The organism is Streptomyces sp. NPDC044064, from assembly GCF_056434245.1.
In genome coordinates this window covers 1-54,799 of record NZ_JBWKFN010000008.1, presented here as the reverse complement: position 1 = coordinate 54,799, position 54,799 = coordinate 1, and the positions used below count along the sequence as shown (strand labels likewise).

The following is a 54,799-nucleotide window of genomic DNA, read 5'->3' as shown; positions in this document are numbered from 1 at the left end:
CGACGATCGCCTGGGCCAGGACGTGGGGCGAGTACTGGTCCAGCGACGCGGCCAGCCTCAGCACGTCCGCGGGTTGCCACCCCGGTGCTGCAACCACGTCCAGGACGTGGGGGCGACCGCGGGTGAGCGTGCCGGTCTTGTCGAGCAGCAGGGTGCGGGCCCGGCCCAGATTCTCCAGGGCTCCACCGTCACGCATGACGACTCCCAGGCGTGAGGCGCGGGAGATCCCGGAGACGATGGCCACCGGTGCGGCCAGCAGCAGCGGACAGGGGGTGGCGACCACCAGCACCGCGACCGCCCGTACCGCCGAACCACTGAGCAGCCAGGCCAGCCCCGCCACCGCCAGGGCGAGCGGAAGGAACCAGGCCGCGTAGCGGTCGGCCAGGCGCACCACGGGTGCGGACTCGGCCCCGGCCTGTCTGGCCAGTCGCACGATTCCTGCGTACGTACTGTCCTGCTCGGTCGCCGTGGCCCGCAGCTCGAAGGCGCCGCCGGCGTTGACCACCCCGCTGCGGACGGTGTCGCCCGCCGCCCGTTCGACGGTCAGGGCCTCGCCGGTGAGTACGGACTCGTCGAGGTTGGCCGGGGCGCCCTCCACCCGCCCGTCCACCGGGACGACCTCGCCCGGACCCACGACGAGCAGGTCACCTGCGGCGACTGCGGCCGGCGCAACGGTGGCGACTCCGTCGGCGGTCCGGCGACGCGCTGAGCGGGGCGCACGCTCCAGCAACGCCCGCAGATCGTGCGAAGCCCGCCGCTGGGCTGCCGCCTCCAGCGTGCGGCCGGTCGCGAGCATCAGTGCGATCAGCGCACCGGCCAGGTACTCGTGGACGGCAAGCGTGCCACCGAGAGCGAGAACCGCGATCAGGTCGACGCCCGTACGGCCGTGGCGGAGAGCGGCTACTACCCAGCCCACCGCCGGTGGCACCGCGGACAGGATGCCCAGGGCCCACAGAAGGTCGGCGAGACCCTTGTCACCGGCGAGCCAGGCGGCACCCCCTGCGGTCAGGGCCACCACCGTGATGACGAGGAGGGCCGGCTCCAGTCGTGGCGAGGGGACCACCCCGATCAGAGAGCGCAGCCGTATGGCGAAGGCGGAGCGGTTCATGGCCACCTCTGTCCCTTCGGCGTCGTCGCCCGCGGTCCGGTCCCCGTCCATGAGACCTCGGCGGCCCGGGCCCATGGCAGGGGACGAACGGCTCTCCCTCCTAGGGCCGTATGGACGCTGTTCGCGCCCGTGCGCGTCTGCCGTCGCCCCGAGGCGGATGGGGGCTCAACGGCCCCTCGCGTTGGCCTCACCGGCCCATGACGTGGTGCGCGGCCCGGGCGAGCGTGTGGAACAGAGGCTTCGAGAGCCGCAGGCACCGAGCCAATACGCCCGGGGCCTCGAGGAGGTGAGTCACCGTGATGATCTGGTACGACCACGGTGTCGGCGGATGGGGCTGGTTCACCATGTCCGTCGGCATGATCTTCTTCTGGGCCCTGATCGTCACTCTCGGCGTCGTCCTGTACCGCGCCTTGGCGATGCCGGGAGGGAGCAGGGACCGCGCCGACACCCAATCGCTCGGGCCCACCCCCGAGCAGCTCCTTGCCGAACGCTTCGCCCGAGGCGAGATGGACGAGGACGAGTACCACCGTCGGTTGACCGTCCTGCGGGAAACCGCTCGGGAGGCTCCTCGGCTCGGCCGGCGCTGAGCGGGAGGAGACAGCCGTGGACGAGAGGCTTTCCGTGGGCGCCCTGATGGGCGAGGCGCCGTACTCGATCAGCGAGGACGAGACCCTCCTGCTGGCCTGGGAGGTCATGGAACGATCCGGGCAGCGGCACCTGCCGGTGGTGCGCCGGGACGGCTGCTGCGCCGGTGTGCTGGACCGTGCCGAGCTCGCCGTCGCGTGCGCGGACCCCGCGGCGACACTGTCCCGCAGAAAGGTGCGCGACCTCGTGCGCGGGCGCCGCACGGTCACGGTGCATCCGGAGGAGTCGACGCTCCACGCGGCAGCCGTGATGGCGGAGGAGGACATGGACGCGCTGCCGGTCACCGACACGCACGGACGACTGACCGGCCTGCTCACGGCCCGGGACTACGTGGCCTCGGCCGCAGGTCTGCAAGGTCGCGCCAGGCGGGTCGGCCAGGGCCCGGCACGGGCCACCCTGCCCGGGCTGCCGCCTCGCCGCGAGGCGGGGGAGCACGGGATCGTGCTTCCGTAGAGGGGACGAGTGGCCCGGTCCCTGGACTACGCCAGGCCGTGGCACGGAGCGGTTGGGCTCAGGTGTGAGCCGCGTATCCAGGAAGGAAGGCTGACGTCATGGTCTGGGCATCGTGGACCACCCCCGGGGTCTTCAGCGGCCGGGGCGGCGCATGTACCGACGAGGCGGGGGTCGTGACCGGCGACCTGACCGTCCACACCACCTGGGACGGCAACGAAGCCGACGTGACCGTCCAGTACACCGGCACCTCCGAATGGTTCACTCTCACGGGAAGCCCTGCGCCCTGTCATTCGGAGCGGGAGAGCCGGAATCTGCATCAGGCGGTGGTGGCGGCCGTCAGAGCAGGTGGCGGAGTCACCATTGAACAAGGTCACGTCAGGGAGACAGCCTGATACGGCGGCGACGGACCTGGCTCGGTCACCGGGCAGCCGACGTGTTGCCGAGCACGGGTGCCGGCTCCGGATCGTTGGCATTGAAGGTGCGGCGATAAGCGGCGGGTGAGACCCCGAAAGCCGTTCTCATGTGCGCGCGCAGGGAGTTGGCCGTGCCGAAGCCGGCCCGGTGCGCGACGAGGTCGATCGGCAGGTCGGTGGTTTCCAGCAGTTGTCTGGCCAGTTCCAGGCGTTGTGCGGTGAGCCATTGCACCGGAGTCATGCCGACCTCGTCGCGGAACCGGCGCGTGAAGGTGCGCAGGCTCATCCGGGCGTGTTCGGCGAGCTGGCCGAGAGTCAGCGGTTCGTCGAGGTGTTCCAGGGCCCAGGCGCGGGTGGTGGTCGTACTGGCGGTGGTGGGTTCGGGCACCGGGCGGTCGATGTACTGAGCTTGTCCGCCGTCCCGCCAGGGAGGTACGACACACATGCGGGCGGCCCGGTTGGCAGCCGCTGCGCCGTGGTCGCGGCGGATCATGTGCAGGCACAGGTCGACTCCGGCGGCGACTCCGGCGGAGGTGAGAACGTCGCCGTCGTCGACGAAGAGGACGTCCTCGTCGACTTTGACGTTCGGGAAGGCGCGGCGGAACTCGGGGGCCAGGTTCCAGTGGGTCGTGGCCGGCCGGCCGTCGAGCAGCCCGGCTGCGGCGAGCACGTAGGACCCGGTGCAGATGGACACGAGCCGGGTGCCGGGGCGGATGCCGGCGATGGCGGCGGTGACGTCGGGGGGCAGGGGGCCGCCCCGGCCCAGTTCGGGCATCGCGTGGGTGGGCGGCAGGATCACGGTGTCCGCGGCGGCCAGGGCCTCGGGTCCGGCGGCGGGCTGCACGGTGAAGCCTGCGTCGCTGAGCACGGGGGCGCCGTCGGCGGTGCAGACGGTGACGTCGTAGAGCGGGCGGCCCTCGGCGTCCTCCACGCTGCCGAACACACGGGAGGGGATGCCGAGCTCGAAGGGCGGGACGCCGGGCAGGGCCAGGACGGCGATCCGGTGCCGCCGGGGCGTCTCCTTCGCCGGCTTCCGCTCGTTCTCCATGATCGGGCCCTGCATCTCGCTCATGGCCAAATCCTGTCACATAGTGGCCAGGCGGCCAACACCATGGCGGGCCGGGGTGCCGGATCGTGGACTGCGTCGCGCCGGGGACGTCCCGGCGACGAGCTGATCGAGACGAAAGAGCGAGGCGGACGGCATGCGTGCGGTGGTCGTGGAGCAGTGGGGCGGAGCCGAGAACCTGGTCGAGCGCGAGGTCGAGCGCCCCGAGCCGGGACTGGGTGAGGTTCTGGTCCGGGTGCACGCGGCCGGGGTGAACCCGGTGGACTGGAAGACCCGTGCCAGCGGAGCCCTGATCGAGTGGGGTGCCGTGCCGGTGGTGGGCTGGGACGTGTCCGGCACGGTGGAGGCCGTCGGCCCCGGCGTGGGGGTGTTCCAGGTCGGTGACGAGGTCTTCGGGATGCCGCTGTTCCCGCGCCAGGCGGGCGGCTACGCCGAGTACGTGGTGGCGCCGGCCCGGCATCTCGCCCCGAAGCCGGCGGGCCTGTCCCACGTGGAGGCGGCGGCGCTGCCGCTCGCCGCGCTGACTGCCTGGCAGGCCCTCGTCGACGCGGCCCACGTGCGTCCCGGCGAGCGGGTGCTGGTGCACGCCGCGGCGGGCGGGGTGGGCCACCTCGCGGTGCAGATCGCCAAGGCCCGGGGCGCGTACGTGATCGGCACGGCCAGCGCCGCGAAGCACGACCTGGTGCGACAGTTGGGCGCGGACGAGGTGGTCGACTACCGGTCGGTCCGGTTCGAGGACGTCGTGGACGACATCGACGTAGTGCTGGACGGGCTCGGCGGCGAGACGGCCGAGCGCTCCCTGAAGGTGCTCAGGCCCGGCGGCCGGCTGATCACCCTGCCCGGCCCGGACGACGTGCCCGCCGTCCATGACGGGGTGCGGGCGACGTGGGTCCTGGTCGAGCCGGACCACCTGGGCCTGCGCGAGATCGCCGCTCTGGTGGAGCGGGGCGCGCTGAGGCCGGTGGTCGAGACGGTCCTGCCGCTGGAGGAGGCCGCGAAGGCCCACGAGATCGGCGAGCTGGGCCGTACGACCGGCAAGATCGTCCTTACGGTGGCCTGATCCGGTCGGACCCGTCCGGTCCGGCGGGGGGCGTGGGCGCGCGGGACACAAGCGACCGCGCTCCCACGACACTGCGCTTCCCCGGCCCCGCCGCCGCGTCCCACGGCAGTTTGTGACAACGGCTGTCTGGGCAATGCACCGGCCGCCCTCTACCCTCTGTGCCCGACCTCGGCCTCTTCCCCCAAGGAGGGCGTACGAAGATGAGACGTGGAACGGACGGCACGGGCTTACGGCGTTCGGCGGCCGGTCTGGTCGCTCTGATACTCGCCGTCGCGGCCCTGGTGACCGGCAGCGGCCCTGCACAGGCGGCCCCGGCCGGCCGGGCCTCGGCCGCGACGGTGGACCTGTCGCGCTGGATGGGCGACATGCACGACTATCTCGACAACCAGCCGCTCAACCGGATCGCGATGCCCGGCAGCCACGACTCCGGCAGCTGGAGCATCCCCGCCGACCCCGCCCTGTGCACCAGCGGCTGGTCCTACAACGTCGCCAAGCTCGACGCGCGGCTGGCCGCCAGCATCTCGCGGGCCCAGAGCGACAGCCTCACCGGCCAGCTCGACGAGGGCGCCCGCTACCTCGACCTGCGGCTGTGCTTCGAGGGCGGACAGTGGAGGACCTTCCACGGCGCTCCGATGGGAGGACCGTTCTTCGACGATGCCTCGGGCGAGGCGGCCTCCCTCAAGCGTTGGATCGACGAGCACCCTTCGGAAGTCGTCGTCATCAGTGTGTCGGCCGCCGTTCCTGCGGGCACCGGCGCCGCGGAGCCCGTGTCCAGGCTGCGGGACCTGTTCGGTTCCCGTGCCGCCCTGCGGACCGAGCTGTCCCCGACCTCCACCTACGGTGACTTCATGAAGGCCAGGAAGAACGTCGTGCTCGTCGACTCCTCCGCGGGGGTCGACCAGCCCTGGGCCTGGCACGCGGACAGCGTCTCCGACCGCGGCAGCTACCCGGCGGGAGACCCGTCCTGGTGGGAGATCCTCAAGGCCTTCTTCAACGGAAGCCCGCCGCAGCAGATCTACGACCAGACGCTGTCCCTCAACCGGGCGGCCCTCGCCCGCGACCCCGGGACGGACGCCGGCCGGTTCTTCGTGCTGTCGAGCATCGTCCAGCCGGATCTGCAGATACCCCAGCTGTTCCTGATCCGGTTGCTCTCGCCGTTCTTTCCGGCGTCCGTCCGGGACAACTACCTCATGTACCTCGCCAGTGGTCTGAACCCCCAGCTGGTCACCAAGCTGAGGACGGACTGGCGGGCGCCCGAACTGGCCCGCAACATGAACATCGTGTCGATCGACGACCTGGGCCACCGGCCGCAGGGCGACCTCCAGCGCGCCGTCATCGACATCAACACGCTTCCGGGCCGGACTGCTGCCATGCCCACCGGATAGTCCGTGCTCTCCTGCCCTGGCATTCTCAGCGGCTTCCTGGCCGGTTACCGGCTCGGGGGCGGCTTTGCCGACATCGCCCGGAAGGCCGAAGGCCGGAGCCCGAGTGGCGGTACGGCGGCTGCTTTCGGACAGTAGGAACCATGAACCGTCACCGACGCCCACGCCGTCGGGCCCCGTGGATCGCGGGCGGTGCCGCCGTGCTCGTCCTCGGCGGATTCGGCGCCTGGGCGTTGGTGACGCAGGACCATGGCACGCACCGCCCACCGCCGACGGGCATGACCCAGCCCACGCCGACACGTACGGCGACGCAGACGCCGACTCACACGCCTACGGCTACGCCTACGCCTACGCCCACGGCGACTCCCCGGCCCCGGCAGTCGGCGACGCCGCCCAGCCAGCCCCCGCCGACGCCGGGCACAACGACAGCCGCCCCGCCGCCCCCGCCGAAGCCGGAGGCGACACGGAGGCAGCCATCGGCCCCCAGGCCCTCGGTGACGACGGCACCGAAGTCCACACCGGCGTCACCACCGTCATCGCCGCCGCCCCCGTCAGTACAGCCATCACCTCCCTCACGGCCATCGTCCTCGGCACCGCCGTCCCCCTCGGCGTCCTCGTCGCCTCCGTCACGGCTGACATCGACGTCGACACGGTGGTACACGAGTCCGGTGGCAACCGCTGCTGCTCAGCGCATGGCTGCCGCCCATGTGGTCGGCGACCCCGCCTGCTCACTGTCGGCCGTAGGCCAGCCAGATCCGGCGTTGCTCCCAGCAGGCCTCACAGCGGTGGGCACAGGGCAGGCCGGCACCTACTGGTGCCTGATCTGGTAGCACCGGGGGCTGGGGCTGGGGGGTACCGCGCCGGCCATCGCGACGGGGGCTAGCAGGAGCGTCTGATCGCCACAGATGGGCCGACGGCCGTGTCCGCGAGGCGTCTCGTTCCCTGACAGCCGCTCAGCTCCTTGCGCGATCGCCCGCTGCCGAATGGGCGACGATAAATCAGATAATCATCATCCGAATCTGTTTCGGCATAACTCCCCTTCCTCACATGGAATTTGAAGCGCATTCAGCGGTGCGGGCGAGTGCCCCCCGATCCCTCATTCGGCCCCCTGAGGTCATTTTCCCGATATGTGCGATAGGGCGGCCATGGAGATAGTGAGTGCGTTGAGTCCGTGCCGACTGCCCCGGCCGACCCTTCTCAGACGGGAGAAGTTGCATGCGCAAGACCCGGTCCACCGCTGTCACCGCGGCCGCCGTGGCCCTGGCCGCGGGCGGCATCACCTACGCCTCGGCCTATTCCGGGCCGACAACCCATGCGCCGGCGGCCCACACGCCCGCGGCCCATGCGCCGGCCGCCCAGCAGCCGGATACCCCCACCGATTCTTTCCGCGGCACTGGCACTGGCGCGGGTACCGACACCGACACCGACACGGGTGCCAGCGGCGTTCCCGGCCCTGACACCGGTACTGCTGGCGCTCCCGGCGCCGTCGCCGGCGGTGGCACCGGCACCGGCTCCGGAAACGTCGGCGGCAACGGCGTCATCGGTGGCAACGGCGTCATCGGCGGCTCCGGCGTCATCGGCGGCTCTGGTGTCATTGGTGGTACCGGTGTCGTCGGCGGCACCAGCGCCGGAAAGGGCAATGAGGGTGTCGTCGGCGTCGGGGGAGTTGTCGGCAATGTGGGTAACTTCGGCCACAAGAACGAGGGCAACCGGGGTCACGAGGAGGAGGAAGAAGGCCGGATCCAGATCAACGAGCGGACGTACAGCAGCCACCCGGGTGACTGCATCACCGTGGTCCTCCTGAACGCCACGTCCTTGAACATCCGCAATGACAGCCGTCGTGCCATCGACGTGTTCGACGGACCCGTCTGCGACAGCGGTGCTCCCCTCGCCACGGTAGGCCCCCACGACGACGCCTTCGGCGTGACACCCACCGGTACCTTGGCCAGCTTCTGGGTGATCGACGAGCGTCGGCGCGACCGTGATCATGATCGGGACGACTGGTGAGCCGGCAGCGGGGACCGAACGAGGCTCAGAAAGCCTGCGGAGCGGAGTAGGTCCAACTCGGCGGCCGTTGCTCGAACGTGGTGCACCGTCCGCCGTGCCTGCTCGTCCCGGTCGCCGGCTGTGCGTTGCACGGATTCGTCCCCGGGATGCGAGGCGTCCGTATTCACCACGCCACAGCCCCAGCCGCGGCGCACGTACGCCTGGGTGTACGCCCCTCTCGCCGACCGCCTGTTCGGTCGAGGCAGAACTCGTTGCCCTCGATGTCCTGCATCAGGAGGCACGCGATTCTTGACGACCTTCCCCTCGGGAACGCGCTGGAAGAACAGTCGCGGGCCCACACCTGAGGGATCACTGCAGGCGAACCATGAACCCCGATCCTCAGGAGGCCGGGAGCGGTCGAAATCGTCCCAAGTGTCGAACCCCTTCGGCGGAGAGACGACGTACCCCAACACTTCGCACCAAAGACGAGCGACGCGGTCCTGACCACCACGTCGGGCGCGTCCCTTGAGTCCGCGTCACGGTCTACGGCTGGAGCACCAGGTCGCGCCGGTACCACGTGCCGTCCTTACCACCGAGGTCAATCGGTTCGGCCGGGCCAACCGGAACGAACCCGGCCTTGGCGAGCACCCTCTGGGACGCTGCGTTGCCGTGGGAGGTGGCCGCCCGCAGTGTGCGCAGCCCGTGCCGCGCCGCCGCCAGCCGGCACAGCTCCCGGACGGTCGCGGTCGCCACACCGCGGCCGGCGACATGCTGCGCGACCCTGTAGCCGAGGTCAGCAGTGCCGTCCTCGAAGTCGTACAGGTTGAACCGGCCCAGAACCGAGCCATCGTCGGCGACGAGTACGTAGAAGGCGCTGGTGCCGGCCTCTTGCTCAGCCAGCAAAGCGCTGTACCGGTCGGTGAACTGGTCGAAGAACTCGTCACCGCGGTCGGAGACCGAGGCGGCGAAGTAGGCGCGGTTCGCAAGCTCGAAGGCCAGGACCGCGGCGGCATCGCCGGCTTGCAGTCGCTTCAGCTCAGGCACCGCCCGACTGTACCCGGACGGCGCGCCGAGGCCACCTGAGTTTCCGCCACCGGCAGCCGGCCCCAAGAGCAGGACGCACAATGCTCCACGGCTGAAGTGCTAACCGGCTTCAGGTGCGTTGCCGGAGAGTCTGTACCCGGTGAAGTAGGTGACCGGGACGTATCCGATGCGCTGGTAGAGGGCATTGCTGGTGGTGTTGGCCGGGTTCGTGAACAGGACGACGTCCGACGCGCCGGCGGCCAGCGCGGCCCGGGTCACCTCGACCGTCACGGCACCCGCGTAGCCGCGACCCCGGAGGTGGGCCGGAGTGTAGACGGGGTCCACCCGGATCATGCCGCCGACCATCGAAGTCGAGCCTGCCATGGAGACGGGAGTGCCGTCCGGAGTCTCCCAGAACGTGAAGTGCTTGTCGGCGAAGCGTGACTTGGCCCAGGATTCGGTGTCCAGGGTGGGGGCTTCTCCGACGTCGGCGGCGAACTCGTTGCACCAGTGGATGAGTTGCTCATGGTCCTGCTCGCCCAGGACGCGACCCCGGCCGTCCGGGCGCGGCTCCGGCGGGGTGAGCGTGCCCAGTCGGTAGAGACGTCCCCGCCAGTCGCGTACCGGCGCCGTTCCGGTGTGCCGCGCCCATGCCTCGGCGAATGCCGTGGCGGTGTCGTGGTCCGCGGTGACGCCGGAGAAGGAGTGACCCAGGTCGGCCAGATGGGCGGCGAGGGCGTCGGCCCGCTCGGGGGAGAGGGCGGTGAGGGTCAGGCGCCGGGTCGCAAGGCGGTAGAAGATGGCGCGCACCTCGCCCGACTGCTCGAGGTGGCCGAAGACCGTGGCCTCGGCGCCGTATGCGTCCGCCCCACGCCTTTGCAGTCTTTCGATCACCGTCAGCGGCGTGTTGTGCAGGGCGGGGCGCGAACGCAGGAACTCTCCGGCTCGGGCGAGAAAGTCGTCGATGTCTTCGGTGAGGTGCCAGTCATCCGGGCGCATGCTTCATGATCCCTGATGCACTCGACTCGGGGAAGCGCGTTCCCGGGAATGAGCCGATCGCCAAGACGGCGGCCCCTGACCTACCGCCGCGGCGGGGCCCGGACGTCTGCCGGCACCAACCCCGCCGCCCGAGACACCGCCAGCACCTCCGAGCGCTGGTCAGGAGGAGACAGAAAATCGGTTGCCTGATGGCGACGGTGGTGGATGCAATGTCCGGCATGGTCACCCAGGTGCGCCCGCCGCGGCGAGATGAGACGACCGCGTGCCACCGGGCCCTGCCACCTTGCGATTTGGGCCAACTGCGTCCGAATCGCCACATGGGAGAAGCCCACGCATGAATACGCCACCCTCGCCACCTGGGGCGGAGCGGACTGACGGCTCACCTGTCCGGATCGGCGCTCTCGTTCCGCTCACCCGGCCTGGCTGGGTCGAGGCAGGCCGACACCTGCTCGCCGGACTCGAGCTGGCCGTGCACGAAGTCAACGACGCCGGCGGGATCGCCGGAAGGCCACTCGAGCTGGTGGTACGAGACACCGCGGCTGATCCGCAGAGGGCCGCTGCGGCCGTGGACGAACTGGCTGGCCTGGGCGTGGCTGCTTTGGCGGGGGAGTACCACAGCGTCGTCGCTCGTGCCGCTGCCGCCAGGGCCGACGCCCTCGGCCTGCCCTTCCTCTGCTCGTCAGCGGTTCTCGACGCGCTCACCGAACAGCCGACGGAATGGGTCGCGCGCCTCGCCCCGGCGCAGTCCCACGGCTGGCAGATCTATGCGGACTTCCTCCTCGGGGCGGGCCACAGCCGAATCGCCGTAGCAACCCAGCCGAGTGTCTACTGGGCATCCGGAACCCGCATTCTGCGGGACCACCTCACTCCACGCGGCGGCACCGTCATCGAACTCGACGTGCCCGCGCTCGACCCCACGACCTTGTGCGACGAACTCGTCGAGAATCGCGCAACAGCCCTCCTGCTGCTGGTCGGGCACCCGGAGCCGGCCATGCCGATCGTCAAGGCCGTCCGCCACGACGAGCGTCTTGCCGAGATCATGATCGGCGCTCCGGCCGGGCAACCGGAGTTCGCGGAATGGTCGACGTTGCTGGGCGCCGACGGCGCCGCGATCCCGTTCTTGCGCTACCTGCCCGAGCGCCTCAGCCCACTCGGTGTACGAGTCGAGACGGCCCTCCGTGAGCGGCTGGCCGAAGCGCCCTCCTTCGTCGCCCTCGAGGGCTACGACACGGTTGCCCTCCTCGCCGATGTGCTGCGTTCTCACGGGACGGACCGGGCGCGCACCGCCGAATCCTGGTCGCGCGTCGCATTCGAGGGCACCCGCGGGAAGATCCAGTTCTCCCGCACGCCAGGCATCAGCGTCTCGCAATGGGCTTGGCCGCCGGTCCAAGTCGTCGACCGAGATCCGGCGGAACCCGATCGCTTTCGAATCCTTCACACCGGCTGAGACGACGCGGCGGCCGGACTGGGAGCGTGTCCGTGCACTCGTCAGCCCCATGGGGCCCGTGCCGGCCAAGCCGAGTGCCCCCTGACGCGATGAGTTCCGGCCGGGCCACGAGTCTCTTGTGGTGACCGTCGTAGGACGGCGTACGGCGCTGCCCTGCACCAGACACCACGGAGGACACCATGACGACCACGCCGAGTGACCAGACCACCGCGCTGCCCGGACGCCCGCCCGTCGTCGACCTGGCCACCTGGCAGGCCGCCCGTGACGAGCTCCTGGTCCGCGAGAAGGCTTACACCCACGAGGGCGACGCCCTAGCCGCGGCCCGCCGCCGACTGCCGATGGTGGAGTTCGACGGAAGGGCCGAAGTCGTCGGACCCGACGGCCCGGTCCCGTTCCTGGACCTGTTCCAGGGCCGCGACGAGCTCGTGGTCTACAAGCACATGTGGTACGACGGTGCGCCGCCCCAGGGACAGTGCGAGGGCTGCACCACCACGGCCTGGCACCTGAAGGACGCCGTCTACCTCAACGCCCGCGGCGTCTCGTTCGCCGTCCTGACCACGGGCCAGTGGGACGAGGTCGCCTCCTACGTCGAGTTCATGGGCTACACCCAGCCCTGGTACTCGGTACGCGACGTGGAGGCACCGGTCGGCGGCGACATGGGATTCCTCACCTGCTTCCTGCGCGCCGGCGACCGCGTGTTCCTCACCTACTCCACGACGGGCCGTGGCAACGAGCGGGTCAACGGGTCCCTGGGCCTGCTCGACATGACGCCCTACGGCCGCGGCGAGGCGTGGGAGGACAACCCCGAGGGCCGGCCCGAAGGCGGCAGCCCGTGCTGGTCCTGGCGCTCGGACGCGGACGGGAACGCCACCTGGGGCCCCACCAGCCGCCCCGTACCGCAATGGACCCGCCCCGGCGCGACCCCCGTGGAGACCCTCGGCCGACACGGCCACCATCACTGACGCGCCTTCGCCCACGCCGTTGTTATAGGTGTCGGCGGCGTGCACGACTGGTCGGACGGCACCAGGATCAATGTCAGTGCAGCCGTGCAGCCGTGCAGCCGTGCAGCCGTGCCGTGCCTCCTACGGGTGTTCGCAGAGCTGCAGGAGGCCGCCGAGTGAGAAACACAGGGCGCCGATGAGGGTGCCCCAGTTGGCGATGCCGGCACTGACCAGACCTCCGGTGGCGGGGCGGGTGAAGGCGGCGACCGCCGAGATCATGAACAGGACGGACCCGAACTGGTTCACAGCGACGATCCACCAGCCGAGGCTGTGTGCACGGACGCAGAGCCGGCCGTGGCAGATCTCGACGAAGCCCAGGTGTCCGGAGACCAGGAAGAACACACATCCGACCAGGTCGGGCGCCCAGATCAGCCGGTTGACCTGCTGGACGCTCAGACCCCGCAGGAACGAGTCCAGCAGCGAGACGGCGAAGACGAGGGTGCCCACGAAGAGGACGAACGCGCTCAGCCAGTCCACCCGCATCGGCTCGTAGCTCCACCACCGCCATCGGTGGGTGATCAGTCGGCCTTCGCCACCGGCGACGTGGCGGGGCGAGTTGATCACCTGAAGCAGCGAGACGTAGCCGCCGGTGTTGAAGAACAAGCCGCCCACGAAGTAGATGGAGGCGCACGTGGTGGCGTCGCCCGAGCCGAACTGGGCAACGGCGGCGCCGGCGGCGAAGAGGGCTCCGCCGACGACGAAGGCGAGCGCCGCGATGGCATTGAGTCTGCGCAGCCGACCGATGGCAACGGCATCCGCACTGGTGGGCCGGCTGCCCGCCGCACCGGGCGGACGGACGGTGAGCGTTCCACGCCGACGCGCGCTGCGTGAGTCCCACACCGCGGTGCCGCCGCCGGGAGGATGCCAGGTAAGCCTGGTAGTGAACGGTCCCGCGCCCTCGGCGCGCTGCTGCGGCTGCCCCACGGGCCGAGCCTAGACCGGAGGCAGTGCCGGCAGGTGCGGGAAACGCCGTGCTGCCGGGGCGTGGAAGGCATGCGGGGCAGGTCGGATCGGGCTCGAGGATGGCCGCCGCGGTCAGGGCGCGTTCCTGCCCATGCGCGGGTGCGCACCCTCGAACCAGTTCACTCGAACCTGACTCGAAGCTGACGGTTCACCTGAAGCCGCACCTCCTCCGACCTCCGACGCCCTGACTCGTCGCTCCCCGGAAAAACGTGTGTGCGAACGGGATCTCGGCCGTGCCAGGATGGCGACAGGAAGCGAGGTCTCGTGGACGAGTTGAGGCGATTCCGTCTGGCGCTGACCGCGTGCGCGGCCGGCGGAGCGGAGGCGGATGCGGCTGCCGTGGCGGCACGGAAATTGGCCGACGGTGGAAGTGTGCGGACGATCGTACTCGTCGAGGGGACCAGTGATCAGGCCGCGCTCGAAGCGCTGGCCACCCGCTACGGCCGCGACCTCGACGCAGAGGGAGTCGCGGTGGTTTCGCTGGGCGGTGCGACGAACATCGGGCGTTTCCTCGACGTGTGTGGTCCTCCGGGGCTGGGCCTCCCACTGGCCGGTCTCTACGACATGGCCGAGGAGCGGCACTTCCGGCGTCATCTCGAACGGGTCGGCCTCGGATCCGAGCTCCCGCACGCCGAACTGGAGACAGCAGGGTTCCACGTGTGCGTCGCCGACCTGGAGGACGAGCTGATCCGTGCTGTCGGGGCCGATGACGTGCAGCAGGTGATCGAGGCCCAGGGCGAGATGCGCCCCTTCCGCACCTTCCAGAGCCAGCCGGCGCAGCGGGAACGGCCCGTGGAACACCAACTGCGGCGCTTCATGGGCACACACAGCGGCCGCAAGGCACTCTACGCGCAGGCGCTCGTCGCGCACTTGCACCTCGACTGCGTTCCCCGGCCGCTGGAGCGCCTCCTCACACACGTCTGAAAGAGCATGCCGATCAGGGTCAGGTGTGTTTGAGAACGGCGTTATCGCAGGCCCCGGCCGGAAGGTTGGTTCCAGACGGCGTCAGACCGGCTGACGATCCGGCGAAGTTCGCGAGCGTTTCCAGGTGACATGGCCTGCACCACGGTGTCGAGGAGAGCACGTGCCTCGAAGGGATCACCGCAGCAGTACCAGTGCACGTTCCCCCACTCGTATTCACGCCACAGCTGGCGCTCAGGGCGGTGGACGTAGTCCTTCCACAGGCGTATGGCCGCGCTGACCTCTCCTGGCTGCAGATAGTTGCGACTGCGTTCGAGGCGGAGGATCTCGGCGAGTGCACGCGAGGACAGGCCGTCGATGTCCGGCCTTGCTTCTTGCGTCTGGTGGCGGGGAATCCCGGCCCGGATGCGACCTGGCCGTCTACGCGGCATGGACCTTTCGGTTCGTCGTCATGCCGTACATCGTGCCACGATCTCGAACGGCGTCGATGGGGTTTATTCCGCCGGGCTGATCTCCTCGATCAGCCCGTGGATGCGCTTTTCGATCTCGTCACGGATCGGGCGGACGGCTTCGACGCCCTGTCCGGCCGGGTCGGGGAGCTCCCAGTCGAGGTAGCGCTTTCCGGGGAAGACGGGGCACGTGTCGCCGCAGCCCATCGTGATCACGACGTCGGACGCCTGAACGGCCTCGACCGTCAGCACCTTGGGCACTTCTGCCGAGATGTCGATGCCCGCCTCGGCCATGGCCTCGACGACGGCCGGGTTGACGGTGCCGGCGGGAACGGAACCGGCCGAGCGAACCTGCACACGGTCGCCGGCAAGGTGGGTCAGATAGGCGGCGGCCATCTGTGAGCGTCCGGCGTTGTGGACGCAGACGAACAGCACGGACGGACGTTCGGCGGGAGTGCTCATGGCGGATTTCTTTCTGGGAGCGGCAGTTCAGGGGTGGGCGGGCATGGCGAGTTCGGGTTCGACCGCGGTGGACGGGGGAGCGGTGCGCACCGGCTCCGTACGCCCGAACAGCGCGACGACCAGCCCCAGGCCGAGAGCAGCACCGGCAATCTGTGCGGCGAGGAATGGGCCGACCGAGGCGGGAGCGACGCCGGCGAACGTGTCGGTGAAGGCGCGGCCGATGGTGACGGCCGGGTTGGCGAACGAGGTGGAGGACGTGAACCAGTACGCCGCCCCGATGTAGGACGCGCCGGAATCATCCTGCTGATCTGCCTCGGTCGGTGAACCAGGCCACGAGGGTGAATAGGGGGTTGAAGGGCGCACCGGAGACAGGCGGCCTGTATCCCGGAGCCGACCACCACCGCGACCAGGGCGGCCGAACCGACAGCCTCAGCGAGGGCCCGCCGTGCCAGCGAGGCACTCACGCGTTGGCCTCCGCCGCCCGTGTGGCAGTCAGGAACGCGGAGAGCCGCTCGAACGTGGCCGGCAGTGCCCAGTAATAGACCCACGTGCCGCGACGCTCGCAGTCGATCAGGCCCGCCTGCCGAAGCAGCTTGAGGTGGTGGGAGATCGTCGGCTGGGACAGGTCGAAGGCCGGGGTCAGGTCGCACACGCAGACCTCACCGCCCGCCCGCGAGGCGATCATGGACAGCAGTCGCAGGCGAACCGGGTCTCCCAGGGCCTTGAACGTCTTCGCCAGCTCGGCCGCCTGGTCCTCATCGAGGGGCGCGGTCAGCAGCCCCGGGCAGCAGGCGGCGGACTCGTCGTCCTGCCCGAGCACCACAAGCTCTTGTTTCGACATGCTTCTATGTTGACGTTTTTCGATCCAGCGCACAAGCTTGCATTGAAATACATCAATGCAAGCGGATGGGAGTCATGCCATGTCCCGTGCTCAGCTCGCCCTGCGTGTCAGCGACCTGGAAGCGTCGATCACCTTCTACTCGAAGCTCTTCGGAGCCGAACCGGCCAAGCGGCGCAAGGGCTACGCCAACTTCGCCATCGCCGAGCCCCCGCTCAAGCTCGTACTCATCGAGGGTGAGCCCGGAGAGGAGACCCGCCTCGACCACCTCGGTGTGGAGGTGGATTCCACAGAGAAGGTGAACGCCGCCGCCACCAGGCTCACGGACGCCGGTCTGGCCACCTTCGAGGAGAACGACACGTCCTGCTGCTACGCCCTCCAGGACAAGGTCTGGGTGCACGGCCCGGGCCAGGAGCCGTGGGAGATCTATGTGGTGAAGGCCGATGCGAACACCCTTGGCAGGAGCAGCGCCCCCAACACCGTCGGCGACGACTGCTGCACCAGCCGGACCGACGAGGCCGACCCGGCCGCGACCGGTTGCAGTTGCGGCTAGTCCGACCGGGCGAGACGCGGCGTTCGGCCACGGTCGACGAGGACGCCCTGCGGTCGATTCTGCATCCGCCTCACCAGCTGGTGAATCCCCAGGTCATCGGCTGGCGTCGCCGACGCTCACGGCAGCGTTCCGGCATCACTTCTCGGCCCGCTGGGTGATCGCCGCCTCGGTACGGTCGCCCAGGAACTCGTACCAACGGCGTTCGAGGCAGACGTAGCGCACATCCGCTTCGACGAGGCTGAGGAAACCAGACACGGTCTCGGTGAGACGCTGCTGCAACCCCGGGTCGGACAGCGTTCCGTCCTCGGCGAAGGCCTGGTAGCTGTTGGCCACGCTGAACATGTCCGGGTAGACGCGGGTGCCCAGATGCTCCAGGGGAATCCGCAGGGCCCACAACCCGCGGTTGCCCCCGACCAGCGACGGCGAGGCCGAGACGAGCAGGGCGTGCTTGGTCTTGAACGGCTGCGGCCGGACGCGCGATACCCAGTCGATCGCGTTCTTCAGCACTCCCGGCACGGAGGCGTTGTACTCCGGCGAGGAGATGACGAAGGCGTCGCTCTGCTCAAGCCGGTCGCGTAGGGCGAGTGCACCTTGCGGCAGCCCTTCGTCGGCCTCGATGTCACCGTCGTACAAGGGCATGTCGAAGTCGTGCATGCTGGCGAGGTCGACGGCGGCACCGGTGTCGGAGATGAGCCGGGCCACGAGGGCGGCAAGGCGGGCGTTGGCCGAATCGTTCCGCAGCGCCGCGCCGAAGATGAGGAATCGCAGCGGGCCGGGAAGCGTGTCCGCGGGCATGGGTCCGTCCTTCCGTCGCTGGCAAGCGCCTCCAGGAGGGCGCCCCACCGACCAGTGTGGTTCCCCCGGGGACGCCACGCGACAGGGCTGAGAACCGACAGGCCCGAGCCGGTCAGGACGACGGCCGGGGCCCGCGCCACCGCCTTCCGGGCAGGACCATTCACAGGGGCGCTACCGGTACTGCAGTCGCTACGATCAGCCCATGACGGCACATGAGGCAGATGCCACGTAGACCCCCGCGCGAGCTGAGGACCACCGTGCCCGACAAGCAGGGCGACGGTGCGATGAGCACGCTGCTCATCGGCGCGTGCCCTGGGCCATCAGTGTGTGCTGCCGTGCACACGTACCTCTTCGTCGACGGCCTCGACCTGGTGGCGCGGAGCGACAGCAGGATGGCGGGCCTCGGCCCGGGGCTGCTGCTCCACCCGGGCGGACCGCTCTGTCCAACGGACATGCCGCGCATGGTGGATGTCGCGGCCGAGGAGCAGCCCGACCCAGGGCCGGGCAGGCTGACCATCCGGGTCCGACTCCAGGGCGGGACAGTGATCTGGTCCAACCTGATGTACCCGGGCCTCGACGGCAGAGTCATCGACGAGGTCCGCTTCCGCCTGGAGCAGTACCTGGGCGAGGTCGAGCGAGCATACGCGGCGTTGAAGGACCATCCCTGATCGTCCTTCCACGACCGGCCAACGAATCCCATGTGCAAAAAGAAGCGGCCTCTTCGCCTCTCCGGGGCGCGACGCCGCAGTTCCGGTGGCAGGATCAGGGGGTGTCCGTCATTACCAAGCTGCAGATCAAGCCCGGTCAGAGTGTTGTGGTCCTTGGCAAGCCCAACGACCTCCACCTGGAGATCGAAGCCGAGGGCGACCCGGGTTCGGCCGATGCGGTACTCGCCTTCGTGACCAACGCCGGTGACCTTCTCGGGGCGGATGTACAGGCGGCGCTTGCCGCCGCGCAGCGGGATGCCCTCGCCTGGGTGGCCTACCCGAAGGGCGGAAAGCTCGGAACAGATCTGAACCGCGACACTCTGGCCGCCGCGCTTTCGGAGCGGGGCGTGCGGCCCGTACGGCAGATCGCCATCGACGACACCTGGTCGGCGCTCCGGTTCCGACCCGGCGACTGATCGCGTTCCAGGGCCTGGCCAATGGGGCCGCAGGAGGCGCCGTCTCCGGCTGCCTACGCTGTGACGCTATGGAGAACAAGCTCACCCACGAGGGCAGTGCCTTCATCAATTTTCGGAACTACTCGTTCCAGGATCCGTGGTCGCATGGCTTCAGGTGGGTCGATGTCAAGCGTCTGACGTTCTCTGGAGAGTCCGTCGGTGACAGGGAACTGCTCACGGCACTCATCGGGCATGAACAGTTCCGGGACGACTACGCAGGCGGTGGGGTGCTGCCGGAGGGAACCAGGCACGGCCCGTATTGGCTGAGGATGGTGACTCCTGACGTCTACGAACGCGTCAGCGGGGAGAAGAGCGCGCACATCCTCCGGCAGTGGGCGAACCAGTTCGGGGGCGTGCCCGCCGAGCTGGAGGCGGATCTGCAGCAGGAGGTTTTCGACCGCTTGTCCGCAGCCGATCACATCTACTACCTGAGCGGGCTGGGGGAGGATGCCTTCCATGACTGGGGCGGTGTGCACGACTGCTTCCACGAGTTCGTGCTCATCGACCGTTCGGCCGGGCAGATCTCAGTCCTCGTCGCGGCTGACGACTGAGCCGATCGTCGGAGCCATCCGGAGACGGTCGCCTTCGCCGGCCACTACGCATTCGACGTGCCGGCTGCCTGCCTGCCCCAGGGCAACCTCCGCCTCACCGCCGTCGACGGAGAGGCCGGCGTCGGCTGACGGATCCGGCAGTCACTGAGCCTTTTCCAACCTCACGTTGAGGTGTGGTGGAGGACGAGGACAGCCTTCACGATCTTGGTGATCCGGTTGGTGCTGCAGCGGATCTTGGCGTGGGTGGTGTTGTGGCGCCGCTTCCATGGCTTGAGGCGGATCCCCCGGAACGGGACTCGGACGGACCGGTCGGCGCCCTGGTACCCCTTGTCTGCCCAGCATTTCAATCCAGCGGCAGCAAGCGCGTCGATGATCCCGTGGTTGCGGGGCGGCGGTCAGATCGTGGGTCGAGCCGGGCAGCGCCGCAGGCGCCCAGATCAGACGCCCGAAGGGATCAGCAAGAACCGTCTACCAGGAGCTTCGTTGCGTCTACGCACTGCTGCGGGCCCTCAACTCCCGTCGTCTGCAGCCAGGTCGGAAGTTGATCTCAGTGGCTTGGGCGCTGCGGGGCACTGGCCACCCCTGTCTCCCGACCGCTGAGCGAGGCGTCCAGGGTCTCCTGGGCCGTGCGCATCGCCTCGGCGTACTTCGGCTCGGACATTCGCTGCCAGGCCACGTCCGGTGCGATGTGCTCGACCCGGCTCATCACCCACCAAATGTTGCCGAACGGGTCCCGCACCCTGCCGCCACGATCCCCCCACGCACTGTCAGCAGCCTCGGTGACCACTTGTGCCCCGTGCGCAACAGCAGCGGCCATGGCGGCGTCCGCGTCCGGGACATAGACCCGCAACAGCGAGGGCATCACCGGCCAGTCGGGCCGTCGGTCGAAGGCCAGCACGACCGTGTCGCCGACTCGGATCTCGCCGTGGCCGATGGTGCCATCCTCGACCGGCACCCGTGCAATCTCTTCGCCGTCGAACGCGCCGGTGATGAAGTCGAGCAGTGCGCCGGTGTCGTCGGTGACCACCCACGGTGCAACGCTGGTGTAGCCCTCAGGTGCAGTCTGACCCATCGGTGTCGTCCCCTCCTGTTGTTCCTCGTGATGTGACGACACTACGGATCAACTAGATGATCAATTCCAGGGGTTCAGTGGTCATAGGCGGTGAGTGCTCGCATGGTCGGCTGACCAGTGCGGTCGTTGTGCCAGATCGCCGTGGTGAGCGCGAGGATGCGTTGCAAGACTCGGACGGCAACACCGTTGGGGGTGCGGCCTCGGTGCCGTTCGAGGTCGAGCTGGCCCTTGAAGGTCTCGTTGACCGACTCGATGACCTGTCGCAGTGGCTTGAACAGCTGTGATCCGGCTCGCTGTGGCTCGCCCTTGCGGGCCGGCCGTAGGAGGCGGATGTCCAAGTCGGCGAGTCGCTGTTCGAACTGTCGCCCGAAGTAGTGCTTGTCTCCGATCAGTGTCTGTCCTGGGTGTTCGGTGGTGAGACGGGGTTCAACGGCGAGCAGGTCGAGCAGGGTCTCGCGCTCGTCTGCCTTGGCCCCGGTGAGCGCGAACGCGACCGGCAGGCCGTGAAGGGTGCAGACCAGGTGCAGCCGCAGTCCCCAGAAGTAGCGCGAGTGGCTGGCGCAGTACCCGTACTGGGCCCATCCGGCCAGGTCGGAGCGTTTGACGGTCTCTCGGGAGCGTCCGCATTCGACGGGCGTGGAGTCCGCCACCCACACGTCGTCGCTCCACACAGTGGTATCGCGGGCCAGTATCCGGGTGACCCGGCGGATCAGCTCGGCCGCCTTGCGTAGACGCTTGTTGTAGCCGGGCTGCTGGGGCAGATATGGAAAGAGGTGGCGCAGGTGGGCGCCGGCATGACGCAGCCAGCGGGCCTCGGAGGTGAACCCGAGCATCGCCTGCATCATCGCCAGCGTTACCAGCTCGGCGTCGCTGAGCCGCGGAGCGATACCCACGGCCGGACGCTGCGGGGCGAAATGCGGCGAGTCCTTCAGCAGGTCGTCGGTCTTCACATAGAGTGCGGTCGCGAGGGTGTCCAGGTCGTTCGTCACAGACTGACCTTGGGCGCTCTCGCATCGTGCGCGCAGTCACTGCGAGATCTTCGCTCAGCTGGGCGCCACGGGCTGTTCGAGAAGCTCCTGCGGTCCGTCGAATCCGCAGCGCCGGTACAACGGCGCACTGCGCTCGGAGGGCCACACGATCAATGTATCCAGGCCGTGAGCGCGCGCATAGCCGCTCGCCTCGTCGAGCAGGGCCCTGCCCAGACCGCGATTGCGCTGTTCGGGGACGACGTAGAAGTTGGTCACGTAGCCGAGGGTGTCGGAGCCCGGGTAGGGACTCGGGACCTTCTCCACGAGGCACACGAAGACGTGCCCACAGGGCCGGCCGCCCACTTCCGCAACCCAGACACGCCACGGCCCGGCCATCCGGGAACGCAGCCACCGCGTGCACTCGGCGGTGAACTCCTCTTCTTCCTGCGGAACTTCATCTCCGCCGTCCTCCACCTTGAACCGCCAGCGCATGGCTGCCAGCGCGGGCACGTCATCAGAGCCGGCCTGACGGATAACTACGCCACTCATGGCCACACTCTCGCAGGCCGATCCGCCGGAACGAAACTGCCTATGGCCGTTCAGCGACCCCTTGGAATTGATCATCTAGGACAGCCTTGTTCCTAGATGAACCCGGGATCAGCACGACCCTCGTCAGCCCCTGGTCGTAGCTGTCCTCCTCTCGAGCCCCCGCCGAGGATGAAAAAGGCTCACCACTCGCTTCGCGCATTGTCGAGTTCGACCCACGCGAGGGACGCCCGAAGCGTCGTCGACATAGAGTTGGCCGATGGACATGTCCTCCCGAGAGATCCGCATGCCCCTCGACGAGGTCATCGCAGTTCTGCAGGACCTGAACGAGTTCGTTGTCTCCCTCGACCGACTCGGATCCCGCCAGGCATCCGGAACAGCCGACGAGTACGCCGTGGGCAAATTCATCGCCGACTGGGATGTCGCTCGGCGACTGGCCAACGCCCGACGCGTCATCAGCGTCGCACTGGATGAGCAACTGAGCGAGGAGGAGAACGCCGAGATCGATGCCCTGTGCGACCAGGGTCGCTTCTACGGCGCGGACACCTCCATGAGCCGCTCCATCGACCGGTCAAGCTGAGTGAGTAGGCGCAGCGGACGCCGAGGCGGCGGTGGCTGTACTCGCCCGCCTCACCGCCCCGCTCCCGCCCCGACGCGGGACCGCGGCGCGGACCCGAGCGACAGACCGGGACCGACGCTCTCCGAGGTTCGGCTCGTGCTGCCGGAGCCCGACTGAGCAATCGGGCAGCGGGTGTTGGTGTGGTGCCAGCCGACCCGATCACGGTCCTGGCAAGATAGCCGTATGGAACGTGTGCTTGGAATCGGTGGTTACTTCCTGCGGGCCTCCGACCCGGCGACCCTGAACGCGTGGTATCGCGATTGTCTGGGCCTGGACGCCGATGAGAACGGCCTGTGGCACCAGGGAACCGGACCGACTGTGTTCGCGACGTTCGAATCCGAGACCGACTACTTCGGGACCCGCGACCAGCAGACCATGCTCAACTTCCGGGTCCGTGACCTGGATGCGATGCTCGCGCAACTGCGTGCCAAGGGTGCGGACGTGGCCGAAGAGACGCAGGACATGGACGGTGTCGGCCGGTTCGGCTGGGTCACCGATCCTGAAGGCAATCGGATCGAGCTGTGGCAGCCGGCCTGACCGCGTCTTCGGGCAGTGGGCCAGCCCGCAGAACGAAGAGGCCCTGAACGTCGGCAGGAGTGCCGCGCTCGGGGCTGTCGGCGTCAGGCAGGGGAGCCGCTGACGTACGTCCAGGCTGCCGCACTGATCGCCAAACCCTATGAGAGTGGCTGACCGCCAAGGCCCGTCCGGCCGACTGCGCGAGGCGAGAACGTCATCGGACCTATCCACCCCTGGCGGATGAGAGCGATCTGTGACGGCAGCGGTGACACAGGGTCGAGAGCCCTTCCACGGGACCAGTTCTCGAACAGTCCCTCGGTCGTCTCGACCGCGGACACCACCATGGTCACCTTCAGCTCCCCCTCACTCCAGGTGTTCCACAGAGCCCAGCCCTCAGGCCGAGGCTCGACACCGATTCGCGCGCATACCTCCTCGTACCCTTCCTCCACGCCGGCCGGCATGCACCCAGGCTTCAGCACCGAGGCTCCCACGAGTCGCAGCAGAGGCCGGTCCTCCTCCAGGCAGCCGTCGCCATCGAAGTGGTAGTGACGCAGAGCCCGAGCAAGTGCATTTACGCTGCGCTGGAGCGCTGTCGCGCCTTCCGGATCTTCCTGGTACGAAAGCCAGCCTTCCCTCGATGCTTCCAACTCGACGCGGTTGGCGAGGCGCTCGAACTCCCGGAGGTAGTCCAGGTCGCTGAGCATGGGTGAGGTCATGGCCCGAAGTCTCACACCAGGCCAGTCGGCAGCGACACAGATTATCGATCCTGGCGACGAACCACGCGCAGCGCAGGCTTGCAGTCGCGAGGCGGCCACCCCTGCCTCGATCACGTCCGTGTCTGCCACGGCCGCACAGCCGACGGTGCCGCTTCCCGACACGCCTTGGAAAAAAGTTACGGGCCGCTGTCGATCCGGCCACGTCCCGTTCGACGTCATGGTGTGGGGCGCTTCGCCACACGATGACGCGACAGGACCTGACGAAGGAAACACGTGGATCAACTGCTGAGAGTCATGAACTTCAACGTCTCGAGTGACGGAATCGGTGCCGGTGAGCACCAGAGTCTGGAGCGGCCGTTTGGTTACGACCATCCCGAGGCGCTGTTCGCCTGGGCCGGTGCCACCGCGAGCTGGCCCATGCGCACCGATCCCGGGGGGAGCCGGGGCCTCGACGACTACTTCACGCGGGACTTCGCACGCAACATCGGCGCCGAGATCATGGGCCGCAACAAGTTCGGCCCTCAGCGCGGGCCCTGGCCGGACCATGACTGGCGCGGCTGGTGGGGTGACGAGCCTCCCTTCCGGACGCCGGTGTTCGTCATGACTCACCACCAGCGTCCTACGTTCACGCTCTCCGACACCACCTTCCACTTCGTCGACGGCGACCCGGCCACGATCCTCGAACGGGCGCGGGAGGCGGCGCAGGGCAAGGACGTCCGACTCGGTGGCGGGGTGACCACCATCCGGCAGTTCCTTGAAGCCGACCTGGTCGACACCATGCATGTGGCGGTCTCGCCGGTGACGCTCGGGTCCGGACTACGACTCTGGGAGTCACCTCATGAGCTGCTCGACCGGTTCCACCTGGAGATCGTGCCCAGCCCGAGCGGCGTGACGCACCACCTCTTCTGGCGAAGGTGACGCGAGGGTCCACTCGATACCCGCGGGCCCGAACTCATCAAAGGCAAGCACCCGGTCGGGGAAGGGGTCCAGCACCTGCTCGATGCGGTCGAGTTGGCACCGCTTCTTATAACCTCGGCCCTTATGAGTTGGCTCCCTGACGACTTCGTCCACCCCGTGTCCGTGCCCGTCCCCAACACCGCGCTTCACCTGCGGCCGATCAGGGAGGCGGACACCGCGCTCGACTACCCCGCTGTGATGGGCTCCCGAGAGCGGTTGTGGGAGATCTTCGGCCCGGCCTGGGCTTGGCCCAAGGAGACGATGACCTATGAAGAGGACCGCCTCGACTTGCTGCGGCACGAGAAGGAGATAGCCGCACACCAGTCGTTCAACTACGCGCTGCTGGACGAGGAGGAGACGGCGATCCTCGGCTGCGTCTACATCGATCCGCCCGAGCGCATCGGCTCCGACGGAGAGGTCTCCTGGTGGGTGGTGGACGACCTCGTCGGTGGCGAGGTGGAGCGCGCGCTCGACGCGCTGGTGCCGCAGTGGATCGCCGCCGACTGGCCCTTCCAGCAGCCCCGTTGTCTGGGCCGCGACATTTCCTGGCAGGACTGGCTGGCGCTGCCGCGCGCCTCGTGACACGTTCGTGGCAGTGCTTGGATCGTGCCTTTCGATGATCGCCTGATCGTTGTGCGGGTGGACAACGCTGCGGGCCGACAACCACTGCACGACCCTGAACCCGTTGGGGGCGGTGGGCCATTACCTGGGGGGTAATCGCGCGGTCCGGGTGGGGCGCGGCATGGTGGGGTCATCGGGTTTCGGGCCGGCGCACTCCGGCCCGATACCCGTACCAACTGCCTTGACCGGCATACCACTTCAACCGAACGGGAGTCCCGCCATGTCGATCTACGCTGCTGCTGTCACCCGCTACTTCGAGGCATGGAACGCTGCTGATGCCGACACTCTCGCCAAGGCGGTTGCGGTGGCGTGGTCCGAGGAGGGCACGTACACCGATCCGCTGGCCGACGTGCGCGGTCATGAGGAGATCGCCGCGTTGATCCGGGGGGCGCAGGAGCAGTTCCCGGGCTTCGAGTTCAGGCCGGCCGGTGACGTGGACGGCAACCATCACATCGCCCGCTTCGGCTGGGAGCTGGTGTCCACCGCCGACGGGTCCGCGCCGGTCGCCGGCTCGGACGTGGTGACCCTGGCCGAGGACGGCCGGATCACCTCCGTCCTCGGCTTCCTCGACCGGCTCCCTCAGGCGTGAGCCCTCGCCAGAGGGACGATCGATGGCCGCCTGACTGATCTACACGGCAGGCGTGACGGCGATCGTGCACAGTCGCTTGGTGGCCCGGGTCAGGGCGACGTACAGGTCGCGCTCGCCGCCAGGGCGAGCGGCGGTGATCTCATCAGGGTCGACCACGACGGCGGCGTCGAACTCCAGGCCGCGCGCCTGAGAAGCCGGCACCAGTCGGGCATGCTGTTCGATCCCCGCATCCGTGAGCTGCTCCGTCCTGTCATCGGCGCAGATCACCCCGACCAAGTCGCCCGGGTACGCGGCGCCCTGTTCCCGCAGCTCCCGTACGAGGGCGGCGGTCAGCGACTCCGGCAACGCGGTGAGGGTTCGAGGCACCTCGCCGCGCCGGATCGATCGGATCGGCGGCCGGCCCGGGGCGATCCGGGCGAGCAAGTCTCCTGTGGCTGCGAGGATCTCCTGGGTGGTCCGGTAGCTGACGGTCAGGGTTCGAAGGTCGAAGCGCCGCCCGAGGTCCGGGCCGAGGGCCTCCTTCCAGTCCCGGGCCACCGTCGCCGGTCCTGCCTGGGCGAAATCTCCGACCAAGGTCATCGACCTGCCAGGGCAACGGCGTTCGATCATCCGCCACTGCATGACGGTGAGCTCTTGCGCCTCGTCGACGACGACGTGTCCGAAGGCGTGCTCGGGCGGGCCGTCGACCAGGCTCGCCGCCTCGTCGAGAAGCGGTACATCAGCGTCCGTCCAGGGCGCATCGGGCGTTCGCCACAGCAGGGCCCGCTGGTCGTCGGTGAACTGCCCCAGGTACGCGGCCAGCAGGTCGGCATCCGTCAGCAGGGCGCGGACCACGTCGCCGGGCGTGAGCCGCGGCCACAGGTCCTCGACGGCCTGATCGAGCAGGGCATCGTCCAGGAGGTCGGCGCGCACGGCTTCGGCGTCGAACTCGTCGGCACCAGTGGCGGGCGTGTCGTCGACACCGAGGCGGCGCAGGTCCGCTGCCGCGGCCCGGTCAAGGTCGAGGCCGGTCAGTTGCGCCACCTCAGTGTCGATACGCTCGAGCGCCTCGGCGCCACTGCGGGCAAGCTCACGGACGAGGGCGTCGACCAGCAGTTCCTTGAACAGCCGACGCGCCCGGTTGTGGGCGAGACCACTGGTCTGTGCCGACTCCCGCGCTTGTGTGACATCACTGTCCCGCAGATGAATCCATTCCTGCCCCACCCGGAGGTCGAAGTCGCCGTCCGGGGCCTGCCGCGAGCGGACCACGGCGGCCAGCCCGTCGGCCAGTGCGGCACGACCCTTCAGGCGCGCCACCTCGAAGGCGTCCGCGGCGCCCGGCACGATGCCGGCCAGTTCCTCGCACGTCGCCAAGACGACGTCGCTCTCCCCGAGCGAGGGCAGGACCTGGCAGATGTAGTCGAGGAACCGCGCGTTCGGCCCCAGTACGAGCACGCCGCGTTCAGATGCCTTGGGGAACGCGTACAGCACATACGCCGCGCGGTGCAGCGCCACCACCGTCTTTCCGGTGCCCGGACCACCCTGCACCACCGTCACCCCACGGTGCGGCGACCGGACGATCGCATCCTGCTCGGCCTGGAGCGTGGCAACCGCCGTACCCATCCGCCCCGTGCGCCTTTCCTGGAGCGCCGCTGTCAACGGGCCGTCGCCTACGACGTCCTGTCCGGTGGGTGCGGAGCCGTCAAGCAGCTCATCGCTCACCCCCACGACCGTGCGTCCCGCCAGGCGCAGATGGCGTCGCCGCCGCAGCCCCATGGGGTGAACCGGCGTCGCCTCATAGAAAGGCCGAGCGGCCTCGGCCCGCCAGTCGACCAGCAGTGGCAGCTCGTCCGAGTCCCTGTGCAGCCCCAGCCGCCCGATCCGCAGGACGGTGCCGTCCGCAAGGTCGATCCGGCCGAAGACCAACCCGTCCTCTGCTCCCTCCAGCCGACGAACTTCCCTCACCAGCCGCCCGGCCGTCACCTCCCGCTCGTACGTCTCGCCCGCACTGCCGGACGGCGACGCCAGCACGTGCGCCAGTTGCGCCCGCGCCCCCGCCAGCCGCTCGTCCAACAGCTCGCCTACGACGGACACGTGGACTCGCTCAAGCTCCACCTCACGCACGGCACCATCGTTGATCTGCGACAAGAAAAGGCCTCCCCGTTCAGCCCGCCACCAGTTCGAGGCGCCACTATGCAGATGAATTCCGGAAAAGTAAATCTTGACCAAACCGGGTGGAATGTGGCCTCTGATGCGACACCACGCCCGTCTGCGGCTCCTGCATGGAATTCCACTTGCTCGCGCCGCCCCGCCGACTGTGACGGGAGGAAACCCCGACCTTGCCGCACGCCACCCTGCCCGCCGCCGGGGAGAGCCCGGCTTGCACCACCCGCAGCGAATAGTGCGTCCGCCGCATTCAGTGGCCGGACCGAAGCCCCGGCTCAAATTCCGTGCAGGCGCCGCTGTGAGAGACGGCTAGGTGGAAAACGGTGTGCGTTGCGTTGCCGATGAGGTCACCATTGCCTGGTGTCTGAGCTGCTGTGGAATCACGTGAAGGACTTCTTCGACCTTGAGCGGGAGGGGTACCTTCCGGATGTGTGGGTCGCGGGGACTGTGGTTGAGGATTGGCAGGCGGTCCTTGACCTGATCGGGCCCGTCGCCCTGACGGTCGGCGGGCCCCCGGACGTCGGCCGGCTCCCTCACAACCGCTCAACCAGGCCGGCCCGCCACTCCGGGGACGGATCGGAGCCCAACTCGCTCCAGTACTCCCGGCCGGCCATGACCTTTCCGTCCCGCACCGTCCAGAATGACGCCACCCGATGCACGCCCATCGTTTCGTGCGGAACCTCCACCTCGGAGACCACCTGGTCGCCCTCCGCGACGACCCGCAGCACCCGGATCGACCATCCCTCCGGATACTCGGCGTTGATACGGACGTAGTGGGCCGGCCCTACGATCCGTTCGCCGCTGACCGGCCACTCCACCACCAGGTCCTCGGCCAGCAACTCACGCAACCCGGCCCAGTCCCGGGCCTGCATGCGCTCCCACAGTGCATGAACGACTTTCGAAGCATCCATGGCCGCATCCTGACAGCCCCCACTGACAAGCGCTCGTCCAAGGCCCAAGCCAGGATCCGCACTTTGCTCCCCGGCAGTCAGCGTCACTCGACCCTGGCGTCATACGCTCGCCAGGGGGCTGGAAGTCGACGTATGGGCACGTCTGCAGCCCTGGTTTTTCACGCAACTACGGATCGGTTTTTGAGTCTTTGGGCCCGGGCCGTGGGCGGACCTGGGGGTGGGGATGTTGTCAGTCGATGAGGACGCCTGGGTTGAGGATGCGCTGGGGGTCCAGGGCGTCCTTGGTGGCGCGCAGCGCGAGAGCGAAGGGTTCCGGGCGTTGGCGGTCGTAGGCGGGACGGTGGTCGCGGCCGGTGGCGTGGTGGTGCGTGATGGTTGCGTGATGGCGGTGGAGGACGTCGTTCGCGGCGGCTTTGATGTCGTCCCAGATCTCGAGTTCGTCGCCGGGTCGGCCGGCGACGGCGACGGTGAAGTAGGGGGCGGCGCCGTCGGGGTAGACGTGGGTGAGGCGGCAGTTGATGGTGGCGGGATGTCCGGTTGCTTTGAGGGCGGCGGCGCCGACCTGGGCGCGGACGGCGTCGATGAGGGCGGGGATCTTGTCCCAGGTGGCGGCGGTTTCGAAGGTTTCGATGACGGCGCCCATGCGGGCCAGGCCGTCGCGCAGGTAAGGCATGCGCAGGAACGCGGAGCGCCAGGCGGTCACGGCCGTGTCGGCCGGGGCGTCCCGGTTCGCCGCCGGTGTGACGGCGCGGCCGCCGTGGGCGCGGGCCAGGTCCAGGGCGTCGTTGAGGCGGTCGTCGACGCGGGCGGTGGCGGATTCGAAGCCGAGGATCAGGACGGAGGAGCCGTCGTGGGAGGCGCCGGAGAGCAGTGCCTCTCCGGGGTCGAGGAGGCGGCAGTTGGCTGGAGCGAGGTCGGACTGGGCGATGCCGCGTACCGCGTCGAGTGCCTGGTGGAAGTCGGTGAAGGTTACGGACGTCGAGGCTTTGTGCCGTGGGCGTTCCTGCAGGCGCATCCAGGCCTCGGTGATGACGCCGAGGGCGCCCTCGGAGCCGAGGAACAGCCGGTCGGGGGAGGGGCCTGCGCCGGAAGCGGGCAGACGCCAGGACGTTCCGGCCCCGGCGGGTGTGACGACGTGCAGGGACTGCACGAAGTCGTCGATGTGGGTGTGGCCGGTGGCGTAGTGGCCACCTGCGCGGGTGGCCAGCCAGCCGCCGAGGGTGGAGAACTCGAAACTCTGCGGGAAGTGGCGCAGGGTGAGGCCATGGGGCCGCAACTGGTCTTCCAGTACAGGGCCGAGCGCGCCGGCCTGGATGCGGGCTGAGCGGCTGACGGTGTCGATCTCAAGGACCCGGTCCATGGAAGTGAGGTCGAGTGAGAGGACGGCGCGGTGGGTGTCGCCGCGGTACTCCACGCCGCCGACGACCGAGGAGCCGCCGCCGAAGGGGATGACGGCCACGCCGTGGTCGCCGGCCCAGTCGAGCAGGTCGGCGACCTCCTGGCCGGCGGTCGGTCGGGCGACCAGGTCGGGAATCCGGCCGGGCCGGCCGCGCAGGGCCCGGATGACGTCGCGGTAGGCCTTTCCCATGGCGTGGGCGGCGCGCACCTCGGGATCGTCGGTGACCAGGTGCCCCAGTGCGGGCGGGGGTGTGGCGGCAGCACGGGTGATGGGCAGGTCGGTGACCTGGGGTATCGGCAGCGGGCGGGCGAGTGTGCCCGGCAGCAGGGCGCCCATGGCAATGCATTCGGCGTCGTCGGGGTGGGCGTCGGCGTAGCCCCAGCCCCACCAGGAGCGAGTGCGGGCGGTGCCGGGGCGGGACGGGGTAGCGGGCATGAGTGTGCTCCCAGCGAGGTCCAGGTAATTTACCCAACGGAAAATTACCCTAGGGTAATATCAAGGCCATGACAACGCTCCCCTCCAGGGCCGGCACCAAGGGCGTGCCCAGGGCCGCGCGCGAACGACAGGTCCTGGCCGCGGCCACCGATGAGTTCGGCCGCCACGGCTACGAGGCCACCACCGTTGCCGCCGTCGCCGCCCGAGTGGGCGTCACGAAGCCACTGCTGCACCACTACTTCGGCAGCAAGCAGGACCTCTACCTCGCTTGCCTGAACCCGGTGGGCGACCGGCTCCTGGACGCCATCCGCGCCGCCATGGCCGAGCAGGCCTCGGACGCTCCGCCCACCTCCCTGCGTGTGCTGCACGCCTTGTTCACCGCTCTGGACGGACAGCGCGAGGCATGGTTCGTCCTCTACGACGCCACACTGCCGCCCGACAGTGACGCCGCCCGACGCGCGGCGCACTACCGCAGCGCCATCGACGACCTCGCCGCAACCGGCACCGCCGACCTCCTGCAAGCGGCCGGATCCAGCGACTCGCTCGACGCCGACGCCCTCAAATACGCCTGGCGTGGCCTGTGCACCGCCCTGGTCCGCTGGTGGGTCAACCACCCCGACGAGTCACCGGAAGCCATGACGCAACGCTGTGCACGGCTCTTCGCGGCCGGCCGCACGATCCTCGCCGCCGGCGACGAGACCACGTGATCCGGACCGACACCCTGACCCCCGCTGTCCGAGCCCATGAACACCCACGCGTCACTCCACCCGCACGGAGCCGGCGGGCCCTGATCTCGGCGGTGCCGGAGCCGCGGAAGAAGACGAAGGGGGGAGACGCGGCTGGATGGCTCCCAGGCTCTGCACAGCCGTCGTCGACCGCCTCACCTTCGGCGGCAACATCATCGGGACTGCCACCGACTCCTACCGCCTGACCACCACCCGAGTCGCACCGGCCGGCAGTCGATCAGCCGAACCTTGACGGACCAGCATTCACTGAACGCGACCAAGAGACCCGAAGACTCGCACCACCCACTGATCCATCAGGGCGAAGCGGACCAGATCGCTGTTCGAGTTGGTCCGCCGGCGTGCGGATCCGGCCGATTTGGCTACGGACAGTCTCGGGCAGGTCCATGCCGGCGCTGCACGCCGCCACAGCGCTCGTGGAGCACTATGTCGGACACTTTGGATGCTGTCTCATCGCGGCGTCTCCGCTTCCGTCGTGCCGGGAATCGCTCCCTGGGCGCGCAGCTCGGCGATCTCGGTGGGGCCGAATCCCAGCTCGGCGAGGATCTCGTCGTTGTGCTCGCCCAGATCGGGTGCTCGCTTCGCGGGCACCTTCGGCACACCCCGTAGGTTGACCGGGCTGCTGACGGTTTCCGCCAACCCGCTGACCCCTTCCAGCGGCACCACGATGTCGTTCGCGCGCAGCTGCGGGTCCTGCGCGGCCTCCTCCGGCGTCTGAATGAGGCTGTAGGTGATCCGTTCCCTGCCCAGAGCGTCCTTCCAGTGGGCGAAGGGCTGCGAGCGGAACTCGGCGTCGAGCAGATCGCTCAGCGCGGCGGAGTTCTTGGCGAAGCCCTCGATGCTCGCGAAACGGGGATCCTCGAGCAGTTCGGGGTGCCCGATGGCCCGTGTCAGTCCCGGCCAGTGCGAGGGTGAGGCGACCAGCATGAACCACTCGTCGTCCGCGGTCCGGTAGGGGTTGATCAGCGGGTTCGCCGGCGCTTTCCGGTCATGCAGCTCGAACGGTGTGCCGTCGGCGAGCGCGCCGGCCACGAGTGTTCCTGTGGCCCAGACGCCCATGGCGAGCAGCGACGTCCCGACACTGGCCCCTTGCCCCGTCCGTTCACGGCGGTACAGGGCGGTCACGATCGCCGCGTAGATGGCGATCGCCGAGAGGTAGTCGCCGCTGCCCCACACCGGCACCGTCGGCGGGGCTCCCGCGTCCCGGGTGGAGGCCAGCAGCCCGCTGCGCGACCAGGTCGCGGTCAGGTCGAAACCGGGCTGCCCGGCATCGGGGCCGGCATCCCCGAAGCCGGTGATGTCGGCGTAGATGACCTGGGGATTCCAGCCCGCCACCTTGTCGTAGCCGAGGTGCAGCCTTTCCCGTGCGCCGTGCGGGAAATTGGTGATCACCACGTCGGCCCACTCGACGAGGCGCCTGAGGACCTCGGTGGCCGCCGGTGACTTCAAGTCGATCACCATGCCGCGCTTGTTGCGGTTCGCAAGGTGCCAGCTGTAATTGGCCTGCGCACGGGGACTTGGCGGCACGGAGCTCAACCGCCGCTGGGGGTCCCCCGCTCCCGGCGGCTCGATCTTGATGACGTCCGCTCCGAAGTCGGAGAGCACGCTGGCCGCGGCCGGTGCGGCGATGAAGCTCGACACGTCGAGCACCTTCAGGCCGGTGAAGACGGATTCGGTGGTCATCGCCGTCACCTCACGAACGCGCTCAGGCCGTCGGTGACGGCGCGTCCGACGATGAGGGTCTGGATCTCCCGCGTGCCCTCGTACGAGTAGATGGCCTCGGCGTCGGCGACGAAGCGGCCGATGTTGTAGTCGAGGAGGATGCCGTTGCCGGCCAGCAGTTCGCGCGCCCATCCCACGGTCTCGCGCATCCGCGCTGTGCAATGGGCCTTCGCCAGGGCGGACTGCTCGTCGCGGTACACCCCGGCGTCCTGCAACTGGGCCAGACGCGTCACCATCCCGCACGATGCCGTCGCGTTGCCGAGCATCCTCACCAGCAGGTCCTGCACGAGCTGGAAGCCCCCGATCGGGCGCCCGAACTGTTCCCGCTCCTTCGCGTACCGCAGGGCGATCTCGTAGGCGGCAAACATGATGCCCACCGCCTGCCACGCCACGCCGCTGCGTGTCTGGCGCAGGATCTTGGCTGTGTCCTTGAACGAGTTCGCGTTCTGCAGCCGATTGGCTTCCGGTACACGGCAGCCGTCGAGCACGATGTCGGCGTTCTGCACGATCCGCAGCGCCATCTTCCGCTCGATCTTCGTCGCGGTGAACCCGGGCGTGTCCTTCTCCACGACGAAGCCAAGTACATGACGGGTCTCGGCGTCGCGGGCCCAGATGACGACCAGGTCGGCGAACGTCGCGTTCCCGATCCACCGCTTCGCGCCGTCGAGGATCCATGCGTCGCCGTCGCGGCGCGCGGTCGTCTCCAGACCGCCGGCCACATCGGAGCCGCCGTGCGGCTCGGTCAACCCGAAGGCGCCGATCTTCTCGAAGCGACTCATCGCCGGCAGCCACCGCCGCTTCTGCTCCTCGGAGCCGCAGGTGAGGATGGTGCCCATGGCCAGGCCCGTGTGCACGCCGAAGAACGTCGCCACCGACGCGTCGGCATGCGCGAGCTCCAACGCCATGAAACCCGAGAAGAGGTTGCTCGGCCTGGATTCCTGCGAGTCCGGGTCGGCCCAGTTCAGGAGACCGAGCCGCCCGAAGCCCTCGACCAGCTGGAAAGGGAACTCGGCCCGGGCCCAGTAGTCGCCGACGATCGGGTCGGCCTGCGTGCGGAGGAACTCGCGGACGGACTCGATCTTCCCTCGCTCGCTGTCCGACAGCAGCTCCTCATAGGCGTAGAAGTCGGCGGGCATCAGCCCCTTGGCCAGGTAGGGACCGGACGGTGTCGGCAAGGCCCTTGTATCGCTCATAGCAATCTCCCTCAAGCGCTGTGCGACGAGTCCCGGAGATCCGCGCCCGTCGACGCTCTCGGCGCCCGGTTTCGGTTCCCGGGCGCGATTAAACGCGGATGCTGGAGCCGCCCCCCGGACCCGCACCGCCAAGGGGTGCTGTGTCGCCGCGGACCACCCGAGTGGCCCGTCGCCGCCGGCGCGGGAGAGGTGAGGCAGGACTGCGGGGACTGTCGGAACGCCATGTCGGTGGTGGCGGCACGCTCAAGGCCCGAGAGGCCGAGGAGAATCCCGGTCGGTTGGCTGAAGGCTGAGGGCCAAGGCCTGGTGAAGGTCATGGTGGCCTTCGCCGAGCGGGAGCGTAAGGAAGCCGGCTGGGTCCAGCGGTAGCTGTCCAAGGCCCTTGCTCGCACGGTGAGTCGGACCCGGATGCTCCGTTGGGTGAAGCGGGGCTTGATCGGGGCTGCGCGGAGTCGTATGGAGACGTCGCCTCCCCGGGCTGCGCGAGCGGCCAACGCAGAGGAGTCCCTCTCCCTGTACGTCGTTGACCGTACTCACTCAGCATCCGCTTGACCGTGCGACAGCGGGTCCGAGTAACTGGGACCCTGCGCGGATGTGAGGACGGTCCATGGACCCTCGTGACATGTACTCGGAAGGTCACCCCGGCTGGGGAGGCGTACACGACTTCGCCCACGGCATGGGGCCGGAAGAGCTGGGTGAGGCTCTCGCCTACCAGGCGGACCTGGATTTTCAGATGCGCCGCAACGATGCCATGTACGACCAGTTCACCGAGCCGGGTGAGGACGTCGAGGACTCGTACGACGACTGGCCTGAGAGGGCGCGGGCCGTGGCCGCCGCGCAAGCCGAGCGGTCCATGCGGGAGCGCGCGGAGAGGCTCCGGAGCGAGGCCGAGCAGCGGCGCCGACGCGAGTTTGCGCAGCATAGCCAGCGCCCCCAACCGGTCCAGCCTCCCCGACGGGGCGAGGTCCCGCGCGTTCGCCGGGCCCCCATCACCGCGCCAGTTCGGACAACCTCGATTCCCCGTGAGGAGGGGCTCACGTGGAGACACTGGGCCCCGCTGATTCTGATGGTCATCGGGCTTCCCGTCATCGTGCTGCTCGGCATCCTCCTCGATAGTTGATCACTGCCACCTCACTTCGCCCCGGAGTCGGCTCCGGGGCATGACTGGTGCTGTGCCCCTTCTGTATCCAGGCCGAGGCGAGTGGCCGAGTGCGGTTGAGCACCGCTCCGCGGGCCAACCCGTGCGGCTGGCGGGGCGGCCTTCCGCGGAAGCGAGGGAGGCCGCTCGCCTGAGCCGACAGCCCCGGTTCCACGTACTCTCGACATATGCGGTGATCAGCACAGAAAAGGATCCCCATGGACCTCCAGCTCAAGAACAAGGTCGCTGTCGTCACCGGGGCAAGCAAGGGCATCGGCCTCGCCATCGCCGACGCGTTCACCCGTGAAGGCGCGCACGTCGTCGCGGGCAGCCGGAGCGTCACCCCCGAGCTCGAAGAGCTCCATGAGAACCACGGCGTCACCGCAGTCCCGGTCGACCTGTCCACCCCGGACGGACCGGACACGCTGGTCAGGCTTGCGGCGGACGAGTACGGCAGGGTCGACATCCTGGTCAACAATCTGGGTACCGCGACGTCCCGTCCGGGCTTCCTGGACATCGACGACGCCGAGTGGCAACGGATCTTCAACGTAACCCTGTTCAGCGCGGTCCGGGCCAGCCGCGCGGCGCTTCCTCACCTGCTCGACGCGGGCGAGGGGGCCATCATCAACATCAGCTCCATCAACGCGCGCCTGCCATTCCCCATGGTCGTGGACTACTCCGCGGCCAAGGCCGCACTCACCAGCCTGACCAAGTCACTGTCCGAGGAGTTCGCACCGCGGGGCATCCGGGTCAACGCGATCGCCCCAGGACCGGTCCGCACGCCCTTCTGGACCGCTCCGGGCGGCTTCGCCGACGCGACGGCGGCCCAGGCCGGCACCACCGCGCAGGAAGCCATCGATCTGGTCGTGCCCCAGAGCATGGGCATCTCCACCGGACGGGTGACCGAAGCTCACGAAGTCGCCGATCTCGCCCTTTTCCTTGCCTCGCCGCTCGCCGGCAACATCACTGGAGCCGAGTTCACCATCGACGGTGGCCAGGTCAAGACGCTGTGATCTCTCTTGGTTGCTCGTAGCTGCCGGTGAGGCCATCGTCCGCCTGCTCCAGCTCGCCCGGACCGGTAGGTGCGATGCCCGCAGCTCGAGCCTGCCCGCGATCGAGCGTGGTCAGCGGACGACGTCGAAGACCTGCTTCTGCAGACCGTTGGTGTAGACGTCGTGTTCGACCAGCTTCAGCTTCTGGGCGTCCTTGTCCGTGGCGCTGAACAGGCGCTTGCCGGCGCCGAGCAGCAGAGGGAAGACGAGCAGGTGGTAGCGGTCGATCAGGCCGGCGTCCGAGAGGCTGCGGTTCAGGGAGGCGCTGCCGTGGACGATGATCGGGCCACCCTCGGTCTCCTTCAGGGCGGCGACCTGGTCGAGTGAGCGCAGGATGGTGGTCTCGCCCCAGTTGGACACCAGGTCGTCCTGGGTGAGTGTGGTGGAGACGACGTACTTCGGCATCGTCTTGTAGAGGTCGAATTCCTTCATGTCCGGCCATACCGGGCTGAATGCCTCGTAGCTGACCCGGCCCATCAGGACAGCAGCGGCCTCCTGCTGTTCCCGTCCCTTGATCTCGAATGCCTCGGGGACGAAGTCGACGTTCTTGAAGGTCCAACCGGAGTTCCGGTAGCCGGGCTCGCCGCCGGGGGCCTCCACGACACCGTCGAGCGAGACGAAAGCTGTGCTGATCAGGGTACGCATCGGTCATTCCTTGATGTCTTGGGCGAGTTCTCGGACTGCTCGGGGCACACTCCGACCGGGCTCGCGGGGTGGAAGGTACTGTCATAGCCTGCTACCGACAAAAATAATTGTCAAGGCAGTCAAAGTTGTCGGTGGTCGCCACCGACATGTGAGGACAGAACGTGGACGGCACGCGGCGGCCGGCCGGATGCCGAGCGGCCCGAACTCGTCGAACGCGAACACCCGGTAGGGGAAGCGCTCCAGCACGTGCTCGATCCGGTCGAGCCGCACATCGCGCCCGGGATCCAGGGGCTCCTTCCAGGATCTGGTGCGCTGGAAGGTCCCGGACGGTGTCCTCGTCGGCATCCGGGTCTGCCGCCGTCGCAGGCACGCTCATGAGTCCCGGCATGCGGGCCCGCGCGGCGCGCGCGTCAGACGCACTTTTCCCGGCCTCCCGCGAACGCATCACTCTTCCGCTTGACGGGGAATCGGTTCTGCTTGGGCTGGCCCGGTGACACCGCGAAACCTTGCGGGCGATCAGGGAATGCGGCGGATACGACATTTACGGAACACGCGAGGTCGAAATGAAGCGTTTGGCGATGTCCGTCCTGGTAACCGCGGCGGTCCTTGCCGCGAGCGGGGCCACGCTCGCAGCTGCCCGGGACGGAGGCAGCGGCAAGCACGGGGCGGCCCGTGCGTCCGTCGGGCGCTACTGGGGCACGGACGTGGAGGTGCCGCCAGGTCAGTACAGAACGGCCAGCGTGTCCTGTCCGGCAGGGATGGTGAGCACCGGCGGAGGGGGCGCCATTGGCGGCGCCAGCCAGAACGGCGGCGACCCGTTCTTCACCGGTTCCTACGGTGGCAGTGGAGGCTGGGTAATCGGCGTAAAGAACACGGACAGCGTGACACGGTTCGTCAATGCCTTCGTTGTCTGCATCACCCCCTGAATACCGAAAAGCACCGCGCGTCGGGCCGGTCGGCACGGGACGGGGTCTGCGCCACCTGCGTGAGCTGAGCCTTCACCGGTCCGAGGCGTTCTCCATCACGACCAACATGCCGAGTCCTCCCACGCTGATCCCGCAGAGCCGGCGTGCCGGGTGTCAGGGCTCGAGAACGCGGTCCGGCCCCAGTGGCACCTCGTGCAGGAGGAGCCGGCTGCGCAACTCCCTCACTCCGAACTCGGCCTTGAGCCGGTCGATGACCGTTTCGAACTCGCGGGCGTCGGTGCACGCCATGCGCAGCTGGTAGTCGTAGTCCCCGGTCAGCCGCATCGCGCCGACGACCTGCGGGACTTCGTGCAGCTGCGCCTCGAAGGCCTTGCGGTCCACGCCCTCGCGCAGGCGGACGTCGCTGAGCAACTCCAGCCCGCGCCCGAACGCCGCCAGGTTCAGGTCGGCCCGGTACCCACGGACGATTCCGGACGTCTGGAGCCGGCGTACGCGGTCGGCGACGGTGTTCGCCGACAGGCGGACCTGACGACCCAGTTCCTGGTATGTCGCCCGGCCGTCGGTGAGGAGGATCGTGAGGATCTGCCGATCGATGCGGTCCATGACGCCACTCTACAAATACTCGGGCAAGTATGGGTATGGCCGAGCTTTCCTCGGTGATTCAGCGATAGGTACCGAGAAGTCCGAACCAAAATCGGCGTTGTCGGTGCCAGGCTCGCAGGCATGGAAATCCTGCTGCTCAGGACAGCCCTCGCCCCTTCCCTCGTGCTTGTCGTCTCGGTCGCCGCCCGTCGTTCGGGCCCGCGCCTGGGTGGACTTCTGCTGGGCGCGCCGACGTCGTCGGGGCCGTTTCTGGCGCTCATGTGGCTGGACGGCGGGAGCGATGTTGCCGCGCACGCCGCGCGCGGCAACATCGCAGCACAACTGGTAGTCGTGACCTTCTGCCTCACCTATGGGCGACTCGCGCCCGCCCTGCGTCCGGCGCCCACGTTGACGGTGGCTCTGGCCTGTGCGGCCGGAGCCGGTGTGGTCGCGGCGGTGTGCGCGAACATCTGGCTCACAGCGGCTCTGGCGCTGGTCGTGGCCTTTGCTGGTCTGCGGACCTGGTCCGCGCCGGCCCACGCGGACCGGCCACCGGACCGTGCCCGGGGCTGGGAGATCCCGGTGAGGATGGCGGTGTCGGCCACGACGGTCCTGTTCGCGGTGAACGCCGCTGACAGTCTTGGCTCCTTCACGGGCGGCATTCTCGCCTCGCTACCGGTATTGCTGGCCGTGATCGCCCCCTCGACCCACAGCTCGACCGGCGCGGATTCCGCCGTCGCGATGATGCGCGCCGCACTGACCGCCGCACCGGGCACCCTTGCCTTCCTGTTGGTGCTCCATACGGCCCTTGCCGCTTCCGTGACGAGGAATTAGGCCCCCGGCCGCCGGTGGGAGACCGCCTTCGTGCGGCCGCTGCCGTTCCTGCTCGCGGGTTCTTCCGCGGTCCGGTGCCGTAGCTGTGGTCGGACCGGGCCCGTCGCGTCATTCCTCGGCGACGTCGTTCCTGGTGGCGATGCGGGCGTCGATGTCACTTGTGCGGGGGGAGTGGTTTGGCTTTCGACTTCTCCACTGCGGTGGCCCGGGCTGCGTGGAACGCCTCGGTCGGTTCGCCGTCCTTGGACCACACCTGGGCGCCGCACCAAGGGCCGATGAGCCGGAACTGTTCCAGCGCCGCCTCGTACATCCCGGCCTTGCCGAGGTGGTAGGCCAGCAGATGCCGGAGTAGGGGGAGCCTGTCGTCGTCCGCCGGGACTGTCGCCAACGCGTCGATGACGGCCGTGAGTCGCTTCTTCGCTCCGGCACCGGACGGGAGCGCGGCGCGGCGCTCCTCCAGCTCGTTCAGCGCATGGAGGTAGATGCCTGCGAGTGGGCTGTTGGCCGGGGCGTTGTCCATGGCCCGTTCGGCGAACGCCATCATCTGCTTGTTGGAGCCGTACCACTTGGCGCACCAGTACTGCATGCCCTGCCAGTGGCCCTCGTAGTGGTGCGGAGCGCTGGCCACGAGGCCGTCCCACAGGGGTTGGAAGCGGTCGGGCTTGTACTGTGCACCACGCGCCGCCGTCACCATGACCACCCACGGTGCCGGGTTCTGGGGGGCCAGGAGCGAGGCGCGCTGTGCCGCCTCGATCGCCGCGGGCAGCAGTGCGCGGAACTTGGCCATGTTCTCGGCCGGCACTTCGTCGGCGTACCCCCGGCCCCGGATCGTCCAGGCGCGGTGCACCAGCATGTCCGCCTCCAGGGCCGCCGCGTCGCAGTTGCCCGGGTCGGCCTCGCGCCAGGCCGTCAGCCATGCGTCGTCCTCGTGCGCGATCGCCCGCAGCAGCTCGAAGCGCGACCAGTGCTCGTCCCAGTCGCTTCCGGCCGCCTCGATGTGGGCTGCAGCGGACCGCCAGTCGCCGCCCCACGCGGCGTCCGCCAGCGCCTGCGACTCCTTGCGGACGCGGACGGGCGACGGCGGGCCGGCACGGCGCGGGTCGAGCGTTTCGAGGGGAACGAGCCCGTACGCGGCGGCATCGAACGATACCGGCGCCCGACGGACGGGAGGGGTCCTACCCGCGGAAGATCTGGTGGTTCTCCCGCGGGAACGCCGTATCAGGGCGATGACCAGGACGATGAGCAATGGGCCCAGGATGTGTGTCACGAGTGAAGATCATCGCGGCTTGATCGGTGGACGGCAATCACGAATCCAACTCCCGTGCTGAGCCTATGGACGCACGCACTGCACACTCGCCGGGGGAGACACTCGATTCGCGTGCGGGCGCGGACGGGCGGAGCGTGTGGCTGACGGCGGGCGGTCGGTGAGCTTCCGCAGGGGCCCGACGCGCCTTCCCCGCCCGCGGTCACCGAGCCCGGGCGGAGCAGGGCCGTACCCGCCCATCGTGCACCGGTCACCATCCCACCGCAGTCGCTCTGCGAGGCGGCACTCCGGGTGGGCGCCCACGTACCGCCCAGGCCCGGGCGGTGAGCGCGATGGATCCGTCCGCTCTTGTGGGCACAGCCGCGTCGAGTGTGTCCCGCAGCCTGTCACGGCAGCCCGGTGAAAGAGCAGCCACGTAACCCGGGGCGGGGCCTTGTCCTGCCAGGAACGGCTCCCAGAGATCGGCGAATCCGGTGAAGACGGTGGGCACCTCGATCGAGGTGACGGCCAAGTCGACGAGGCCCGCCTCCGCCCACACCGCACACAGCGGCTCCGGTCGGCAGAAGGAGAACCGACGGCCCTCGTCCAGCGCGGCAGCGGAGGGATCCACCTCGGTGGCCGCATCCCAGAACCGGCGCAGAAAGCCCATCTCGCCGGGGTAATCCCACACGTAGGCTGCGACCAGGCCGTCCGGTCGGACGGCCCTGGCCATCTCGGCCACGGCTCTGACCTGGTCGGGCAGGAAGTTCAGGGTCAGACCGCTGACGGCCACATCGCACCCCGCATCGCATACGGGCAGGGCCATCGCGTCGCCCGCCAGAAAGCTCGCCGGCGCGGAAGGGACGGCCCTGGCTGCGCTCACGAAAGCCTCCGACCGGTCGATTCCCAGCACCATGCGGGGCCGGCACAGGCCGCTCACCACTCCTGACAGCACACCGGTGCCGCATCCCACGTCGAGCCAGCGCAGACCGGCCGGGCAGTCGAGCCACGTGACGAACTGCTTCGCGACGACACGGCTCCAGCGCCCCATGTACCGCTCATAGGCAGTCCCGGACGCCCACACATCGAAGTGTTCCTCGCCCACGCCGTCCATCTTCCCGGGTCGTCCCCCAGAGGGCCTCCTGAGGGCCTCATGAGTGAGGCGCAGGTCGAGTGCTGATCGCGGTTGCCGGTGTCTCGTAAGCTCCCGGACACCCGTCGTCGTACCGGGTGCAGGCGTGGGTTGCGGCTGGTGCGCGAGCTGACGGAGAGGGATTTCGGCAGCGGACCTCCTGTGTGGGAGGACGGCCTGCTCAAGGGACTGCCGGCCCGTCACCCCAGATAGGCGGGAGCGACAGCGGAAGTCATCAGCCGGCGGGCTGTACCGGTGCCGTCGGCGGGGACGGTCCACAGGTCTGAGCCGTAGTCGCCGGGAAGGGCGTAGACGAGGGTGGAGCCGTCGGCCCACAGAGCCTGGTCGTCGATGTTGCGCTGCTCGGCGGTCGGGGTCTCCTTCATCGTCCGCAGGTCGAGGACGTACAGCCGCCAAGGCGCGTCGGGCGAGGCTCCCTTGACGCGCTTCTTGTAGGCGATCCGGGTGCCGTCGGGGGAGAGCGAAGGGCATTCAACGTTGCGGTGCAGGGTGGTGAGGGTGCGTGCGGCGACATCGCCGCGGACCAGATAGGTCCGGCCGCCGGTCGCCAGCGTGGCGTAGAAACGGGTGTCGTCGGCGAAGGTGACACCCCAGATGTTGATGTCAGCGGAGCGATAGGGACGGCCGTCCTTGGTGATGCGGAAGGATTCCAGGTTGTCGTCAATGGCCCAGGTCCGGGTGTCGACGATGGCGGTGCGGGTGGAGAAGTCGGTGCCGGCGTAGGAGTCGCCGCTGACGAAGACCGTCCAGGCCACCAGGTGACCGGAGGGTGAGACCCGGGCCCGGGTGGGGATGCCTGCTGCCGGGAAGTGGTGCAGCTCGTGCAGGTGCGAGTCGAGAACCACTGCCCGGTAGGTGTCCTGGAGCGTGCCGTGCACGGCCTGCAGGCAGATGCCGGTACCGGCCGCCGCGTGGAAACGCAGACACTTGACGCCCGATGCGGTGCGCGGGCCCTGCGGATCGTCGGCGGGCACGGTGGAGATCTCGTCGCGGTGCGGGCCCCAGGCCAGGTTGCGCACCAGCAGCCGACGATCGGCCGTCGGCCGGAGCGAGACGGTTCCGGGCCGCACGGTCGGACCGTTCGCCTGCTGCTGGTCACGCATGCCCGACCGGTGGGCGGCGTAGAGCACCGCCCCCGTGCCGACGCTCCCGAGCAGCAGGACGGCGACCAGCAGGATCACCAGGCGGGCAGTTCGCGTCATGTCGACACCTCATCGGCGGGACGAAGGACGAACGAGGCTATGAGGGCGCTGATGGCCAGTGCGGCGGCCGTGACGGCGAGTGCGGTTCGCCCGCCCCACAGGCTCCAGACCGTGCCGAAGACGAGTGAGCAGGTGAACCGGGCCAGCGCCTGGCCGGTGCCCACCAGGGCCTGCCCGGCACCTTGGTGCTGTACCGGCACGACGTCGGCGGTGGCGGCCGCGAGGACTCCGTCGGTGGCGGCGTAGAAGGTGCCGTGAAGCACGAGGACGGCGGCCACGGCCGGGATTCCGTGCCAAGGGCAGAGCACCAAGCCATAGCCGAGCAGCAGGACGCCGTGGCCGCCGAGGAAGAGCCGACGGCGGCTGATGCGGTCGGCGAGTGCGCCGAGCGGGACGGCGAGCAGCAGGAAGACGGCGGCGGTGCCCAGCGGCAGCAGTGGGAACAGATGGGCAGGCAGGTCCCCTTCGCGCTGGAGCAGCAGATAGAGGAAGGAGTCGCTGACGGTGGTCAGGCCGAGCAGGGTCGCGCACACGGTGAGCCGGCGCAGCTCGGGGCGGCGCAGTAGCCCGAGTGCATCGCGTAGCACCGGCCGGGCCGATTCGGGCAGTTGTACGGCACCGGTACCGGTGGGAGGGTTGTGGCGGGGCACGAAGAGCACCAGCACCAGGACTCCCAGTGCGGCGACGCAGCCGCTGACCGCGAAGACCGCGTCGTAGCCGTCGACGGTGGCCCGCAGCACGGCGAAGGCGACGAGCGGGCCGAGCAGCGCACCGGTGGTGTCCATGGCACGGTGTACCCCGAACGCCCGTCCCCGGTGCTCGGGTTCGGTGGCCAGCGAGATCATCGCGTCCCGAGGGGCGGTGCGCAGCCCTTTGCCCGTGCGGTCGGCCGCGAGCACGGCGCTGATCACGGGGAGCGTGTGGGCCATCAGCAGCAGCGGTTTGCACACCGCGGACAAGCCGTAGCCGAGGCCCGCCACAACCTTGTGCCGACGGCCTCCCCGGTCGGCGAGGTGGCCGCCGGCCAGCCGGACCAGGGCCCCGACGCCGTTGTTGATGCCGTCGAGCAGCCCGAACCCGAGTGGCGACAGGCCGAGGCCCACGACGACGTAGAGCGGCAGGACTGCGGTGACCATCTCGGATGAGATGTCCGTGATCAGGCTGACCGCACCCAGGGCCAGCACGGTGCCGGGCACGGCGGCCGGCCGCCGCCCCGGACGGGTGTCCGAGGCGACGGCGGGCTTGGTGCTGCGGGAGTCCGCGAGATACACGGGCGTCAGTTCCAGATGCCGGTGATGTCGGCAGCCGAGGCGGCGTTGCCCGCGTGCGTGGTCAGACCGGCCAGGTCCTCCACGGTGCGCAGTACGTTGTAGTGGTTGTAGGTGGTGGCGCTGGAGCTGCCCGGGGCGACGTGCTGCCCGTACAGGACCGTGGGGATGCGGTTGCCGGAGAGCTTGTTGTCCTCGTCGAAGGTGACGGCGAGGATGCTGTTGTGGGTCTGGGCCCAGGTGGCGTACGCGCCCAGGTGGTTCTGGATCCAGGTGTCGCCCGTGGAGACCGAGCAGTCGTGCATGTCACTGCACAGGTTCGGGACGACGAAGGAGACCTTGGGCAGGGTCGTGTAGTCGGTCGGGAACTGCGCCATGGTCATCGCGGTGTTCGTCGGCACGTTGGAGAAGCCGAACCACGGGTTGTGCTTCTGCGCGTAGTTGCCGCTGCTGCAGACCGTCGAACCCTGACTGGGCAGTGACTCGTTGTAGCTCTTCCAGGTCTGACCCGCGGCGATCAGCTCGGAGGCGAGGTTGGGTGCGGAGATGGAACCGACGGTGACGCAGCTGTCGTCCGTGCGGCCCTGGTTGGAGCCCGAGAAGAGCATGTAGTAGTTCGGCTCACTGGGGTGGGTGAGGCCGTAGGACTGTGTGAGGTTGGCGCCACCCGCCTTGAGGGTGTTGTTGATGTACGGGGCGCTGGAACTGCCGATCACCTGCGAGTAGGCGTGGTTCTCCATCACCACGACCACCACGTGGTCGGGGGTCGGGAGAGCTGCGGCCTGAGCGGTGGAGGCCGTGGTGGTCCACAGGCCGATCGACGTGGCGGTGAGAGCGACGGCCCCGGCGAGTGCGGCGAGGGGGCGTCGGTTGGGCTGGGGAGCCTTGACGACGGTCATGACTGTCCTCCGGACAGAGGTGACGGACGTTGGGGGAGCGGCGCCGTAACCCTAGAAGCACCGGGCTGGAACCGGGTGAAGGGCAGACGAACGGTAGGCCCCGCGGGGCAAAGGTCATGCCACGCACAGGTCACGCACAGAAAAAGCCGCCAGTCACAGGATCGACGAACCTCGTCGGAGACGGTCAGCCCCCCCGAACCTCGTTGCGCCCCGCCCCCACGCGCCCCGGAACGCCCTGGGTTTCCATCATGCGAACGGATCGATATCGACGCGTGAGGCGGTCACCCGCTGGCACGCTGCCTTCCATGAATCACGCGGAAGTACTGCTCATCGGAGGACGAGCCGGCGTCGGCAAGACGACGGTGGGGTGGGAGGTTTCGGCGCTGCTGCGAGCCGCGGCGGTCTGTCACGCGATTGTCGAGGGCGACTTCATGGGGCAGGTGCATCCGGCACCAGAGGGAGATCCTCACCGCGAGGAGATCACCGAGTGCAATCTGACTGCCGTGTGGGCGAACTTCGCCCGGCGCGGCTACCGGCGCCTGATCTACACGAACACCGTGAGCGTGCTGCCAGAGGCGACGGGAATGTTCGAGCGTGCCATGGGAGCCGGGGTGGGGATCACGCGAGTCCTGCTCACCGCCTCCGACACCACCGCTCGCGAGCGGCTGGTGGGCCGGGAACTCGGTTCGGAACTGGATCAGGAGCTGGAAGGCAGCGCCCGCAAGGCACTGCTCCTGGACCAGAGAGTCCCGGCAGGGACGGTACGGGTGGTGACGGACGGACGCCGTGTCGCGGACATCGCGCGGGAGGTGGTGGCTGCCACTGGTTGGACTGGTTCTCACACCGTTCACAGGGCGTGATGGTGTCTGCGGACCGGGCCGGGAATCCGCGCCGCCGAGGAGCCGCCCGGCTTCGTCGCCTCGCAGCACCACTACGACCCGCCCGCAAGCCGAGTCCTCGGACCGGACCTCCGCCCCAACCGGCCTTGTCGGTCTTCCGCCACGCCCCGATACCGGGGCTCGTCATGCTTTCGGCAGGGGGCGGACGGTGAGGATCTGCTGGGCGTGTCCGACCGGGCCGTCCGTGTCGTGCAGGACCGTGCTGGTGAGGCCCTGGCCGGTGGGGCCGAAGGTGACGGTGGTGTCCAGCCCGGTCCACTTTCCACGCGGTTGGCGGTGCAGGTGGACGGTCAGGTCGACGTTGGGGAACATCCATTCCGTGGGAGGCTGCCGGACGGCGATGCCGTTGGCCGTGTCGACCATGGCGAGATACGACGCGAGCGGGCTGACCTGAACGCCGGCGACCAGATCGAGGGGCGTGGAGACCCATGCGGTCGTACGGCCCGGCAGGGGCGGGCTGACCGGGCGGACGTCCAGAGAGGCGATGTAGCCACCGGGCCAGGCGTCGGACATCGGCCACGGGGCCAGTGACTCCGGTGGTGCGAGGCGGTCGTCGGGGCCGCCGGCGACCGCGGTGGTGTCGACGTCGGCCAGGAACCAGGCGCGGGCCCGTACGGCCGGGCGGCCGGCGATCCGGACAACTGCCTCGAGCAGTTCGATGGTCCGGCCCGGGCGGAGGGTCTCCACCTCGATCTCGCACTCGTCGAGGGCGAGGCGGCCCAGGATGTCGTAGCTGATCCGGGAAATGATCAGGCCGTTGTCCGGACCGGCGGCCCGCCGCCGCTCGATGGCGTGGACGACGAGCCCGCCCAGCGGGCTGAAGTGCTGCTCGTCCGGCTCCCAGGCCCCACTCGCGTGCGTCGTCGGCATGTAGCGGCGGTCGTCGATGGGTTCGAAGTAACTGCCCCGGGGTGCGGTGGAGCTGGGCAAGGGTCGCTTCTCCATTCGGGTAGCGGGATGCGAGTGGGCAGCCGGAGCTGTCGTCACGTCAGCCGACCAGGACGCTACCGATATCTGGTCGTCTCGCCACGTAAGAAAGTGCACACTACATGCAATGTGGAGGGCCGAGAAGGAGCGGGCTCCGCTGCGGCTGGAGGTCGCCGTAGACACGGAGGAATGCGGATACCGGGTCCATGGCGCGTGTGACTGCCCGTCCTATGACGACATGTGAGGCTCCCGCAGCGATGGCAGCCCGTGGCGTGCCGGGACGGGCGTGCTCACCGGGAGAGGCACCGGGCAATGCAACGCCAGGGGTGACGACCAACGCATCGCCGGCCAGCAGTCTGCGCAAGGCCTTGACCTCCCGCGGCGACGCGATCACGCCGTGGCAGCCGGCCTGCTCGGCCAGGCCGGCCAGCCGGAGTACCTGGCTCTCAGTGGAAACACCGTCACCGTCACGGTCACCGACGCCGATGTCGACGAGATCGGAGTCGGTCATGCTGGTGACGACGGTCAGAGCGAGGACGCGCAGCGCCGGGAAGTTGCGGGCCGCATCGACAGCGGCAGCCATGATGCCCGTGCCTCCCATGCTGTGCACGGTCACCATGGAGACACCGAGGGCTCCTGCCGCACGCACGGCACCGGCAACGGAGTTCGGGATCTCGAACAGCTTGAGGTCCAGGAACACTTCTTTACCCCGGGCGACGAGGTGCTTGATGAACTCAGGCCCAGCTGCTGTCAGGAGCTCCAGTCCGACTTTGTAGAGGTGGCACCTGTCGCCCAGTTGGTCGACGATGTCCTGGGCGGCCGCGCGATTGTCGTGGTCCAAGGCGACGATGATCTGACTGGTTGGCTCCATGCCGCCATTGTGATTTCCCCGCACGAACCGTCTATGCCCAGGGTCTATCCGGCAGTTTCGGGCTGGGCCTCGCCGGTGGGTGTCGCCGGTTCCGGCGCGCCAACAGCGGTGTAGAAGACAGAGCTGCCCTGCTTGGTCCGCTGGACCAGGCTCTTGGCCACGAGGTTTTCGAGAGTGGTGCGCACGACATTGGTCGCGATGGTGCGGTCGGGGTGCGCGTGGCCGAGTGCCTCGGCGACCTCAGCCGCGGAGCGGGGTTCACTCTGCTCGCTGAGGTGGCGGTGGATGAGGTTGACCAGGGTGGGCCGCGCGCTCTTTGCTGCCGCCTTCTTGGTGGCGGGCTTGGTGCCGGGCTGTTTCTTGGCCTTGGACTCTTGCGCGGCGGACGCCTTTGCCGGCCGACGAGCGCCAGGCGTAGATGTGGTCTTCTTCCTGGGGGAAGGTACGGCGGCGCTGTCAGCGCCGGCGGGCTCAGGGGCTGCTGCCTGGACACCGAGGGCCTGTTGGATGCTCACCAGCACTGCGTGGTCATGCTGAAGTGTTGCCAATTGCTGCTGCAACTCGGTGAGCTGCGCCGTAATCCGTTCCTGCTCCTTGATGTTGTGTTCGAGGTCGCCGGCAACTTGGCCGATGTACTGCGAAGTCAACTCTGTGGCGGTAGCCGTGCCTTCGGACATCTTTCTCTCCTCGGTTCGTGGCCGGGCCGAAGCCCCTCACAGGCCGTTGCGGCGGGTCAGGGAAGACCTTCCGAGCCGCAGCGCGCATGGTGCAGCGATGATACGGGCCGGAAGCCCTGTTTCTGCTGTGCGAGCAACGCCTTCCGAAGTCAGGGTTCTGGCGTGGGATCTGTGGTGGAGGTGGCTCCAGCGCATGGCCAGTCGTAGTTGGGCCACCGCAGACGCCACCCAGCTGCTGAGCGACGGTGAGCGTGCGCGAGCCGCGTCTGGCACTGTTCACTTCCGCGGACGTACACGAGTTGCCGGCGCTTTGACCTGGATGGTTTGCCGGGTTGGGGCGCGCTGCCGGCTCCCGTTCCGATTGACTGGGAGACAGTTGATGTCGCCGCTGTATCCGCTGGAACACCGGGACGGCAGCCCAGTGAAGAGGGAGGCGGCCAGTGCTTGGAGATGGGCACGGGGAGGGACGCCTTGCTCGACGAGCTGGCGTAATCCCGCGCGTCCAGCTTCCCCTGTTCGGCCTAGTTGTCCTACTGATCGCCTTCCGTGTGTGGGAACGGGACACGGCGGCGCGTCGAACTCGGTCGTGTGCACCGCGGATGCCGCCATGCACCCGGCGCGCTCGATGCCGCCGGGATGATGACCCGGGACGACCTCAACCGGATTCTGGCCGGCCAACGCCTTCCGCCGTCGCGCATGCGACTGTCGCGTGACGCGTAGACGCTGCTGGTGGGCGGATGCACCGCGCCACTGCCCACGCGCCCCAGATCGCCATGGTGGTGATGTCAGGTCGAAGTGTGCTGTGGGCGCCTTGTCAGCTGGTGAGTTGGTACAGGTGGAAGTCCATGTCGGCGCCGTGGGGGAGCGCGGGCTCGGGGGTGATGGTCCGCAGGTGGCGGGCGCCCGTGAAGGAGCGGTTGAGGGAGTCGTGGGCGATGTGGTCGTTGGTCTTGATCGCGATGACGCAGGGGTGACCGGCCCGGGAGCGGCGGATGTCGTCGAGGATCGCGGGGACGGGGGGTGAGGTACGGGTGAGGTCGAGGCCGGCGGGGGTGAAGGCGGGGCCCCAGGGCGGTTCGACGAAGTAGGTGTCGCGCCGGCTCCGGGCTGGGAGTTATCAGCAATACGGGCGTTCACGGCCCCACCCACCTCACCGTCGCCTGGTGAACGACCACCGGTCCGAGAGCCTCCGTCACCCGGTATGCCCCCCCCGGGGCCCGAGTCGCACAGTGCGACTCGGGCCACAGGCGAGTCCTGGACGCGGACGGCATCACCGTCGGTCGTGCTCTTGGGAATTGGGAATACGGATCCGCGCTTGATCTTTGAACGCGGTGGCACGGTTCGCGTCGGAGCCTCTGGCGCGCGGCCGTCCAAGCCTTGTCCCGACGAGAAAGTGCGGTGATCACGCGATGCAGGCGGTGCGGTTTCACGAGTACGGCGGGATCGATGTGCTGCGGGTGGAAGAGGTGGAGCGGCCGGTGCCCGGTCCTGCGCAGGTGCTGGTCGAGGTCCGTGCGGCCGGGATCCAGCCCGGCGAGGCGCACATCCGCACGGGCGCGCTGCACGAACGCTGGCCGGCGGCGTTTCCCTCCGGGCAGGGCAGCGATCTGGCCGGCGTCGTGGTGGAGGCCGGCCCGCACGTCCGTGGCTTCGCGGTGGGCGACGAGGTTCTGGGCTTCACTCACAGGCGGGCCAGCCATGCGCAGTTCGTCGTGGTCGACGACGTGAACCTGGTCGCCCGTCCGGCGGGGTTGGCCTGGGAGGTGGCCGGGGCGCTGTACGTGGCCGGCACAACTGCCTACGCCACCGTGTTCGCGGTGGACCCCGGCCCGGACGACACGGTCGTCGTCTCCGGTGCGGCGGGCGGCGTCGGGTCGCTTGCCGTGCAGCTCGCGCGGCGGCGCGGCGCCACGGTGATCGGGCTGGCGAGCGAGCGGAACCACACCTGGTTGAAGGAGCGCGGTGTCCACCCGGTCGAGTACGGGCCCGGCGTGGCCGAGCGGATCCGTCAGGCGTCCGGCGGCAGGGTCGACGCGTTCATCGACACCTTCGGCGACGGCTACGTGGCACTGGCAGTGGAGCTGGGCGTGCGGCCCGGGCGAATCAACACCATCCGCGACTGGCAGGCCGCGGCCGAGGTCGGCGCGCGGACCTACGGAGAAGGTGCGGCGGCGTCTGCGGTCGTGCTCGGCGAGCTGGCCCGGCTTGCCGCGCGTGGGCAGCTCGAGGTGCCGATCGCCCGCACCTACCGGCTGGAACAGGTGCGAGACGCCTTCCGCGAGCTGGAACAGCAGCACACCCACGGCAAGATCGTGCTCCGGCCCTAGCTGCGGCTGCCGAGGCGACCAACGAGCAAGCATCCCCGAACACAACCCAACGTCAATGAGCACGGCGATGTGGCGGTTCGGGAGAGCGAAATGGCCGACGTGACGGCACGCTCGAACAGCTCGCCTTCGTGGGCGCGAGAGGCGCGCGGCTTGCCCGGACGCCAGTCGATCCGCCCGAACTAGCGCGCCCGATCAGTCAGATCGGTCACCAGTCGCTTGGCGAGTCGCTCGGAGGACGTGGGGTTCTGGCCGGTGTACAGATTGCGGTCGACCACCACGAACGGGAGTAGGGGCAGGCGTGCCTTGACGTAATCCGCACCGCCGTCGCGCAGGCGGTCCTCGAGGAACCAGGGAGCCTTGCGGCCGAAGCTGTTGAGCTTTTCCTCGGTGTTGGAGAGGCCGGTCATCCGGTACCCGGCGAACGGCCATGTCCCGTCCTCGTTCTTGGCCGCGAGCGTGGCGGCCGGCGCGTGGCACAGGAGGGCCAATGGCTTGCCGGAGTGGAGTACCCGGGTGAGCATTGCGCCGGAGACCGGGTCGTACGCCAGATCCTCCATCGGACCGTGTCCACCCGGGTAGAACACTGCGTCGAACCGGTCCGGGTCGATGTTCTCCAGTGCCTCGGGGCTGTTCAGCGGGCACTGGATGGAGTCCAGGTACCTGGCGACCTCGCGCAGCTTGGACGGGAGGCCGGCGGTGCGGGACATGCTGAGCCGGTCCAGTGTCGGGGCCTTGCCGCCCGGGGTGGCGATCGTGATGTCCCACCCTGCTTCGCTGAAGATCTTGTGCGGCATGGCCAGTTCCTCACCCCAGAACCCTGAGGGGTGCTTCGTTCCATCGTTCAGCGTCCAGTGATCGGCTGCGGACACGACGAAAAGTACAGCGGTCATCTGCGCCTCTCCCTCCTGTGGTGGTGACAGATCCGGCGCCCCGGTTCGGCGGGTGCGATGTCACGGGGTGGCGATCGGCTCGGTGCTCCGCTGTGCAGGCCGACCGCCGAGAAATGTGTACGTTGCTTACATGAGCCTAAGGGGCAATGTAGGCAGTGTCAATATTCCTTCCCTTGTCGGGGCGTCAGCCGCCCGGTGTCGAGGCGGGGAGCCGGCTGGACTTGGGGTGAGGGGGTCCGATGGGGCCCGTGTGCGGCGGTTGCGAGCTGCAGTGGGCGCACTGACGATGGTCCGGGGGAGTTTCATCCTGGGGGAGGCCGTCACCGGTAGCGGCCGGTCCGTCGGGCCGCACGACTGGGCACTCGTGTGCCCGAGACGTGGAGTGAGTGAGCGTGACCCATCTTCCACCGCCGATCACCCCGTACCTCGAGGCCGCCGCGAAGGAGCTGGCCGAGGCGACCGACCCGCACCCTCGGATCTACGAGGTCCCCCCGGAGCAGGGCCGTGACATTCTGCTCGGCCTGCAGAGCGGCGCCGGCGTGCCCCGCCCGGATGTCGACGAGGCGTGGGTCGACGTGGACGCCGGCGAGTGGGGCACGGTGCGGACCCGCATCATCCGGCCCAAGGGGGTGAGCGGGGCGCTGTCGGTGCTGTTCTACATCCACGGCGCCGGCTGGGTCTTCGGCGACGACAAGACCCACGACCGCCTCTTCCGTGAACTGACCGTCGGCGCGAACGCCGCTGGTGTCTTCCCCGTCTATGACCGTGCGCCGGAGGCGAAGTACCCCACCCAGGTGGAGCAGAACTACGCCGTGGGGCAGTGGGTCATGAAACACGGTGCGGAGCACGGCCTGGAGACCTCGCGCGTCGCCGTCACCGGCGAGTCGGTCGGCGGCTGCATGTCGGCGGTCTTCGCCCTGATGAACAAGGAGCGCGGCGGGATCGACCTCAAGGCCCAGTGCCTGCTCTACCCGGTGACCGACGCCGACTTCGACACCCCTTCCTACCTGCAGTTCGCCGAGGGCTACTACCTCACCCGTGACGGCATGAAGTGGTTCTGGGACGCCTACACCTCCGACCCCGCCCAGCGTGCCGAAGTGCGCGCCTCCCCGCTCCAGGCGTCTCTGGAACTGCTTCGGGGGCTGCCCACCACTCTCGTCATCACCGACGAAGCCGATGTGCTGCGCGACGAGGGCGAGCAGTACGCCAACAAGCTGCGCGAGGCCGGCGTCGACGTCACCTCGATCCGGGTGGCCGGCATGGTCCACGACTTCCTCCTGCTGGACAGCCTGCGCGACACCCGCGCCGCCAACATCGCCCGCGAGACCGCCATCGACTTCCTGAGGACAGCGCTGCACGGCAGCTGAGGCAAGTCACGCATCCGCTCCCGATTGTTGACGGTGCTTACATTGGGGGCTACGCTCATGTAATCACCGTTAACATGTGAGCTAGGGAGCCGCGTCGATGCCCTCGCCCCAGCAGGATTCAGTCAAGGTTGATCTCGGGGGCCGTACGGTCACGGTCCCCAAGGGCGGCCTGTACGACCGCTACCGGATGGACACCGATCTGGATGAAGTCGCCCGCGATCCCCGTGTCAGCAGCGTGGACTTCTTCCGGCGGCTGCCCAAGAACAGGGTCGACTCTCCGATCGGTGCCACGCTCACCCCGAACTTCTACTACCGCATCTCGACCGCCCGGATCACGATGCTCGCCCGCTCCCGCGCGATCCGTTCCAGGCTGCCCAGGGAGCTGGCGCCGCTGGAGGTCGCGCCGGGTCTCGGGCTGATCTCCGTGATGTTCTTCCGCTACGACGTGTGCGACATCGACTTCTACACCGAGGCGGCCGTCGGGATCGCCGTGAAGCCGGCCCGGCACGGCAAGCTCGGGTTCTTCGACCTCGTCGCCGCCCTGAAGAACGAGCACCTTGATTCCTACGTGCTGTCCCTGCCGGTGAGCACGGACATCGCCCAGGTGCGCGGCCACGACGGGTACGGCTTCCCCAAGTGGGTCACCGACCTCGATGTCGACATCGACGCCCACCGGACGACCGCGCGTGTGGCCAACGCCGACGGCGGCACCGACCTGTCGCTTGTGGCGGCCACGCCCGCCCAGACTGCCTACCCGAGCGGCAAGCGTGTCTCGACCCTCACCTCGTACACGTCGATCGGCGATGCGTGGCATTCGACTCTGAGTCAGACCAACGTGCTGGCGGCCGGCACGGAGCTTGTCCCGCGCAATCTCGTGCTGCAGGTGGGGGAGGGCCGCATGACCGACGATCTGCGTTCCCTCAAGCCGATCCGGACGGTTCAGTTCGACGTCGTCGGTGAGGGCCAGCTCGCCCTGCACATGCCGGTCCCGACATCGGTCCACAGCCGGTAGCGAGGAGCCCTTCGATGGTCTGGTCCGGCAACGGGGCTCGCGGCCGGGCCGTCGCCGCCCGGGTGCACGCCGGCACCGTCAACGTCAACGAAGCATTCGCGGCCGCGTGGGGAAGCGTCGACGCTCCGATGGGTGGCATGGGCGACCCCGGACTGGGGCGCCGCCATGGAGCCGACGGCATCCTCAAGTACACCGAGCCCCAGACCGTCGCCCATCAGCGCATCCAGGGCTTCACCCCGCCGGCGAGCATCAGCCCCGAAACCTGGGCCATCCTCCTGACCGGCGCACTGAAGGTCCTCAGGGCGGTCGGCGTCCGCTGAAACGCCAGAGGCCGGAAGGGGGGGGGGGGGGGGGGGGGGGGGGGGCGGGGGGGGCGGGGGGATGTAGAGGGGGCGGTGGGGGGGGGGAGGGCGAGACCTACGTTGGCGGTCGCCACCACCCCCGGGGGAAGAAGGTGG

The 54,799-nt window shown here is 68.9% G+C and carries 56 protein-coding genes and 5 pseudogenes (1 of these 61 cut by a window edge); 29 read left to right on the top strand and 32 right to left on the bottom strand.

All coding sequences use genetic code 11. The features are described from left to right. Positions 1-1,108: the 5' portion of a heavy metal translocating P-type ATPase gene (locus AC07DS_RS15035; RefSeq protein ID WP_479145412.1), read on the bottom strand. The gene continues 1,223 nt to the left of window position 1, outside the view; only the first 1,108 of its 2,331 coding nucleotides appear in the window; the start codon lies at positions 1,106-1,108; its stop codon lies off the left edge, out of view. Between the two features lie 299 nt (positions 1,109-1,407). Between AC07DS_RS15035 and AC07DS_RS15030 the strand changes: the two genes are divergently transcribed. The 3 genes from AC07DS_RS15030 to AC07DS_RS15020 all read left to right on the top strand — a co-directional run bounded on the left by AC07DS_RS15030 (position 1,408) and on the right by AC07DS_RS15020 (position 2,598). Further along, on the top strand, positions 1,408-1,695 hold the full coding sequence (locus AC07DS_RS15030) for an SHOCT domain-containing protein (RefSeq protein ID WP_479145803.1): 288 nt from the start codon (positions 1,408-1,410) through the stop codon (positions 1,693-1,695). A gap of 16 nt (positions 1,696-1,711) precedes the next feature. Next, entirely contained in the window at positions 1,712-2,206 is a 495-nt protein-coding gene (locus AC07DS_RS15025; protein ID WP_479145410.1) for a CBS domain-containing protein, read from the top strand. 98 nt (positions 2,207-2,304) lie between these two features. Continuing rightward, positions 2,305-2,598 carry a hypothetical protein gene (locus AC07DS_RS15020; RefSeq protein ID WP_145885667.1) on the top strand — a complete coding sequence of 98 codons (294 nt, stop codon included), beginning with the start codon at positions 2,305-2,307 and terminating at the stop codon, positions 2,596-2,598. 25 nt (positions 2,599-2,623) lie between these two features. Here AC07DS_RS15020 and AC07DS_RS15015 read toward each other — a convergent pair whose 3' ends face one another. Continuing rightward, positions 2,624-3,682 carry a GlxA family transcriptional regulator gene (locus AC07DS_RS15015; protein WP_479145801.1) on the bottom strand — a complete coding sequence of 353 codons (1,059 nt, stop codon included), beginning with the start codon at positions 3,680-3,682 and terminating at the stop codon, positions 2,624-2,626. A 139-nt stretch (positions 3,683-3,821) separates the two neighbouring features. Between AC07DS_RS15015 and AC07DS_RS15010 the strand changes: the two genes are divergently transcribed. Beyond that, complete coding sequence (locus AC07DS_RS15010; RefSeq protein WP_479145407.1) at positions 3,822-4,745, top strand: NADP-dependent oxidoreductase; 924 nt, start codon at positions 3,822-3,824, stop codon at positions 4,743-4,745. 200 nt (positions 4,746-4,945) lie between these two features. Further along, positions 4,946-6,130 carry a phosphatidylinositol-specific phospholipase C domain-containing protein gene (locus AC07DS_RS15005; protein WP_479145405.1) on the top strand — a complete coding sequence of 395 codons (1,185 nt, stop codon included), beginning with the start codon at positions 4,946-4,948 and terminating at the stop codon, positions 6,128-6,130. A gap of 319 nt (positions 6,131-6,449) precedes the next feature. Here the strand turns inward: AC07DS_RS15005 and AC07DS_RS15000 are convergent, their stop codons facing one another. Beyond that, entirely contained in the window at positions 6,450-6,788 is a 339-nt protein-coding gene (locus AC07DS_RS15000; protein WP_479145403.1) for a hypothetical protein, read from the bottom strand. 554 nt (positions 6,789-7,342) lie between these two features. Here AC07DS_RS15000 and AC07DS_RS14995 point away from each other — a divergent pair. Further along, a complete protein-coding gene (locus AC07DS_RS14995; RefSeq protein ID WP_479145402.1) occupies positions 7,343-8,134 on the top strand; it encodes a hypothetical protein in 792 nt (263 codons plus the stop codon). Positions 8,135-8,403: 269 nt separating this feature from the next. Here the strand turns inward: AC07DS_RS14995 and AC07DS_RS14990 are convergent. The 3 genes and pseudogenes from AC07DS_RS14990 to AC07DS_RS14980 form a co-directional block, all read right to left on the bottom strand. Beyond that, positions 8,404-8,613 (bottom strand): annotated as a pseudogene (locus tag AC07DS_RS14990) (VOC family protein); the annotation flags it as partial. 43 nt (positions 8,614-8,656) lie between these two features. Next, positions 8,657-9,157, bottom strand: coding sequence for a GNAT family N-acetyltransferase (locus AC07DS_RS14985; RefSeq protein WP_479145400.1), 501 nt, complete (start codon positions 9,155-9,157; stop codon positions 8,657-8,659). 99 nt (positions 9,158-9,256) lie between these two features. Then, entirely contained in the window at positions 9,257-10,135 is an 879-nt protein-coding gene (locus tag AC07DS_RS14980; RefSeq protein WP_479145398.1) for a GNAT family N-acetyltransferase, read from the bottom strand. 334 nt (positions 10,136-10,469) lie between these two features. On the opposite strand from AC07DS_RS14980, the gene AC07DS_RS14975 reads away from it, so the two are divergent. Beyond that, complete coding sequence (locus AC07DS_RS14975; RefSeq protein WP_479145396.1) at positions 10,470-11,582, top strand: ABC transporter substrate-binding protein; 1,113 nt, start codon at positions 10,470-10,472, stop codon at positions 11,580-11,582. A 179-nt stretch (positions 11,583-11,761) separates the two neighbouring features. Then, positions 11,762-12,544: a DUF899 family protein gene (locus tag AC07DS_RS14970; RefSeq protein WP_479145391.1), complete on the top strand. Its 783-nt coding sequence runs from the start codon at positions 11,762-11,764 to the stop codon at positions 12,542-12,544. 120 nt (positions 12,545-12,664) lie between these two features. Here AC07DS_RS14970 and AC07DS_RS14965 read toward each other — a convergent pair whose 3' ends face one another. Then, entirely contained in the window at positions 12,665-13,507 is an 843-nt protein-coding gene (locus AC07DS_RS14965) for a hypothetical protein (RefSeq protein WP_479145389.1), read from the bottom strand. A 303-nt stretch (positions 13,508-13,810) separates the two neighbouring features. Between AC07DS_RS14965 and AC07DS_RS14960 the strand changes: the two genes are divergently transcribed. Then, complete coding sequence (locus AC07DS_RS14960; protein ID WP_479145387.1) at positions 13,811-14,470, top strand: TOPRIM nucleotidyl transferase/hydrolase domain-containing protein; 660 nt, start codon at positions 13,811-13,813, stop codon at positions 14,468-14,470. Positions 14,471-14,961: 491 nt separating this feature from the next. On the opposite strand, the gene AC07DS_RS14955 is transcribed toward AC07DS_RS14960, so the two are convergent. The 3 genes and pseudogenes from AC07DS_RS14955 to AC07DS_RS14945 form a co-directional block, all read right to left on the bottom strand. Further along, the gene (locus AC07DS_RS14955; RefSeq protein WP_479145385.1) at positions 14,962-15,378 is read right to left on the bottom strand and encodes an arsenate reductase ArsC; all 417 of its coding nucleotides are present in this window, start codon (positions 15,376-15,378) and stop codon (positions 14,962-14,964) included. Positions 15,379-15,405: 27 nt separating this feature from the next. Further along, positions 15,406-15,666, bottom strand: a pseudogene (locus AC07DS_RS14950) (antitoxin); the annotation flags it as partial. A gap of 172 nt (positions 15,667-15,838) precedes the next feature. Beyond that, entirely contained in the window at positions 15,839-16,219 is a 381-nt protein-coding gene (locus AC07DS_RS14945) for an ArsR/SmtB family transcription factor (RefSeq protein ID WP_479145383.1), read from the bottom strand. A gap of 79 nt (positions 16,220-16,298) precedes the next feature. On the opposite strand from AC07DS_RS14945, the gene AC07DS_RS14940 reads away from it, so the two are divergent. Continuing rightward, positions 16,299-16,769, top strand: coding sequence for an ArsI/CadI family heavy metal resistance metalloenzyme (locus tag AC07DS_RS14940; RefSeq protein ID WP_479145382.1), 471 nt, complete (start codon positions 16,299-16,301; stop codon positions 16,767-16,769). Positions 16,770-16,904: 135 nt separating this feature from the next. Here the strand turns inward: AC07DS_RS14940 and AC07DS_RS14935 are convergent, their stop codons facing one another. Further along, complete coding sequence (locus AC07DS_RS14935) at positions 16,905-17,564, bottom strand: NADPH-dependent FMN reductase (RefSeq protein ID WP_479145380.1); 660 nt, start codon at positions 17,562-17,564, stop codon at positions 16,905-16,907. Positions 17,565-17,785: 221 nt separating this feature from the next. On the opposite strand from AC07DS_RS14935, the gene AC07DS_RS14930 reads away from it, so the two are divergent. From AC07DS_RS14930 to AC07DS_RS14920, 3 genes are all read left to right on the top strand, one after another. After that, positions 17,786-18,232, top strand: coding sequence for a hypothetical protein (locus tag AC07DS_RS14930; RefSeq protein WP_479145379.1), 447 nt, complete (start codon positions 17,786-17,788; stop codon positions 18,230-18,232). A gap of 101 nt (positions 18,233-18,333) precedes the next feature. Next, positions 18,334-18,687 carry a hypothetical protein gene (locus tag AC07DS_RS14925; protein ID WP_479145377.1) on the top strand — a complete coding sequence of 118 codons (354 nt, stop codon included), beginning with the start codon at positions 18,334-18,336 and terminating at the stop codon, positions 18,685-18,687. 68 nt (positions 18,688-18,755) lie between these two features. Further along, positions 18,756-19,277, top strand: coding sequence for a hypothetical protein (locus tag AC07DS_RS14920; protein ID WP_479145375.1), 522 nt, complete (start codon positions 18,756-18,758; stop codon positions 19,275-19,277). Between the two features lie 161 nt (positions 19,278-19,438). On the opposite strand, the pseudogene AC07DS_RS14915 reads toward AC07DS_RS14920, so the two are convergent. From AC07DS_RS14915 to AC07DS_RS14900, 4 genes and pseudogenes are all read right to left on the bottom strand, one after another. After that, a pseudogene (locus AC07DS_RS14915) lies at positions 19,439-19,742 on the bottom strand (transposase family protein); the annotation flags it as partial. An 82-nt stretch (positions 19,743-19,824) separates the two neighbouring features. Then, positions 19,825-20,349 carry a VOC family protein gene (locus tag AC07DS_RS14910; RefSeq protein ID WP_479145374.1) on the bottom strand — a complete coding sequence of 175 codons (525 nt, stop codon included), beginning with the start codon at positions 20,347-20,349 and terminating at the stop codon, positions 19,825-19,827. A 74-nt stretch (positions 20,350-20,423) separates the two neighbouring features. Next, on the bottom strand, positions 20,424-21,338 hold the full coding sequence (locus AC07DS_RS14905) for an IS982 family transposase (RefSeq protein ID WP_479145372.1): 915 nt from the start codon (positions 21,336-21,338) through the stop codon (positions 20,424-20,426). A gap of 54 nt (positions 21,339-21,392) precedes the next feature. Beyond that, complete coding sequence (locus AC07DS_RS14900) at positions 21,393-21,941, bottom strand: N-acetyltransferase family protein (RefSeq protein ID WP_479145370.1); 549 nt, start codon at positions 21,939-21,941, stop codon at positions 21,393-21,395. A 181-nt stretch (positions 21,942-22,122) separates the two neighbouring features. On the opposite strand from AC07DS_RS14900, the gene AC07DS_RS14895 reads away from it, so the two are divergent. Both AC07DS_RS14895 and AC07DS_RS14890 read left to right on the top strand, forming a co-directional pair. Beyond that, positions 22,123-22,443 carry a hypothetical protein gene (locus AC07DS_RS14895; protein WP_479145368.1) on the top strand — a complete coding sequence of 107 codons (321 nt, stop codon included), beginning with the start codon at positions 22,123-22,125 and terminating at the stop codon, positions 22,441-22,443. A gap of 222 nt (positions 22,444-22,665) precedes the next feature. Then, positions 22,666-23,019 carry a VOC family protein gene (locus AC07DS_RS14890; protein WP_479145366.1) on the top strand — a complete coding sequence of 118 codons (354 nt, stop codon included), beginning with the start codon at positions 22,666-22,668 and terminating at the stop codon, positions 23,017-23,019. A 137-nt stretch (positions 23,020-23,156) separates the two neighbouring features. Here AC07DS_RS14890 and AC07DS_RS14885 read toward each other — a convergent pair whose 3' ends face one another. Then, positions 23,157-23,714, bottom strand: coding sequence for a hypothetical protein (locus AC07DS_RS14885; protein WP_479145364.1), 558 nt, complete (start codon positions 23,712-23,714; stop codon positions 23,157-23,159). 273 nt (positions 23,715-23,987) lie between these two features. Between AC07DS_RS14885 and AC07DS_RS14880 the strand changes: the two genes are divergently transcribed. The 3 genes from AC07DS_RS14880 to AC07DS_RS14870 all read left to right on the top strand — a co-directional run bounded on the left by AC07DS_RS14880 (position 23,988) and on the right by AC07DS_RS14870 (position 25,881). Beyond that, positions 23,988-24,632, top strand: a complete 645-nt coding sequence (locus AC07DS_RS14880) for a dihydrofolate reductase family protein (protein ID WP_479145363.1) — start codon at positions 23,988-23,990, stop codon at positions 24,630-24,632. A gap of 123 nt (positions 24,633-24,755) precedes the next feature. Next, complete coding sequence (locus AC07DS_RS14875; RefSeq protein WP_479145361.1) at positions 24,756-25,253, top strand: GNAT family N-acetyltransferase; 498 nt, start codon at positions 24,756-24,758, stop codon at positions 25,251-25,253. 259 nt (positions 25,254-25,512) lie between these two features. Continuing rightward, positions 25,513-25,881, top strand: a complete 369-nt coding sequence (locus AC07DS_RS14870) for a nuclear transport factor 2 family protein (RefSeq protein WP_479145359.1) — start codon at positions 25,513-25,515, stop codon at positions 25,879-25,881. Between the two features lie 39 nt (positions 25,882-25,920). Here AC07DS_RS14870 and AC07DS_RS14865 read toward each other — a convergent pair whose 3' ends face one another. The 3 genes from AC07DS_RS14865 to AC07DS_RS14855 form a co-directional block, all read right to left on the bottom strand. Continuing rightward, complete coding sequence (locus AC07DS_RS14865) at positions 25,921-28,008, bottom strand: HelD family protein (protein WP_479145357.1); 2,088 nt, start codon at positions 28,006-28,008, stop codon at positions 25,921-25,923. Positions 28,009-28,559: 551 nt separating this feature from the next. Then, on the bottom strand, positions 28,560-28,937 hold the full coding sequence (locus tag AC07DS_RS14860; protein ID WP_479145355.1) for a nuclear transport factor 2 family protein: 378 nt from the start codon (positions 28,935-28,937) through the stop codon (positions 28,560-28,562). Positions 28,938-29,166: 229 nt separating this feature from the next. After that, positions 29,167-30,771, bottom strand: a complete 1,605-nt coding sequence (locus tag AC07DS_RS14855) for an FAD-binding oxidoreductase (RefSeq protein ID WP_479145353.1) — start codon at positions 30,769-30,771, stop codon at positions 29,167-29,169. Positions 30,772-30,839: 68 nt separating this feature from the next. Between AC07DS_RS14855 and AC07DS_RS14850 the strand changes: the two genes are divergently transcribed. Beyond that, positions 30,840-31,478 (top strand): TetR/AcrR family transcriptional regulator, encoded by a 639-nt coding sequence (locus AC07DS_RS14850; protein ID WP_479145351.1) that lies wholly within the window; start codon positions 30,840-30,842, stop codon positions 31,476-31,478. Positions 31,479-31,617: 139 nt separating this feature from the next. Further along, positions 31,618-31,749 (top strand): annotated as a pseudogene (locus tag AC07DS_RS14845) (IS21-like element helper ATPase IstB); the annotation flags it as partial. A gap of 215 nt (positions 31,750-31,964) precedes the next feature. Here AC07DS_RS14845 and AC07DS_RS14840 read toward each other — a convergent pair. Both AC07DS_RS14840 and AC07DS_RS14835 read right to left on the bottom strand, forming a co-directional pair. Continuing rightward, complete coding sequence (locus AC07DS_RS14840; RefSeq protein WP_479145349.1) at positions 31,965-33,197, bottom strand: CaiB/BaiF CoA transferase family protein; 1,233 nt, start codon at positions 33,195-33,197, stop codon at positions 31,965-31,967. A gap of 5 nt (positions 33,198-33,202) precedes the next feature. Beyond that, complete coding sequence (locus AC07DS_RS14835) at positions 33,203-34,429, bottom strand: acyl-CoA dehydrogenase family protein (RefSeq protein WP_479145347.1); 1,227 nt, start codon at positions 34,427-34,429, stop codon at positions 33,203-33,205. Between the two features lie 622 nt (positions 34,430-35,051). On the opposite strand from AC07DS_RS14835, the gene AC07DS_RS14830 reads away from it, so the two are divergent. Both AC07DS_RS14830 and AC07DS_RS14825 read left to right on the top strand, forming a co-directional pair. Beyond that, a complete protein-coding gene (locus AC07DS_RS14830) occupies positions 35,052-35,549 on the top strand; it encodes a hypothetical protein (RefSeq protein ID WP_479145345.1) in 498 nt (165 codons plus the stop codon). Between the two features lie 236 nt (positions 35,550-35,785). Beyond that, a complete protein-coding gene (locus tag AC07DS_RS14825; RefSeq protein ID WP_479145343.1) occupies positions 35,786-36,580 on the top strand; it encodes an SDR family NAD(P)-dependent oxidoreductase in 795 nt (264 codons plus the stop codon). 111 nt (positions 36,581-36,691) lie between these two features. Here the strand turns inward: AC07DS_RS14825 and AC07DS_RS14820 are convergent, their stop codons facing one another. Further along, entirely contained in the window at positions 36,692-37,264 is a 573-nt protein-coding gene (locus AC07DS_RS14820; protein WP_479145342.1) for a dihydrofolate reductase family protein, read from the bottom strand. 506 nt (positions 37,265-37,770) lie between these two features. Between AC07DS_RS14820 and AC07DS_RS14815 the strand changes: the two genes are divergently transcribed. Continuing rightward, positions 37,771-38,190 carry a hypothetical protein gene (locus AC07DS_RS14815; RefSeq protein WP_479145340.1) on the top strand — a complete coding sequence of 140 codons (420 nt, stop codon included), beginning with the start codon at positions 37,771-37,773 and terminating at the stop codon, positions 38,188-38,190. Positions 38,191-38,343: 153 nt separating this feature from the next. Here AC07DS_RS14815 and AC07DS_RS14810 read toward each other — a convergent pair whose 3' ends face one another. Then, on the bottom strand, positions 38,344-38,793 hold the full coding sequence (locus tag AC07DS_RS14810) for an Lrp/AsnC family transcriptional regulator (RefSeq protein ID WP_479145339.1): 450 nt from the start codon (positions 38,791-38,793) through the stop codon (positions 38,344-38,346). 120 nt (positions 38,794-38,913) lie between these two features. On the opposite strand from AC07DS_RS14810, the gene AC07DS_RS14805 reads away from it, so the two are divergent. Further along, the gene (locus AC07DS_RS14805; RefSeq protein WP_479145337.1) at positions 38,914-39,606 is read left to right on the top strand and encodes a hypothetical protein; all 693 of its coding nucleotides are present in this window, start codon (positions 38,914-38,916) and stop codon (positions 39,604-39,606) included. A gap of 154 nt (positions 39,607-39,760) precedes the next feature. On the opposite strand, the gene AC07DS_RS14800 is transcribed toward AC07DS_RS14805, so the two are convergent. The 5 genes from AC07DS_RS14800 to AC07DS_RS14780 all read right to left on the bottom strand — a co-directional run bounded on the left by AC07DS_RS14800 (position 39,761) and on the right by AC07DS_RS14780 (position 45,371). Continuing rightward, a complete protein-coding gene (locus AC07DS_RS14800; protein ID WP_479145335.1) occupies positions 39,761-40,873 on the bottom strand; it encodes a hypothetical protein in 1,113 nt (370 codons plus the stop codon). A 247-nt stretch (positions 40,874-41,120) separates the two neighbouring features. After that, a complete protein-coding gene (locus tag AC07DS_RS14795; protein ID WP_479145334.1) occupies positions 41,121-41,954 on the bottom strand; it encodes a class I SAM-dependent methyltransferase in 834 nt (277 codons plus the stop codon). A gap of 227 nt (positions 41,955-42,181) precedes the next feature. Continuing rightward, complete coding sequence (locus AC07DS_RS14790) at positions 42,182-43,204, bottom strand: TolB family protein (protein WP_479145332.1); 1,023 nt, start codon at positions 43,202-43,204, stop codon at positions 42,182-42,184. Further along, on the bottom strand, positions 43,201-44,475 hold the full coding sequence (locus AC07DS_RS14785; RefSeq protein ID WP_479145330.1) for an MFS transporter: 1,275 nt from the start codon (positions 44,473-44,475) through the stop codon (positions 43,201-43,203). Before AC07DS_RS14785 ends, AC07DS_RS14790 begins: the two co-directional genes overlap by 4 nt. A 5-nt stretch (positions 44,476-44,480) precedes the next feature. Next, the gene (locus AC07DS_RS14780; protein ID WP_479145328.1) at positions 44,481-45,371 is read right to left on the bottom strand and encodes an alkaline phosphatase family protein; all 891 of its coding nucleotides are present in this window, start codon (positions 45,369-45,371) and stop codon (positions 44,481-44,483) included. Positions 45,372-45,676: 305 nt separating this feature from the next. Between AC07DS_RS14780 and AC07DS_RS14775 the strand changes: the two genes are divergently transcribed. Continuing rightward, positions 45,677-46,231 (top strand): P-loop nucleotide/nucleoside kinase family protein, encoded by a 555-nt coding sequence (locus AC07DS_RS14775; protein WP_479145326.1) that lies wholly within the window; start codon positions 45,677-45,679, stop codon positions 46,229-46,231. Between the two features lie 162 nt (positions 46,232-46,393). Here AC07DS_RS14775 and AC07DS_RS14770 read toward each other — a convergent pair whose 3' ends face one another. The 3 genes from AC07DS_RS14770 to AC07DS_RS14760 all read right to left on the bottom strand — a co-directional run bounded on the left by AC07DS_RS14770 (position 46,394) and on the right by AC07DS_RS14760 (position 48,745). Beyond that, positions 46,394-47,215, bottom strand: coding sequence for a thioesterase family protein (locus AC07DS_RS14770; RefSeq protein ID WP_479145324.1), 822 nt, complete (start codon positions 47,213-47,215; stop codon positions 46,394-46,396). A gap of 100 nt (positions 47,216-47,315) precedes the next feature. Then, positions 47,316-48,068, bottom strand: a complete 753-nt coding sequence (pyrF, locus tag AC07DS_RS14765; RefSeq protein ID WP_479145322.1) for an orotidine-5'-phosphate decarboxylase — start codon at positions 48,066-48,068, stop codon at positions 47,316-47,318. A gap of 44 nt (positions 48,069-48,112) precedes the next feature. Next, complete coding sequence (locus AC07DS_RS14760) at positions 48,113-48,745, bottom strand: BlaI/MecI/CopY family transcriptional regulator (protein ID WP_479145320.1); 633 nt, start codon at positions 48,743-48,745, stop codon at positions 48,113-48,115. 1,409 nt (positions 48,746-50,154) lie between these two features. Between AC07DS_RS14760 and AC07DS_RS14755 the strand changes: the two genes are divergently transcribed. Next, the gene (locus AC07DS_RS14755) at positions 50,155-51,072 is read left to right on the top strand and encodes an NADP-dependent oxidoreductase (RefSeq protein WP_479145799.1); all 918 of its coding nucleotides are present in this window, start codon (positions 50,155-50,157) and stop codon (positions 51,070-51,072) included. 179 nt (positions 51,073-51,251) lie between these two features. Here the strand turns inward: AC07DS_RS14755 and AC07DS_RS14750 are convergent, their stop codons facing one another. Continuing rightward, positions 51,252-51,962: a type 1 glutamine amidotransferase domain-containing protein gene (locus AC07DS_RS14750; RefSeq protein ID WP_479145318.1), complete on the bottom strand. Its 711-nt coding sequence runs from the start codon at positions 51,960-51,962 to the stop codon at positions 51,252-51,254. Positions 51,963-52,354: 392 nt separating this feature from the next. Here AC07DS_RS14750 and AC07DS_RS14745 point away from each other — a divergent pair, with 392 nt between their 5' ends. The 3 genes and pseudogenes from AC07DS_RS14745 to AC07DS_RS14735 all read left to right on the top strand — a co-directional run. Further along, entirely contained in the window at positions 52,355-53,329 is a 975-nt protein-coding gene (locus AC07DS_RS14745; RefSeq protein ID WP_479145316.1) for an alpha/beta hydrolase, read from the top strand. Between the two features lie 97 nt (positions 53,330-53,426). Continuing rightward, positions 53,427-54,341 (top strand): acetoacetate decarboxylase family protein, encoded by a 915-nt coding sequence (locus tag AC07DS_RS14740; RefSeq protein WP_479145314.1) that lies wholly within the window; start codon positions 53,427-53,429, stop codon positions 54,339-54,341. A 17-nt stretch (positions 54,342-54,358) separates the two neighbouring features. Next, positions 54,359-54,661: pseudogene (locus AC07DS_RS14735) on the top strand (aldehyde dehydrogenase family protein); the annotation flags it as partial. Positions 54,662-54,799: the final 138 nt, after the last annotated feature.

Bases quoted from the DNA above. Each gene is read 5' to 3' on its own strand.
- AC07DS_RS15030 (WP_479145803.1), top strand. From the start codon at position 1,408: ATGATCTGGTACGACCACGGTGTCGGCGGATGGGGCTGGTTCACCATG.
- AC07DS_RS15020 (WP_145885667.1), top strand. From the start codon at position 2,305: ATGGTCTGGGCATCGTGGACCACCCCCGGGGTCTTCAGCGGCCGGGGC.
- AC07DS_RS15015 (WP_479145801.1), bottom strand. From the start codon at position 3,682: ATGCAGGGCCCGATCATGGAGAACGAGCGGAAGCCGGCGAAGGAGACG.
- AC07DS_RS15010 (WP_479145407.1), top strand. From the start codon at position 3,822: ATGCGTGCGGTGGTCGTGGAGCAGTGGGGCGGAGCCGAGAACCTGGTC.
- AC07DS_RS15005 (WP_479145405.1), top strand. From the start codon at position 4,946: ATGAGACGTGGAACGGACGGCACGGGCTTACGGCGTTCGGCGGCCGGT.
- AC07DS_RS14995 (WP_479145402.1), top strand. From the start codon at position 7,343: ATGCGCAAGACCCGGTCCACCGCTGTCACCGCGGCCGCCGTGGCCCTG.
- AC07DS_RS14980 (WP_479145398.1), bottom strand. From the start codon at position 10,135: ATGCGCCCGGATGACTGGCACCTCACCGAAGACATCGACGACTTTCTC.
- AC07DS_RS14975 (WP_479145396.1), top strand. From the start codon at position 10,470: ATGAATACGCCACCCTCGCCACCTGGGGCGGAGCGGACTGACGGCTCA.
- AC07DS_RS14970 (WP_479145391.1), top strand. From the start codon at position 11,762: ATGACGACCACGCCGAGTGACCAGACCACCGCGCTGCCCGGACGCCCG.
- AC07DS_RS14955 (WP_479145385.1), bottom strand. From the start codon at position 15,378: ATGAGCACTCCCGCCGAACGTCCGTCCGTGCTGTTCGTCTGCGTCCAC.
- AC07DS_RS14945 (WP_479145383.1), bottom strand. From the start codon at position 16,219: ATGTCGAAACAAGAGCTTGTGGTGCTCGGGCAGGACGACGAGTCCGCC.
- AC07DS_RS14940 (WP_479145382.1), top strand. From the start codon at position 16,299: ATGTCCCGTGCTCAGCTCGCCCTGCGTGTCAGCGACCTGGAAGCGTCG.
- AC07DS_RS14935 (WP_479145380.1), bottom strand. From the start codon at position 17,564: ATGCCCGCGGACACGCTTCCCGGCCCGCTGCGATTCCTCATCTTCGGC.
- AC07DS_RS14930 (WP_479145379.1), top strand. From the start codon at position 17,786: ATGCCACGTAGACCCCCGCGCGAGCTGAGGACCACCGTGCCCGACAAG.
- AC07DS_RS14920 (WP_479145375.1), top strand. From the start codon at position 18,756: ATGGAGAACAAGCTCACCCACGAGGGCAGTGCCTTCATCAATTTTCGG.
- AC07DS_RS14910 (WP_479145374.1), bottom strand. From the start codon at position 20,349: ATGGGTCAGACTGCACCTGAGGGCTACACCAGCGTTGCACCGTGGGTG.
- AC07DS_RS14900 (WP_479145370.1), bottom strand. From the start codon at position 21,941: ATGATCAATTCCAAGGGGTCGCTGAACGGCCATAGGCAGTTTCGTTCC.
- AC07DS_RS14895 (WP_479145368.1), top strand. From the start codon at position 22,123: ATGGACATGTCCTCCCGAGAGATCCGCATGCCCCTCGACGAGGTCATC.
- AC07DS_RS14890 (WP_479145366.1), top strand. From the start codon at position 22,666: ATGGAACGTGTGCTTGGAATCGGTGGTTACTTCCTGCGGGCCTCCGAC.
- AC07DS_RS14885 (WP_479145364.1), bottom strand. From the start codon at position 23,714: ATGACCTCACCCATGCTCAGCGACCTGGACTACCTCCGGGAGTTCGAG.
- AC07DS_RS14875 (WP_479145361.1), top strand. From the start codon at position 24,756: ATGAGTTGGCTCCCTGACGACTTCGTCCACCCCGTGTCCGTGCCCGTC.
- AC07DS_RS14870 (WP_479145359.1), top strand. From the start codon at position 25,513: ATGTCGATCTACGCTGCTGCTGTCACCCGCTACTTCGAGGCATGGAAC.
- AC07DS_RS14860 (WP_479145355.1), bottom strand. From the start codon at position 28,937: ATGGATGCTTCGAAAGTCGTTCATGCACTGTGGGAGCGCATGCAGGCC.
- AC07DS_RS14855 (WP_479145353.1), bottom strand. From the start codon at position 30,771: ATGCCCGCTACCCCGTCCCGCCCCGGCACCGCCCGCACTCGCTCCTGG.
- AC07DS_RS14850 (WP_479145351.1), top strand. From the start codon at position 30,840: ATGACAACGCTCCCCTCCAGGGCCGGCACCAAGGGCGTGCCCAGGGCC.
- AC07DS_RS14840 (WP_479145349.1), bottom strand. From the start codon at position 33,197: ATGACCACCGAATCCGTCTTCACCGGCCTGAAGGTGCTCGACGTGTCG.
- AC07DS_RS14835 (WP_479145347.1), bottom strand. From the start codon at position 34,429: ATGAGCGATACAAGGGCCTTGCCGACACCGTCCGGTCCCTACCTGGCC.
- AC07DS_RS14830 (WP_479145345.1), top strand. From the start codon at position 35,052: ATGTACTCGGAAGGTCACCCCGGCTGGGGAGGCGTACACGACTTCGCC.
- AC07DS_RS14825 (WP_479145343.1), top strand. From the start codon at position 35,786: ATGGACCTCCAGCTCAAGAACAAGGTCGCTGTCGTCACCGGGGCAAGC.
- AC07DS_RS14820 (WP_479145342.1), bottom strand. From the start codon at position 37,264: ATGCGTACCCTGATCAGCACAGCTTTCGTCTCGCTCGACGGTGTCGTG.
- AC07DS_RS14810 (WP_479145339.1), bottom strand. From the start codon at position 38,793: ATGGACCGCATCGATCGGCAGATCCTCACGATCCTCCTCACCGACGGC.
- AC07DS_RS14805 (WP_479145337.1), top strand. From the start codon at position 38,914: ATGGAAATCCTGCTGCTCAGGACAGCCCTCGCCCCTTCCCTCGTGCTT.
- AC07DS_RS14790 (WP_479145332.1), bottom strand. From the start codon at position 43,204: ATGACGCGAACTGCCCGCCTGGTGATCCTGCTGGTCGCCGTCCTGCTG.
- AC07DS_RS14780 (WP_479145328.1), bottom strand. From the start codon at position 45,371: ATGACCGTCGTCAAGGCTCCCCAGCCCAACCGACGCCCCCTCGCCGCA.
- AC07DS_RS14775 (WP_479145326.1), top strand. From the start codon at position 45,677: ATGAATCACGCGGAAGTACTGCTCATCGGAGGACGAGCCGGCGTCGGC.
- AC07DS_RS14770 (WP_479145324.1), bottom strand. From the start codon at position 47,215: ATGGAGAAGCGACCCTTGCCCAGCTCCACCGCACCCCGGGGCAGTTAC.
- pyrF (WP_479145322.1), bottom strand. From the start codon at position 48,068: ATGGAGCCAACCAGTCAGATCATCGTCGCCTTGGACCACGACAATCGC.
- AC07DS_RS14760 (WP_479145320.1), bottom strand. From the start codon at position 48,745: ATGTCCGAAGGCACGGCTACCGCCACAGAGTTGACTTCGCAGTACATC.
- AC07DS_RS14755 (WP_479145799.1), top strand. From the start codon at position 50,155: ATGCAGGCGGTGCGGTTTCACGAGTACGGCGGGATCGATGTGCTGCGG.
- AC07DS_RS14750 (WP_479145318.1), bottom strand. From the start codon at position 51,962: ATGACCGCTGTACTTTTCGTCGTGTCCGCAGCCGATCACTGGACGCTG.
- AC07DS_RS14740 (WP_479145314.1), top strand. From the start codon at position 53,427: ATGCCCTCGCCCCAGCAGGATTCAGTCAAGGTTGATCTCGGGGGCCGT.